The organism is Bradyrhizobium sp. AS23.2 (assembly GCF_001908185.1).
GTDB lineage: Bacteria > Pseudomonadota > Alphaproteobacteria > Rhizobiales > Xanthobacteraceae > Bradyrhizobium.
The window spans coordinates 1-56,818 of record NZ_LGHM01000035.1 but is presented as its reverse complement, the minus strand read 5'-3'; the positions used below and the strand labels follow the sequence as shown (position 1 = coordinate 56,818).

The following is a 56,818-nucleotide window of genomic DNA, read 5'->3' as shown; positions in this document are numbered from 1 at the left end:
GACGACGTTGGTGTCCTTCATCAGGTCGATGCGGTCGGACAGCAGGAAGCGCAGCGGCGTCTGCGATAGCGGATAGACATCCTGCGTCGCGAGCTTGCGGTCGCGCACCACCAGCGACGATCCGTCGGCGACGATGTCGATCGGGCTCGGCGCGTCATATTCGAAGCGCACCTTGCCTGGCTTCTGGATGTAGAAATCGCCTTGCGTCTTGCTGCCGTCGGGGCCGACCTGGACGAAATTCCCGACCAACGTCTGAAGGGAAGAGAGATAGGCGCTGACCTTGGCCGCCTGCGCCTTCTGGTTGGCATCGAAAGTCTGGAAGATACTGCTCGGCACGTTGCGGCGCGGATCCGGGATGATCGGATTCGGCGGTGTCTGCGTTGCGCCGGTGACAGCGGGCCCGCCGGCGGACGCCCCACCGTCGCGGCCCTTCGGCGCGGGCTTCGGCACCGGCACGGTCTGCGCGACCGACGCAGCGGTTACCATCGCGGCGGTGACGAGAAGCACGACGGCCATGCGCGCGCTTCGCGTAGCGATGGTGGCAGCGAATCGAATGTCCGGATCTCTGATCAACGGGTCGTCCTGTGTGGTTGGGCGCCCTTTTACCGTGATTTCGGGCAAAAGCAGATATCGATTTTGCGTGAAATTATGTTTAGAGGCCCCTCGCCTCACATATGGCTGTCTTCTTCCTCGACCAGAATCTCGCGCTTGCCGGCGTGGTTGGCGGGTCCGACGATGCCTTCCAGTTCCATGCGTTCCATCAGCGATGCGGCGCGGTTGTAGCCGATTTGCAGGCGGCGCTGGATGTAGCTGGTCGAGGCCTTGCGGTCGCGTTTGACGATGGCGACCGCCTGCGAGAACAGGTCGCCGCCGCCATCCGCACCCATGCCGGTGGCGTCGAACACCGCGCCGTCCTCGTCCTCGGTGGGCTCTTCGGCCGTGACGGCTTCGAGATATTCCGGCTGTCCCTGCGTCTTGAGGTGGCGCACCACCTTCTCGACTTCCTCGTCCGACGCGAAAGGTCCGTGCACGCGGCTGATGCGGCCGCCACCGGCCATGTAGAGCATGTCGCCCTGGCCGAGCAGCTGCTCGGCGCCCATCTCGCCGAGGATCGTGCGGCTGTCGATCTTCGAGGTGACCTGGAAGGCGATGCGGGTCGGGAAGTTGGCCTTGATGGTGCCGGTGATGACGTCGACCGACGGACGCTGCGTCGCGAGGATCACATGCAGGCCCGCGGCGCGCGCCATCTGTGCGAGGCGCTGCACCGCGCCTTCGATGTCCTTGCCGGCGACCATCATCAGGTCGGCCATTTCGTCGACGATGATGACGATGAAGGGCAGCGGCTCCAGCGAGAGCTTCTCTTCCTCGTAGATCGCCTTGCCGGTCTCCTTGTCGAAGCCGGTATGCACCGTGCGCGTCGGCTCTTCGCCCTTGGCTTTCACTTCGAGCAGGCGCGCGTTGTAGCCGTCGATGTTGCGCACACCGAGCTTGGCCATGTTCTTGTAGCGCTCTTCCATCTCGCGCACGGCCCATTTCAGCGCAACCACCGCCTTCTTCGGGTCGGTCACGACGGGCGTGAGCAGATGGGGAATGCCGTCATAGACGGAGAGTTCGAGCATCTTCGGATCGACCATGATGAGCCGGCACTGGTCCGGGCGCAGCCTGTAGACCAGGCTGAGGATCATGGTGTTGATGGCGACCGATTTGCCGGAGCCGGTGGTGCCGGCGATCAGCATGTGCGGCGTGCGCGCGAGGTCGATGATGACGGGATCGCCGCCGATGGTCTTGCCGAGGCAGAGCGGTAGCTTGGCAACCGACTCGGTGGCCTCCTTCGCCACCAGCAATTCGCGCAGGTAAACCTTCTCGCGATGGGCGTTCGGCAGCTCGATGCCGATCGCGTTGCGTCCGGGCACGACCGCGACGCGCGCCGATAGCGCGCTCATCGAGCGGGCGATGTCGTCGGCGAGGCCAATCACGCGCGAGGACTTGATGCCGGGCGCCGGCTCCAGCTCATACAGCGTGACCACGGGGCCCGGATTGGCCTTCACGATCTCGCCGCGCACACCGAAGTCCTGCAGCACGCCTTCGAGCGAACGCGAATTGGTTTCCAGCTCGGCCTTGCTGAGCGGCTGGCGATCGCCGGCCTTCGGTGCGGCCAGCATTGAGACGGAGGGAAGATCGAACTTGTTGGAGGATTTCTTGGAAGCGGCTTTCGGCGCGGCCTTCTTGCGCGGGGTGCGCGCGGCCGGCTCCTCCTCTTCCTCGTCTTCCTCGTCTTCCACTTCTTCTTCGTGCTCGTCCTCGTAGTCTTCGTCTTCCGACTGCGGCGAGATCGAGGGGGGCGGTGCGGCCGCCGCCGAGGTTCGGCTCCTGGCGGCTGAACGCAGCGGCCTTGGTCTTCGGTCCGCTCGAGACCAGCGCGCGGTAAGCGGCGCCGAGCAGCCAGATCAGCCGCGCCTTGGTGCTCATCAATGCGTGGAACAGCCAGCCCAGCGACACCGAGCCGCGATCGCTCTCCTCGTCTTCGTCGAGCGGCTTGTCGTCATCCTCGATCTCGGCGAGCTCTTCGTCGTGCTCGCGTGCGCCGAGGCCGCAGGCGATCAGGAAGGTCGCGGCCATCGCGACAAACAGGATGACGCCGAGCACCATGCGATAGATCATGCCGGGCGGTCCGAAGATCACCGCGGGGGCCCGCACGAGGGCATCGCCGACCACGCCGCCGAGGCCGGTTGGCAGCGGCCAGGCGCCGCCGTGCGGCCAGCAGCTCACGAAGCCTGCCGCGATCACGGTGCAGAGAATCCAGGCGCCGAGCCGCAGCGCCTCGCGGTCGAACGGGCGGTGGGTCATCATGCGCCAGCCCCAGACCGCGACCGTCAGGATCAGCATGATCGCGCCGAGCCCGAGGATCTGCATCGCGAGGTCGGCGCCGATTGCGCCGGCATAACCGAGAATGTTGCGGATCGGCCGCGAGGTCGCGTGGCTGAGGCTGGGATCCTGCACCGACCAGGTCATCAGCGCCGCCGAGGCGACGCCCGACAGCGTGATCAGGCCGAGACCGGTGAGCTCGCGCATACGCCGCGCCAGCCCCTCGCGGATCGAGGGCGGCAGATGGCCGACCAGGGGAATGACACGTTCGATTGCCGACATGCTCATGGGCCTCGCCTAACCCAGAGTCTCGACCACCCGGTGCAGCGCTTGCGCCGTGGTCTCACCGTCCTGCACCAGCGCAAGGCGGATATAGCCTGCGCCGGGATTGAAGCCGTCGGGTTGGAGCCGCGCCAGATAGCTGCCGGGCACCACGCGCACGCCTGCTTCCTTGAAGAGTCTCAGGGTTACGGACACGTCGTCGCCGATCTCGGACGTATTGAGCCAGACACAGAAGCCGGCGTCGGGCCGGCGATAGCCGTAACGGTTACCGATGATCTGGTCGGCGAGATCGAACTTGATGCGGTAGAGCCTGCGGTTCTCCTCGACATGCGCCTCGTCGCTGTAAGCAACGGTCGCGACATGCTGGAGCGCCGTCGGCACCTGGGGAGCCGCGACGTTGCGCAGCTCGAGGAACATGTTGATGAATTTCTTGTCGCCGGCGGCGAAGCCGACGCGCATGCCCGGAAGGTTGGAGCGCTTCGACAGCGACTGGAATGCAACCACGCGGGTGAAGTCGGGTCCGGCGCATTCGAGCGCGCTGCCTGGCGCCTCGCGGGTGTAGATCTCCGAATAGCACTCGTCGCTGAGGATCACGAAGCCGTAGCGATCGGCGAGCCGCTTCAATCGCTTGAAATAGTCGGGCGAGGCGACCGAGCCCTGCGGATTGGCGGGTGACGCCAGATAGAACGCCACCGTGCGTGCCAGCGTCGCCTCGTCGATGGCATCGAGATCGGGCAGGAAGCCATTTTCGACCGTGGTCGGCAGATAGACCGGCTCGCAAGCCGCCGCGCGCGCGCCAGCCCCATAGACCGGATAGAACGGGTTCGGCATCAGGATGGCGGGCTTGCCGGGGCGCGGGCCGACATAGCGCGCGGCCGTGATCGCGGCGAAGAACAGCCCCTCGCGGCTGCCATTGAGGACGAGAATCTCGCTCTCGGGATCCAGCGGCCGCGGCAGCTTGAAGCGCGACGACAACCAGGCGCCGGCGGCCTTGCGGAACGGCTCGATGCCCTTGCCGAGAGGATAGCGGCCGAAATCGGCGATGTGCTTGGCCAGCACCGGGCCGACGAAATCGGGCACGGGATGCTGGGGCTCGCCGACCGCAAGCGTAATCAATGGCTTACCGGGCTGATGCGGCGCCAGCAGCTCGTTCAGCCGGATGAAGGGCGAGCGTTCATTATCGGAGCTTCCACCGCCCTGCGGCGCGAGGGATGAAGCGGTCATAGCCATTCGTTGGGCGCCAGCACTCTTGGAACTGCCGGCACGAAGGCGCCGGCGGGAAGCGGTTCAGTTCACCATAGATAGGGCGAGGTTAAGACGCGATTAACCATCGGCGGGCCGGTCCGTCCAGAACGGAATAATTAGGCCGGATAACAACGGGATGCGCCAATATTGATGTGGCATCGTGGTTCCGGCGCAGCCACATGGGGCAATTCGTGGCGCAGCGTTGTCCGTCGGACTGAAGGACGTGCGCGTCTTGCTGTCGGCATCGCGCCGGGTGCGGTCGGGGCGGACGAGCGCTTCGCAGTCAAAATCGTTCGTCCGCCGGTTGCTGGTGCCCTAACGGCCCGGCAGTTTCTCGAATGTCGCTATGCCCGCGGGGATGGTGTGGAATTCCTGTTTGTCGCAGGTGTAGATCGCCATTTGCGGATGGAACTGCGCCGGATCGTCCAGCGTGCCGACCTTCAGGATCGTTGCTGGGAGGCCCGGGACCCTGGTCACGAGGTGGGTGCCGCATTCGGCGCAGAATTCGCGTGTGACCGCGCGTGCGAGGTCCTTGCGTGTGAACTGCTTGGGCTGTCCGGTGATATAGGTGAAGCCGGCCGCCGGCATCGCGATGAAGGTGTTGGGCGCGCCGCCCGTGATGTACTGGCACTCGCGGCAATGACACTGGGCCTGCATCATCGGATCCCCCTCGGCCACGTAGCGAACTTCACCGCAATAGCATCCGCCTTCCAAACGCATGACGACCTCCCGATTGTTGTTTGTTGTGGTCGATATTTCTGCGCTGGCAATCTGTAATGGCAATCCTTTTCTTTGGCGCGCAGTCAAAAAGAATCCTGCAAAAAGAAAGGGGCTCCAACTTGCGCTGGAGCCCCTCAACGGTCGGGGCATTGCCGGGTATGTGCCCAAACCGTAGTTGTGGGCGCGATCCCCGAAGAGATCGCGCCCGGGAGGAAAGTTACATGTTGTAGGCGCGCTCGGTGTGCTCGGTGATGTCGAGGCCTTCACGCTCGCTCTCGATATTGGCGCGGAGGCCAACGATCACATCGACCACCTTGTAGAGGATCGCCGAGCCGACGCCCGACCACACCAGCGTGGTGCAGACGGCCTCGATCTGGGAGAGCATCTGCGCCGCGAAGTCATAATCGGCAACTTTGGGCGGGATCGCGGTGTAGTCGATGATGCCCGCGCCGCCGAGAGCCGGATTGACCAGAATGCCGGTGCCGAGGGCGCCGACGATGCCGCCGACGCAGTGCACGCCGAACACGTCGAGGGAGTCATCGTAGCCGAGCGCGTTCTTCACGACGGTGCAGAAGAACAGGCAGACCACGCCGACCACGAGGCCGAGGACGATCGCACCCATGACACCGGAGAAGCCGGCGGCAGGCGTGACCGCCACGAGACCCGCGACAGCGCCGGAGATGACGCCGAGCACCGACGGGTGACCCTTCACGATCCATTCCGCGAACATCCACGACAGCGCGGCGGCTGCGGTGGCGACGAAGGAGTTGGTCATCGCGAGCGCCGCGCCGCCGTTGGCTTCGAGGTTGGAGCCGGCGTTAAAGCCGAACCAGCCAACCCAGAGCAGCGAGGCGCCGATCATCGACATGGTCAGCGAGTGCGGAGCCATCAGCTCCTTGCCGTAGCCGACGCGCTTGCCGATCAGGAGAGCGCCGACGAGACCTGCGATACCGGCGTTGATGTGCACCACGGTACCGCCCGCGAAGTCGATCGCGCCCTTCTTGAAGATCCAGCCGGCGTCGGCGTTGATCTCGTCGAGCTTGGTCTGCGCCGCGGTCTTCGCCGCCGCATCACCCGCAGCAGCCAGAGCCTTGGCCGCATCCTGGATCGCGTCCGGGCCGGGCCAGTACCAGACCATGTGCGCAATCGGGAAGTAGATCAGCGTCACCCAGAGCGGGATGAAAAGAGCGATCGCCGAGAACTTCATGCGCTCGGCGAAGGCGCCGACGATGAGGGCGGGCGTGATTGCCGCGAAGGTCATCTGGAAGCACACATAGACGAGCTCCGAGATGTTGGCGTCGACCGAGAAGGTCGCGGCCTTCGAGTCGGTGGTGACGCCCATCATGAAGGCCTTGGAGAAGCCGCCGATGAAGTCGGAGCCGCCGGTGAAGGCGAGGCTGTAGCCATACACGGCCCAGATCACGGTGACGACGCAGACGGTGTAGAAGACCTGCATCAGAACGGAGAGCATGTTCTTGGAGCGGACGAGGCCGCCGTAGAACAGCGCGAGACCCGGGATCGTCATCAACAGCACGAGCACTGTCGATGTCAGCATCCAGGCGTTGTCTCCCTTGTTGACCGTTGGCTCGGCGTAGGCCGCGGTCGCAGCGAACATGCCGACTGCGAGGGCCGCCAGTCCCGCGCCATAGGGACGCTTGAACGTCATTTCATTCACTCCTGATTGGATTCTGGTTGAGCGCGAAATCAAAGGGCCGCGGCATCGGCCTCGCCGGTGCGGATGCGAACCGCGTGGTCGAGGTTGATGACGAAGATCTTGCCGTCGCCGATCTGTCCGGTTTTCGCGGCGGACGTGATGGCATCGATGGTCTTGTCGACCTGCTCGGAGCCGACAGCGACCTCAATCTTGATCTTGGGCAGGAAGCTCACGGCATATTCCGCGCCGCGATAGATTTCCGTATGGCCTTTCTGGCGGCCGTATCCCTTGACTTCCGTCACCGTGAGACCGTGAACGCCAATGGCGGTCAGGGCGTCACGGACTTCTTCCAGCTTGAATGGCTTGATTATCGCCATAACAATTTTCATGGGTCCTATCCCCGCTTGGGCCCGGTCCGGACGTGGCCGGGCGTTTCTCGACTGGTTCGCCACGAGGGAGAAGTTTCACTACGCGGGCACAGCCGGGACCCTTAGAATCAAATGCCGTGCCAGATCGGGCGTGTTACCTAACGGGCTATGAAAACGGGTGTTTTCGCGTTCGACGTGTATTGCGCTGCAGTGCGCTAATACGCCGCGCTCAAAACGTGACCATATCTGCTCAAAATGCGAGCACGACAGGCTGCCGACACAATGTTGCTCATGTGCCGGGCAGCCAGAAGGTAACTATGTAGTGTAGTCGCTTATTGCAGGGCTTCGCCGTGCTGCGAGATATCGAGCCCCTCGAGCTCGTGCTCGCGGGATACGCGCAGCGGAACGAACAGGGCGACCAGCTTGAGCAGGATGAAGCTCACCCCAACCGACCAGATGAAGGTGACGGCGACCCCATAGAACTGGGCCAGCAGCTGCTGCGGGTGGCCTTCGAGCAGGCCGGCTGTCCCGCCGATGGCACTGGTTGCGAACACGCCCGCGAGCAGGGTGCCGGTCAGGCCGCCGATGCCGTGGACGCCGAATACGTCGAGCGAGTCGTCATAGTTGAAGCGGTGCTTGAGCCAAGTGCAGGCCCAGTAGCAAACGAGGCCCGCAATCACGCCGATGACGATACCATGCCAGGGTGCCACGAAGCCCGAGGCGGGCGTGATGGTGCCGAGGCCGGCGACCGCGCCCGAGATCATGCCTAGCACCGAGGGCTTGCGGCGGGTCGACCATTCGATCGCGCCCCAGGTCACGGCGCCGGAGCAGGCCGCAAGATGCGTCGCGATAATCGCCATCACCGCGCGCGAATTGGCTGCGCCGGCCGAGCCGCCGTTGAAGCCGAACCAGCCGACCCACAACAGGCCCGTGCCCATCACCGCGAGCGAGAGATCGAACGGCGAGAGATTTTCGGTGCCGTAGCCATGACGGCGCCCCATCACCTTGGCCGCGACGAGGCCCCCGGTGCCGGCCGACAGATGCACGACAAGGCCGCCGGAGAAATCCAGCACGCCCGCCCTGGCGAGGAAACCGCCGCCCCACACCCAATGCGCCAGCGGAATGTAGACGAAGATGAACCAGGCGACCGAGAACAAGAGATAGGCGGAGAACCGCATCCGGTCAGCGACCGAGCCCGCGACCAGCGCCACCGTGATGATCGCAAACGTCATCTGATAAAGCATGAACAGCGATTCCGGGATCGTCTTCGCCGCCGGATTGACGCTGTCCATGGTCATGCCGGTCAGGAACCAGCGATCGAGCGAACCGATCCACGGGCCATCGCCGACGAAACAGAGCGAATAGCCGAAAGCAACCCAGAGGATGGAGATCAGTGTCACTGCCGCGAGGCTCTGCGCCATTGTCGCGAGCACGTTCTTCTTGCGCACCATGCCGGAATAGAACAGCGCAAGCCCAGGGATCGTCATCATCAGCACCAGCGCGGTGGCGACGATCATCCAGGCGGTGTCGGCGGCGCTGATCTCGGATGCTGCGGCATGCGCCGGTGAAGCCATGACGGACACAAATCCGACCGGCGCAGCCATAGCGGCTACGCGCCGCAACAATCCCGCCATGTCGTTTCCCCCAGCACAGTGATTGCGTCGCGCGCCGGGGCGTCGTTGCCCGGTGCGATCGAAGAAGATTTTAGAGCGCGTCGCTGTCGGTTTCGCCGGTGCGGATGCGCAGGGCGTGGTCGATCGGCGTGACGAAGATCTTGCCGTCGCCGATCTGCCCGGTGCGCGCGGAGGCGGTGATCACGGCGACGGCCTTGTCGGCGATGTCGGAGGCAACCGCGATCTCGATGCGCAGCTTCGGCAGGAAGTTCACGACATATTCGGCGCCGCGATAGATCTCGGTGTGGCCCTTCTGGCGGCCATAGCCCTTCACCTCGGTCACAGTCATGCCGTGGACGCCGATCGCCGTCAGCGCCTGGCGGACTTCATCGAGCTTGAAGGGTTTGATGATCGCGACGACGAGTTTCATGGTCAGGCCTATTCCCCGGGGATGCGCCTCGCCGTATGTCCCCGGCGCTGCGTCAATCTGGCATCTTTACGGGCAAATGGCATAAAAAACTTGCAGATTGAAGCGGAAAAACGTTTGGCCATGTGAACGGCCGCCTCTGTGCAGGGCATCCGTTCATCCTTCACAATGCATTTTTGGCATGGATGCAGTGAACCCAAGTGTCCCGGCCGGTACATAAGTATGTTTGAGGGGGACGCTTCATGGCGAGTTGGTTCTACGCATCCGAGGGTAAACAACAGGGGCCCTATCAGGAAGGGCAATTCCGTGACCTCGTCGCCCAGGGAATTGTACGCCCGGAAACGCTGGTGTGGTCCGAGGGCATGGCCGGCTGGCAGAAGGCCGCCGAAATCCCCGGCCTGATCAGCGGCGGCGGTGCGCCCCCGATGATCCCGGCCGGCGGCCCGCCGATGATGGCCGCCGGTGGCTATGCCGGCGGCAGCGGAGGATCGATTTCGGTCGATTTCGGCATCCTCGAGTTCACCTGGCGTAGCATCGTGATGCTGATCGGCATGTGCTTCATCATCCCGGTGCCGTGGGTGTTCGTCTGGTACACGAAATGGATCGTGCCCTGCGTGAAGGTCCCGGGGCGGCCCAATCTCAGCTTCACCGGCAATGCGATGGCGCTGGTGCCCTGGTTTTTCGGCTTCATCGTTCTGGCGATCGCCATCAGCCTCATCGGCAGCCAGTTGCTGAGCAACCTGCTGTTCATCGCGCAGATCGTTCTCTACTGGCTCCTGATCAAATGGATGGTTGCGAACCTCGCTTCCAACGGGCAGCCGCTCGGTCTCAGCTTCACCGGCTCGGTCTGGGCCTATGTCGGCTGGAATCTGCTGTTCGCGATCTCGATCATCACCATCATCGGCTGGGCCTGGGTCGCCGCGGCCCAGATGCGCTGGTTCTGCCGCAGCGTCGAAGGCACAAGGCGCGAAATCCTTTTCAACGGCAGCGGTCTAGAGATTCTCTGGCGCGGCATCGTGGCCGCGATCCTGTGCGCCTTCATCATCCCGATCCCGTGGGTGTATCGCTGGATCATGAACTGGTTTGGGTCGCAGACCGAGCTCGCTCCGCGCGGCTCCCTCCGAACATGATCCGGAAACCTTGAGCGCGATGAACTCGCGCTCAAGGCGTCAGGCCTTCCGCTCGCGCACGGAGCCTTCCTGCGCGACGGAGGCCACCAGCGTGCCATCCGGCTTGAAGATCAGGCCGCGGGTCAAGCCGCGGCCGTCCTGTGCGCTCGGCGAATCCTGCGCGTAGAGCAGCCATTCGTCGGCGCGGAACGGGCGGTGAAACCACATTGCGTGGTCGAGACTCGCCGGCATCATGCGCTTGTCGAACAGCGTGCGTCCGTACCGCGCCATCACCGCGTCCAGCAGCGAGAAATCCGACGCGTAGGCGAGCGCGCACATGTGCAGCGCCGGATCGTCAGGCAGTTTCGCGGCAGTCTTGATCCAGACATTGATGCGGCCGTCGTCGATCTTCTGGCCGAAATAGCGGCCGAGCTCGACCGGGCGCAGCTCGATCGGACGATCGGATTCATAGTAGCGGCGGATGAAGTCCGGCATCTCGCGGAACATCGGCTGCTTGGCTACCTCCTCCGCCGTGAGCTTCTCCGGCGGCGGCACGTCGGGCATCTTCTCCTGATGGTCGAAGGAGCCCTCCTCCTCGGCGTGGAACGACACCATGATCGAGAAGATCGCATTGCCGTGCTGGATCGCCGTGACGCGGCGGGTCGAATAGCTCTTGCCGTCACGCAGCCGCTCGACCTGGTAGATGATCGGGATCTGAGGGTCGCCCGGCAGGATGAAATAGCAATGCAGCGAATGCGGCAGCCGGCCCTCGACCGTGCGGCAGGCCGCCACCATGGCCTGCCCGATCACTTGGCCGCCGAACACCCGCTGCCAGCTCGTCTTCGGGCTGTTGCCGCGGAACAAATTCACCTCGAGCTGTTCAAGGTCGAGGATCGTGATGAGGTCGATCAGGCTTTTGGACATGATGATGCTCTCTTGCCGTCATTCCGGGGCATCGCGGCAGCGATGAGCCCGGAATTTCGAGCCGATAATCTCTGGATTCCGGGTTCGCGCGGACACGCGCCCCGGAATGACACACTGGGCTAGTTTCCGCCCCTGTTTCACCGCACTGTTTCGCCCAGCTCAAGTCTGCTAGCAAGACCAAGAGTTAGCCGGGAATTTTGGCAGGAAGCTTGGCAGGAAAGTTGGGTATGTCGGTACGGGGTAGCATTGTCATTGGCGGCGGCGCGTTTGCGGGCCTGGCCCTGGCCCTGGCGCTGCGCCAGGGGCTCGGACCAGAGATTCCCGTCATCGTCGCCGATCCGGCGCTCAGCGCACGCCCGAGCCGCGACCCGCGCGCCACTGCGATAGTGGCCGCCTGCCGCCGCCTGTTCGAGACGATCGGCGCCTGGGACGATGTCAGGAGCGAGGCGCAGCCGATCCTCGACATGGTCGTCACCGATTCCAAGCTCGAAGACGCCACCCGTCCGGTGTTTTTGAATTTCGCCGGCGATGTCGCGCCCGGCGAGCCCTTCGCGCATATGGTCGAGAACCGCCGTCTGATCGATGCGCTTGTGGTACGCGCTGAAGCCGAGGGCATCGATCTCCGGGCGACCACTGTGTCGTCCTACGACGCGCGTAGCGACGGCATCGACGTGACGCTTGGCGATGGCAGCATCATTGCGGCGAGCCTGCTGGTCGCGGCCGACGGCGCGAGGTCAAAGCTGCGTGAGCGCGCCGGCATCGCCACCCATGGCTGGGAGTACGACCAGTCAGGCATCGTCGTCACTGTCGGCCACGAGCGCGATCACGAGGGCCGCGCCGAAGAACACTTTTTGCCCGCAGGTCCGTTCGCGATCCTGCCGCTCTCGGGAAAACGTTCCTCGCTGGTGTGGACCGAGCGCCGCGCGGAAGCCGCGCGCATCATTGCGTTGAGCGACGAGGAATTCCACAGCGAGCTCGAGCAGCGCTTCGGCCTGCATCTCGGCGAGGTGAAGGCGCTCGACAAGCCGCGCGCGTTTCCGCTGTCCTATTTCGTGGCGCGATCCTTCATCGCCGAACGCCTCGCGCTGGTCGGCGATTCCGCGCATGTCATCCACCCGATCGCGGGCCAGGGCCTCAACATGGGGCTGAAGGACGTTGCCGCGCTGGCCGAAGTCGTGGTCGATGCCGCGCGGCTCGGCATGGATATCGGCGGGGCCGACGTGCTCGAACGTTACCAGCGCTGGCGCCGTTTCGACACCGTGGCGATGGGCGTCGCCACCAACTCGCTGAACTTCCTGTTCTCCAACCACTCGACGCTGCTGCGCACCGTCCGCGACATCGGCCTGGGCATCGTCGACCGCGCCCCGCCGCTGAAGAACCTTTTCATCCGCCAGGCCGCCGGGCTGACGGGCGAGGTGCCGCGGTTGTTGAAGGGCGAGGCGTTGTAGGTTTTCGCTGTCGTCCCGTCGTCCCGGGGCGCGCGTAGCGCGAGCCCGGGACCCATAACCACAGGAAGAAGTTTGGCGAAGACTCGTGGTTATCGTCTCGCGCCACAACTACTTCCTGTGGCTATGGGTCCCCGCCTTCGCGGGGACGACGCCGAGATTGTCGCGCGGCTGTCACGAAATCCGGGCGACAAATCCTCAATCAATCTTCCGCGCTTCTTCCGGCAGCATGATCGGGATGCCGTCGCGGATCGGATAGGCCAGCTTTGCGCTGCGCGAGATCAGCTCCTGCCGCGCCGAATCGAACTCCAGCGGGCCCTTGGTCAGCGGGCACACCAAAATCTCCAGCAATTTGGGATCGACACTGTTTTCGGGGCGTTCGGTCGGCGCGTTCATTGTGGTCTCCGGCGATCGGTTGCCTCTAGCACAGAAAATCGCGGCCGCCCATTGCTGCGGCCAAGGCGGTTTCGGGCGAAGTGGATACCGGTTCGCGTAAGGGAAATGCGTCAAGACGAGAATCTCGAGCCAGTTCCGTTCCGATTCCATCGGAACGGAACTGGCTCTAGGCAGTGACCATCCGCAGGAGCTCATCGAGCAAGCCCTGGAGCCGCGCCGGCGGCACTGGCGCAGCCGAAAGCGCAAAGCCGAGAAACGTCCAGTACAGGATCTGTGCGCGGGCCTGCGCCGCCGCCGGCTCAAGCCCCCGCTTCTTCAGCAGCGCCTCGATATAATCGAGCCGGCGGCGGTCGATGGCACGGACCGCGCCTTGCGCCGCCACATCGAACGCCGCCCAGTTGCGCACGGCTCGCTCGAGATCGAGCCGGGCGCCAAAGGTCCTGCGCAGCAGCGCCTTGAGAGGATCGTCGCTGTCGGCTTCGACATCGGCGATGATCTGCTCGGCCGCGATCTCGCGCCAGCGCTTCAGCACAGCGGTGTGGAACGCGGCGAGATCGGCAAAATGCCAGTAGAAGCTGCCGCGCGAGACACTCATGGACTTCGCCAGCGGATCGGCCTTCAGCGCCGTGAAGCCGCTTTTGGCGAGCGCCTTCAGGCCTTCCTTGATCCAGTCGTCGGCGGAGAGCTGTTCGGTCATGTCGGGTTCCCAAGATCGAACCATACACTAGTGTATTGACAGACCGCAGGCCAGCGCCTATCTCACCATACATAACTGTATGGATAGAGCCTCAGGGAGCCCCGATGATGCGTGATCTCCTGCTCCAATGTGCTGGCCTCGCAACCATTGCCGTGGCCCTGATCCACGGCATCCTCGGCGAGACCAAGGTCTTCGCGCGGGCTCGTATCGAGCCGGAACGGCTGCGCGCCCTGCTCCGCCTGGTCTGGCAGACCTCGACCGTCGCCTGGATCGGCGGCGGCGTCCTCCTGATCGCGACACCGTGGATGGCCTCGGAGCCGGCACGCCACTGGATCGTCATTACCATGGCCTGCGTGTTCGGCTTCGCGGCCTTCGCCAATGCCTTGGCCACGCGCGGCCGGCACTTTGGCTGGATGGCGCTCGGTGCAGTCGTGGCCATGGCGGTCGCCGGCTACTGAGCAGCGAAACCAGCAGTCCAACGTTCAAGCGGAGCGGCACAATGACAGCTCGTGTTCGCCTGACCATCGAGGACGGCGTGGCCCATGTCCGGCTGAACCGTCCCGACAAGATGAATGCGCTCGATCCGGCGATGTTCGAAGCGATCATCGAAGCCGGCACGCAACTTGGTACACGCAAGGATGTCTGCGCCGTCGTCCTTTCCGGCGAAGGGCGCGCATTCTGCGCCGGCCTCGACCTGGACCGCCTCCTCGCTACGGCGAACGGCGAGCCGCTGATCCCGTCCGTCGACCTGATGCGCCGAACCCACGGCATCGCGAACTATGCCCAGCACCTCGTCTGGCTCTGGCGCGAGTTGCCGGTGCCGGTGATCGCGGCGGTCCATGGCGTTGCTTTCGGTGGCGGCTTCCAGCTCGCGCTTGGAGCCGACCTCCGCTATCTCGCGCCCGGAACGAAGCTTGCCGTCATCGAGGCGAAATGGGGCCTGGTGCCTGACATGTGCGGCACGCAACTGATGCGTCACCTCGCGCGCGAGGATGTCGTACGCGAGCTGACCTATAGCGGACGCATCTTTTCGGCCGAAGAGGCCCTCGCCTACGGCCTTGCAACGCGGCTCGCCGATGATCCCGTGGCGGCCGCGCTCGCGACGGCACGCGAAATTGCGGGCCGCAGCCCCGATGCTATCCGCGCGGCCAAGCGGCTGCTCAATCTGTCCGCGACCTCCGACGTGGCGACAGGTCTCGCCGCGGAGACCGCCGAGCAGGCGGCGTTGCTCGGGTCTGCCAATCACGTCGAGGCCGTGAGGAGCAATCTCGACAACCGCGCACCGCGATGGAGCCTGACATGAGCGAGACGCAAGGATTCGATCCGCAAACGCTCGGCACTGTGAACGCATCCGCGGCATTCAACCGCCTCGCCGGCTTCGAAGTCGTTGCCGCCGGCAACGGTGAAGCAACCATCCAAATGGCATGGCGTGATGACTTCACCCAATATTCCGGGCACCTCCACGCCGGCCTGATCGCAGCCCTGCTCGACACCGCCAGCGGCTTTGCTGCCGCGACCCTCGCTGGTTCGGTGACCGCGTCGCGCTTTTCGATGAATTGCCTGAAGCCGGCCACCGGTCACCACTTCGTCGCCAAGGGAAAGACGCTCCGCGCCGGGCGCAGGCAGGTGTTCGCCCGCGCCGAGCTTTACGCGGCGGATGAGCGAGGTGAGCTGTCGCTCGTCGCAACCGGCGAGGTCGTGCTCGTTCCGACGGGCGAGCCGCCACGCAAGGCCGACGGGAGTTGAAGCATGGCTTTCACGCTGGTCACCGGAGGCACAGGTCATCTCGGCCGCGATATCGTCGATCGCCTCGTTCGCGACGGACATCGCGTCCGGGTGTTTGCGCGATCGCCGGGTACGCGATCGGATGTTGAGTGGGCGGCCGGTGATCTCGCCACGGGCGCCGGGCTGCGTGAAGCGCTGCATGACGTCGATGCGGTCATTAATGCGGCGACCTGTTCGCCGATCGCGCGGCGGGGCGGTATTCGTCCGATAGACTTCTTCAGCTCACCCTCCGCCGTGGATGTCGAGGGAACGGAGCGGCTGCTGTCGCTCTGTCAGGAAGCATCGGTGCATCACTTCCTGCACGTCTCGATCGTTGGTCTCGAACAGGCAACCCTGCCCTACGCTCGGGTCAAGCTCGCCGGCGAGCGGCTGGTGCGCGCGTCAGCCCTGTCCTGGTCCGTCGTTCGCGCGATGCCGTTCTACTATCTGCTCGACAGGTTTCTTTCGGGCCTCGCCTGGCTTCCGGTCTGGCCGGTGCCGGCGACGCTGTTCAATCCGGTCGACACGTCTGACGTTGCCGACCACGTCGTGACCTGCGCCTTCGACGGGCTGCGCGGTGAGCGCAAGGAGATTGGTGGCCCCGAAGATCTCGATCTCGTCGCTCTGGCCCGCCAATATCAGGACGCGAGGAGACTGCACCGAAAGATCCTGCCGATCAGCCTTTCCGAGGCGAAGGCGCGCGGCATGGGTTTTGTCGTGAGCCAGGGCGTGCGCGGACGCTTAACCTGGGCGGACTGGCTGCAGCGCAACGATCCGGGAATGCGACGAGCGGCCTGGCGCAATCGGCGAGGTCCGCAGCCTGTCTCGAACCGTGAGGCGTAAGGCCGCAGCAACTCTTCAAATGCGCACTGCATACGGAGAGCACTGATCTTTTTCGGATCGTTAGAATATCTCTAAAGCTCGCCGCGGTCGAACCTGATTGACTTCACCCTCCGCTTTGTTTCCTTCGGTCACGCTTCGCGCTGAGCGCAGCGCACACGACAGAGGAGGAGACATTCGTGAAGGTCATGCGTGTTGTTGCCATTGCACTGACGATCGGGATTGGAACGAGCTCGGCGGCCATGGCCGACGGCTTCAAGGACTGCACCAAGCTCGACAAGGCGTCGTGGAAGCCGGCAAGCGACGCCGAAGCCAAGGCCAAGGCCGCTGGCTATGAAGTGCGGCGCTCGAAGATCGAAGGCTCGTGCTATGAGGTCTATGGCGTCAAGGAAGGCAAGCTCTACGAGCTGTTCTACAGCCCCGAAGACCTCAGCCTGAAGCACACGATTGCCAAGTAAGGTTTGATGCGAAGTAAGATTTGAGGGTGGTCCCGGCTTGATCGAAGAAGCGGTGCCGGAAGCGCGCGGGGCGTCCGACAGGCGCCCCGCGGATCGAACCGTCTCGCGGACGGTCGCGGTCTGGGATCTCCCACTGCGTCTCTGGCACTGGGCTCTCGCCGCCAGCGTTCTGGCCGCGTGGTTCACGCCCACGGTCCATGACAGCCTTCACCGCCTCGTCGGCTACACGGTGCTCGGGCTCTTGGTCTTCCGTCTGCTCTGGGGCTTCCTGGGAAGTCGCTATTCGCGGTTTCGGATGGTCGGTGTCAGGCTTCGTGCGGCGCCAAGCTATCTCTGGAATCTGCGACGCGGCATCACCGGCCGCTATATCGGGCTCAATCCAGCCGGCACCGTGATGCTGGTGGCGCTGCTGCTGTCGCTCGCCGTCTCGGCGATCACGGGCGCGCTATCTGTGACCGTCACCTTCTTCGGCGTCTGGTGGATCGAGGACACCCACGCCTACGCATCGGACGCCGTCATCGTGCTGGTCGTGCTGCACGTCGCGGGCGTCGTGCTGATGGGGATGCTTCAGCGCGAGAACCTGATCCGCGCGATGTTGACAGGACGGAAGCGCATCCGCGCCTGAGCGAGCCGGGTTTAGGTCGAAACGGGCGAGCCGTGCGCCCGCTCAATTTCGTAGAGATTCCAGTCGGATCGCCTCGCGACGAGGCACTCTTTTTCTTTATTCTAATTCTAATGTGTAGCTATTCTAGCTTCGCCCTTCCTTCTTCTGCTTCCCAAGGCGCGCTTTTGCAGGTTTCTCCTGCGGTGGATTGTCGCAAGTCTTGGGGGGCGTATGTCGTTTCTTGTTTCCACCGATCCGGTTGCTCCACGTTTCAAAAATTGTCGATGCCGGCGGCGATCAGCTTTGCTCGCGGCAACCGCGATCTCGATTCTGAGTTCTGGTGCGGCCTACGCAGCGGAAGGCGGGGCCAATGACGCCCTGCTCAAGAAGCTGGAGAAGATGGAGCAGCGCATCCAGCAGCTCGAAGCCGAGCTGAAGCAGAAGCAGGATCGCCCGACGGCCGACACAGACGCAAAGCGGGCGGCCAAAACGGCATCGCTGACGAGCACCAGTGCAGCTGCGCCATCCGCTGAGGCAAAGGACGCACCAGCCAAGTCTGATGCCCAAAAGTCTGACGCCCAATCGTCCGAGAAGTCGGCCAAGTCGAAAGATTTCATCCCTCTGCCCCCACTGCCGTCAGCGTCGGACAAACCGATCCTCGGACTTGCGGATTCTCCAGTCTCCGGTCTCAGCATCGGGGCATATGGCGAGATGAACTTCGGCACCATGCAAAATCCTGCTGCCGGCGGCCAGTGGCAGAAGGGCTTTGACGCGGCCAGGTTCGTTCTCCTGCCCACCTATGCGATCACCCCGAACATCATCTTCAATGCGGAGATCGAGTTCGAGCACGCGGGCTCCGGATTTGACAACGACGACAAGCTGCACGGCACCGCAGAGATCGAGCAGCTCTGGGTCGATTTCAAGATCATCGACCAATTCAACTGGCGTTCGCCGGGCATCGATCTGGTGCCGATCGGGTATATCAATCAGCATCATGAACCCACGCAATTTTACAGCGTGCTCCGGCCCGCACTCTACAACGGCCTCATTCCGTCGACCTGGAAGGTCCCAGCCACCAGCGTCTATGGGACGATCACCGAGGACCTCAAATATCAGGTCATGCTCAGCACCAGCAACGAGGATTTCGGCGACTCCTTCGACAATCGCACTGAGGCAAAGACCGTCCCGCTTCCCGGGACGGCGTACGTCGCCGGCATTGACGGCGTAACCGCGCTCGCATTCTCGAGGCCCCCGCTCGGCGACTTCCAGCAACTCAACAACGCCATGGCCGTGTCCGGCCGGCTCGACTTCACGCCGACATTCTGGCCAGGCTTCGCCGGAAGCGTCAGCGCCTATTTCTCGCCGAACACGACGCCGCGCGGGGCGCATGACGATCTCGGTAACTTCCTCGGCAGGTCCAGTCTCACAATGTTTGATGCCGAATTCCGCTACAGGGTGCCCGACACAGGTCTTGAGTTTCGCGGCGAATATGTCCTCGCCGGGTTCGGGCACCCGGAAAACCTGCGCGCCAACAACGACTCGGATCCGACCAACAATGTCGGCAAGTCGATGTACGGCTATTCCGGCGAGATTGCCTACCATGTCCCGCTCGGCACGATTCTCAACAGCGAGTGGGAGGCTGTGCCGTTCTATCGCTACACGTATCAGAATCTGCAAACGAGCGGCTTCGCCGGCACCGATGCCAATCTGCCGACTGGTCAGGGTCAGCGGCAGTACCACACGGCCGGCTTTGCGGTGTTTCCATCCCCGAAGATTGTGCTGAAGGCGACCTACCAGCGTGTGATCGACAAGAGTGCCACCGGCGCGCTTTCGGATTCGTTCCTCGGCGGCGTCGGGTTCTTCTTTTGATGCCGACAGGGTCGCTTGGGACAATTTTGCGAGGCCTGAGGAGAGGGCCAGGAGCGAGGTGACTATGAATTGGGTTCGATACACCGCGTCGGCTGCAGCGATCTTGTCTGCCGCCTCTCCCGCCTATGCCGTCCGGTATCTGTCGATTGAGGAAGCGCAGAAGGAGGCATTTCCGTCCGCGACACATTTTTCCGAAGTTCAGGCGGGCCGCGTCTGGAAGGCCGAGGCCGGCGGCAAGGTTGTCGGCTTTTTCGTGTTCGACCGGGTCGTCGGCAAGCACCTCTTCATCGACTACGCAGTGGCGCTGACCCCGGCGGGTGCCGTCCATAAAATCGAGATCCTGGAATATCGGGAATCCTATGGCGGCGAAATCAGGAGCCCGAGCTGGCTCGCACAGTTCGTCGGCAAGACCAGCGGCAATGCGCTCAAGATCAACGGCGACATCAGGAATATCGCCGGCGCGACGCTATCGTCGACCCATGTCACCGAAGGCGTGAAAAGAATACTGGCAGCTTATGGCAATCGCCTCCGATAGCATCCGTCGCGCAAGGCCGCTGCTCGGCACCTTCGTGGAGATCGAGGTTGCGGGCGCTCGCAGATCCGGCATGGACGGCGCCATCGACGCCGCATTCGATGCCATTGCGCAGGTGCATCGGCTGATGAGCTTTCATGAGCCGGATAGCGACGTCAGCCGGCTCAACCGCGAAGCCGGCATTCGCCCCGTGAGCGTCCATGCGTGGACGTTCGAGGTGCTCGAGACCGCCGTTGAGCTGCATCGCCGCTCCGGCGGGCTTTTTGATATCACGATCGCACCGGCGCTGCAGACGATGGGGTTGCTGCCGCTCGTGAAGGATAAGCCTGCGTCGGCGCCGATTGCGGGCTTCGCCGACGCGATTGAGCTGCTTCCGGGCCACAAGGCCCACTTTCGATCGACCGATGTCACGATTGACCTTGGTGGCATAGCGAAGGGCTTTGCCGTCGACCGAGCGGTGGCCGCGCTGCGCGATTTTGGCGCTCCTAGGGGCATGGTGAATGCGGGCGGCGACCTTCGGGCCTTTGGCGCGGAGCCGCACGCAGTTCACGTCCGCGATCCCCGCGACCCAGGCCGATCGATCTGCCGCATCGACGTGGCAGACGAAGCGCTGGCCTCAACGGCGCGTCGCGTCGAGCTGTTCGACAGCAGTGAGCCGGGCTGTTCGGCGGTGATTGATCCCACGACTCAGAGGCCGGCAAGGCTGATCGACGGCGTCACGATTCGCGCGCCCTCCTGCATGATTGCCGACGCCTTGACCAAGATCGCCATGATCTCCGGGACCGATGCGGGCCAACTGCTCAAATATTACCAGGCCGGCGCCTTGTTGATCTCGGCCGACGGCGACCTTCAGATAACCTCCGACTGGCATCACGCGGTGCACCTTGCGGCTTAGAACATCATTTCGCTACTCGCTCTACGCGGCGTTCGCGACGCTGATTCTGACCGGCGCCGGTTGGCTCGTGGCCGACTGGCAGAAGGACGTTGCCGGCGACGAGATATGGCAGCAGATCGCCGCCAACGTGCTGATGATCCATGGCGGTGTCGCAATGCTGGCGCTGTTGCTGCTTGGCGCGCTCATTCCGGTGCACCTGTGGCGATCGTGGCGGAGCGGCAAGAACCTCGTCTCCGGATCGGTCGTGGTGTCGTTCAATGCCGTGCTGATGGCGACCGCGTTCGGGCTCTATTACCTGGGATCGGAAGCGGTACGGCCCTGGATGAGCTGGATTCACCTGGGCACCGGATTCTCGTTGGCCCTGATGCTTCCGCTCCATATCTGGCTGGGTCGACGGGAGCCACGGTAGCGTCCTGCAGGCTCGTGCTATTGCAACGGTGGGTCGCCACTGGTGCGCTTCTTGGCGAGGTCCATCTCGGTCACCGCGATCAATATCTCGGCGCGGGTCTTCAAATCCGGCGCCTCCAGCATGGCCTGCTTTTCCGCGGGGCCATAGGGCGACATCATCGCCAGCGCGTTGACGAGCGCTTCGTTAGGAGCGGCCTCGACGCCTTCCCAGTCGACTTTGAGATTGTTGGCCTTCAAAAAGTCCGCCAGCACCGAGAGCAGCGCCTCGCGATCGACCTCGTCCTCGCCCATGCGCGCGGTGAAGTCGTCGACGAAGGCGAAGAAGTCGACCTTGCACTGCCGGTAGGCAGTCAGCACTTCCAGCTCCTCGACCACCTTGAAGCGCGAGACGCCGGTGAGCTCGAGGATGTAGCGGCCGTCACCGGATTCGGCGAGCTGGGTGATGCGTCCGACGCAGCCGACGCGGAACAGCACCGGCTTGTTGGAGTTCTTCGGCGAGTGCGCCACGTCGGGCTGAATCATGCCGATCAGGCGATGGCCGTCGCGCAAGGCGTCGTCGACCATCGCAAGATAGCGCGCCTCGAAGATGTTGAGCGGCATCTGGCCGCGGGGTAGCAGCAGCGCGCCCGGCAGTGGAAACACCGGAATGATCTCCGGAAGGTCGGCGGGCCCGCGATATTCGATGTTGAGCGGCATCTGGTCCCCGCTAAAGGTGTTAGGGCATGATCCGGATCCGCAGAACCGCGTTAGCGAAAAGTGTTTAGCGGTTTTCCGACGAGATCATGCTCCAACAAAAACAGCGCCTCAGGAAAACAGGATCGTCGACAGGCGCTTTCGTCCCTCGACAGTTGCATCATCCGTGCCGCCCCAGGCCTCGAAGAACTGCACCAGCTGCTTGCGGGCGCCGTCGTCGTTCCATTTGCGGTCGCGCTTGACGATCGCGAGCAGCTGCTCAGTGGCCGCCGCCCGGTTGCCTTGGGCGTTGAGCGCGGTCGCAAGGTCGAAGCGGGCCTGATGATCGAGCGGGTTTGCGGCGACTTTTTGCTCCAGTTCGGCGACCGGCCCCAGCGACTCCGCCTGCTCGGCGAGATCGATCGTGGTCTGCACCGCCTTCACGGCGGGGTCGTTGCGCTTGGCCTCCGGCACCATGGCGAGCGTCTGCTTGGCCTGCTCCATTGCACCGGAGACGGCGTAGCACTTCGCCAGCCCGGCAAGCGCCGCGATGTTGGTCGAATCATGCTGCAGCGCCTCGGCGTAGATCTGCGCAGCCGCAGCAGTGTCGCCCTCGGCGAGCACGCCGTCGGCCTCCTGCACGATCTCGGCGACATTGACCTCGCCCGGCGCGGTGACGCCCTTGGTCAGCCGCTCGATGAAGGTGTTGACCTGGCTCTCCGGTACCGCGCCCATGAAGCCGTCGGCCGGCTGGCCGTTGACGAAGGCGATCACGGCCGGGATCGACTGGATGCCCATCTGGCCCGGGATCGCCGGGTGCTGGTCGATGTTCATCTTGACCAGCTTGACCTTGCCCTTGGCCGCCTTGACCGCCTTTTCCAGGACGGGGGTCAGCTGCTTGCAGGGCCCGCACCACTCAGCCCAGAAGTCGATCAGCACCGGCTGGCGCTTCGATTCCTCGATGACATCCTTCACGAAGCCCTGGGTGGTGGTGTCCTTGATCAGATCGGCCGCAGCCGAGCTAGCCGCTCCGTTACCCTGGTCGATGATCGTCACGGGATCCCCTCGTCTGATGTCTGGAATGGCGGCTCTTTAGCACGTCGCCAATTCATATGCTGCGATGTCGGCCCTAAATTGGGCCGGGACGGCCGAATTTCAATCCATCGGTGCCGATTCGGCCGTTCCCGGCCGTTTTCGGCCGATTCGGCCGGGATCGGGGTCCATATTGGGCCTCGAAACCGAATCTATGCTGCCGGTAGCTGTTGCATTCGCCGTCCGCTTTTGGCATACGACAGCCGTTGCCGGCGCGTCACGCGACCGACACAGGATGCGGGTGTAGCTCAGTGGTAGAGCACGACCTTGCCAAGGTCGGGGTCGAGGGTTCGAGCCCCTTCGCCCGCTCCAATTTTCTCCCAAGCATCCAGCCAAACCGGATTGAGCCGTGGTTCTCCACGCCGCTGGCGGCTGTATTGGGTCTTAAATGACAATTCTGGTCACCGGCAGCGCGGGCCACCTCGGCGAGGCCATTCTCCGGACGCTCCGGGCGCGCGGTTCACCTGTGCATGGGGTTGATTTGAAGAAATCAGCCTGGACCGATGCAGTCGGCTCGATCGTCGACCCGGACTTCGTGCGGCACCAGATGGCAGGCGTCACCGCCGTGATCCATACCGCGACGCTGCACAAGCCGCATGTGGCGACCCACACGAGGCAGGATTTTGTCGACACCAACGTCACCGGCACACTGAACCTGCTCGAGGCCGCCTTGGCCGCCGGGGTGCACAGCTTCGTCTTCACCAGCACGACCAGCGCCTTCGGTTCGCAGCTCAGGCCCGAGGCGGGGCAGGCGGCGGTGTGGGTGACTGAGGATCTGCCTCCGGTGCCCAAAAACATCTATGGCACGTCCAAGCTGATGGCCGAGAGCCTGTGCGAGCTGTTCTTTCGTGAGCGCGGGCTGCCGGTACTCATCCTGAGGACCTCGCGCTTCTTTCCGGAGGACGACGACGATCCGGCGATGCGGTCGGCTTACGCGCTCGAGAATGCGCAGGCCAACGAGCTGCTCTATCGCCGGCTGGATATAGCGGATGCGGTGAGCGCCCATCTGCTTGCCGTCGAGCGTGCACTGAGGATCGGCTTCGGTCGCTATATCGTCTCTGCCACGAGCCCGTTCGAGCCACGCCATCGCGCGGCGCTTGCGCGCGACGCGGCCGGTGTCGTGCGCGAGCTCTATCCGGATTGTGCGCAGCTCTATGCGGCGCGCGGCTGGCGGCTATTCCCCGAGATCGACCGCGTCTATGTCAACGACCGTGCACGGCGCGAGCTTGGCTGGCGGCCAGAATTCGATTTCGCGCATGTGTTGCATAGCCTTCGCGCGGGAAAGGATTTCCGCAGCGCGCTGGCGCGCGAGGTTGGATCGAAAGGCTATCATGACACGGTGTTCGACGGCGGGCCTTATCCTATCGTCTCCTAATCGCCGCGTTTGCTGTTTTGCTCGGCGCGTCAAATGTCTGTCCGGTTTCAGCGGGAGCAAAATGGTCTGAGCCGTTCTACTTTGCATGGGGTTGTTTTCGCGAATTTTGTGCGGCCACCCTTCCTGCTGCCCGAAAATCAGCCGCGCGCTATTTTGATTCCGCGTTGCAGCGAGAGCATTGCTGTCGCCTGCCTCGCGTCGAGAGAGAATCCATCTCAATTTTTACTGAGCGCAACCGCAGTGCGTGCGTCGTGCTTCTCACCGCCCGCAGATGTGCTAACCTTTTCGCGTCTGCCTCTCGACAGACTCCAAACTTCGCCTCTCGACTAGCCAGCATAAAATAATGTGCAGCCCTGACGGCTGCCTTAGGGGAGTGACGCGATGAAATTCCATCGATCCGTCTTTCAATCCGTCTTGGCGCTTGCGGCCGTGGCCCTTCTTGCGGGAACGAGCGCCGTCAATGCGCAGCAACAGCAGGACAAAGGGCGCCAGCTGAAGAACTACGAATCCGGCAACAAGGATTTCTGGACCCATCCGCCGGATGACTGGTTCCTCGGCGACGAGACTGAGGCGCAGAAAGGCCTCGCGCCGCCGTCGGGGCCGCCGACCGGCGCCTCCGACGCCGAGCTCGCCAACATCGTCAAGAAGATCAAGCTGCCGCCGGGCTTCAAGATCGACGTCTACGCCTCGGGCGTGCTGGCCGCGCGGCAGATGGCCTGGGGCGACAAGGGCACGCTGTTCGTCGGCTCGTTCGGCCTCGGCAACGTCTATGCCATCAAGGACAACAACGGGAAGAAGGAGGTCAAGACCATCCTCAAGGGGCTGAACATGCCCACCGGTCTCGCCTTCAAGGACGGCGCGCTCTATGTCATCGCCGTCGACAAGCTGATCCGCTACGACGATGCCGAAGCCAAGCTCGACAATCTCGGCGAAGGCAAGGTCGTCTATGACGACATGCCGTCCTATGCCGCGCATGGCTGGAAGTACATCGCGGTCGACAAGGATGGCTGGTTCTACATTCCGTTCGGACCGCCCTTCAACATCGGCATCCCGCCGACCAGCGTGTCGCAGATCCGGCGCGTCGATCCCAAGACCGGCAACGCCGAAGTCTATGCGCTCGGCGTTCGCAACTCGGTCGGCGGCGACGTCGATCCGCGCACCGGCAAGTACTGGTTTACCGAGAATGCCCGCGACTGGGTCAGTGACGATCTGCCTTCAGACAAGCTGAACATGATCAACAAGCTCGGTGAGCATTTCGGCTATCCCTACTGCCACCAGGGCGATCTTCCCGACCCGAAGTTCGCAATGGGCCACAAATGCTCCGAGTTCACGCCGCCGGTGCTGAATCTCGGCGCACACGTCGCTCCGCTCGGCATGAAGTTCTACACCGGCGACCAGTTCCCCGCCGAGTACAAGAACAACATCCTCATCGCCGAGCACGGTTCCTGGAATCGTCACAAGTACCAGGGCGGCCGCATCATGCGCGTGATCGTCGGGCCCGACGGCAAGAACGCCAAGCAGGAGGCGTTCGCCTCCGGCTGGATCGAGGGTGACCAGGGCTATCTCGGCCGTCCCGCCGACATCATCCTCGCCAAGGACGGTTCGATCCTCGTCGCCGACGACTGGGCCGGCGCGATCTACCGCATCAGCTACGCCAAGAAGTAGCACGACATCAGCAGGAGGCTGCGACCGGGTGACGGCCGCAGCCTCTTTCATTTCAAATTCGCAAGATGTCGTTCCGGATTGCGCGCGACTTGCGCGCAAGTCCGGAACCCATACCCACGAACGGCGGTTATGGATTCTCAAATGCGCAATTGCGCATCATAGCTCACACCAGGCGGGCGCCCTCCATTGCGTAACTGCGCAGTGCGGAATGACTAGCTCGATAGATCGGAATTCCCAACATGCGCCGGCAGTTCATCTCACACGCAATCAGCGCGGTTGCGCTCCTGACGCTCGGCGCCCTGCCCGCAAGCGCCGCGGACGCTGCGGCCGGAAAGGCAAGAGCGGAAGTCTGCGCCGGTTGCCATGGCGAGAACGGCATCTCGCAGACCGAGAACATCCCCTCGCTTGCCGGCCAGCCCGATCAATTCCTGCAATGGCAGCTCGTGTTCTTCCGCGCCGGCTCGCGCAAGAATGAGCAGATGCAGCCGATCGTCGAGGAGATCAACAACGAGGATATCCGCAATCTCGGTGCCTACTTTTCTTCGTTGATCCCGCCGAAGGGTCTGGAAGACAAGGATCCAGATCTGTCGAAGAAAGGCGCACAAGTCGCCGTCGGCCGGCGCTGTGCCTCATGCCACACGGAGAACTTCGCCGGCACCAAGGCGGTGGCACGGCTCGCCGGGCAGCGCGAGGAGTATCTCGTGAAGGCGCTGCACGACTACAAGGCCGGCCAGCGCGTCGGCGGTGGCGTCGCCGCGATGGCGGATGTCGCCTACGGGATGAGTGAGGAAGAGATTACTGCGGTCGCGCATTATCTGGCGCATTTGCAGTAGTGCGGCGCTGTTGTGGCCAACGCAGCTCGTCGTCCCGGGGCGCGCAAGGCGCGAGCCCGGGACCCATAACCACGGGATCGAGTTTGGCGAAGACTCGGGGCTATCGGCTCGTGTCATAACCACTCCCTGTGGTTATCACGACGAGCGCAAGCGCTCGCGCAGGGGTCCCGGATCTGCGCTCCGCTTCGCTGCGCTTGTCCGGGACGACAACGGAATGTGGGGTTAGCTCGCCCGCTGCTTCTCATACGCCTTCAGATGCGTATAGGCGATGCGCAGCTTCGGCACGGGCACCTTGGCGGCATCTCCGCGCGCGATCAGATCGCCGATCACGTGGTCGGCCTCGACCGGCAAGCCCGCCTGGATGTCGCGGAACATCGACGCCGTCATCGGCGAACCTTCGGTGGTGAGGTTGCCCATCACCCGCTCGAAGAACGGCCCGCCCGGCGTGTAGCCTGACGCGGTAGCGATCGCGCTCGTCTCATCAAGCATGCCGAGCAGGAAATCCCTGCCGCCGGGGGCGGCGAGGATGTTGCCGACGGAGGTACGCATCAGGCTGGTAGAGGCCGCGAGCGAAGAGAGGAACACCCACTTCTCCCACATGTCCTGCATGATGTTCTGGCTGGCGGCGGCGCCGTTGATGCCGCTCTTGAAGGCTTCGTCGATGGCCTTGACCCTGTCCGACAGCTTGCCGTCGCGCTCGCCGTAATTCAGAGACTGCATCGGCTGGAGCTGCACCACCTCGCGCTTCTCGTTCAAGGTCGCCGCGATCGCGCAGAGGCCGCCGAGCACGCGCTCCTTGCCGAACTTGTCGTCGAGCGTGTCGAGATGCTTCATGCCGTTCAGCATCGGAATGATCGACGTGTTCGGACCGACGGCCGCGGCGAATGACTTGATGGCGTCATCGAGGTCGAACGCCTTGCAGCTGAGCAGCACGACGTCGAACTTGTCCTTGAGCTTGTCCGCCTCGACCCGCGGCGGGTCCTTCAGCGTCACATCGCCATTCGGGCTCCTGATGACGAGGCCGGCGCTCGCGAGCTCGCTGGCGCGTCGCGGCCGGACCAGGAAGGTGACGTCGCGGCCAGCCTGCAACAGCCTGCCACCAAAATAGCCGCCGATGGCGCCGGCGCCGACCACGAGTATACGCATGGGATGCTCCATTATTGCTCTTGGCGGCTACTTATAGTCGTCATCGCCGATGATGCGAAGCAATCCGGAGTGGTACCGCAATCACATTCCGGTTCGATGTCCGCGATGCCTGGATTACTTGCCCAGCACCATTTCCTCGACCTCGCGCAGTTGCTCCTTGCCGAAGAACATCTCGTTGCCGACGAAGAAGGTCGGCGAGCCGAACGCACCGCGAGCAACAGCCTCCTCGGTGTTCTTGATCAGCTTGCCCTTGACCTCGGGCTCTTGGGCGCGGGCGAACAGCTTTTGGGCATCGAGACCGGAGGAGGCCAGCGCCTTTGCCGCGACCTCGGGATCGTCCATCTTCTTCGGCTCGCGCCACATGTGGTGGAAAGCGGCCTCCACATATTTCTCGAACACGCCTTCGAGCTGCGCCGCGATCGCCGCGCGCATCAGGTTCAGCGTGTTGACGGGGAAGTTGGGATTGAAAACGTAGGGCTGGACCTTGAAGCGCTTGATGAAGCGGTCGGTCTCAACCGCCTGGAATTCGCGCTTGTTCTTGATGCCGGCGAGCGTCTCGGCCGGCGACTTGTTGTTGGTCGACTTGAAGATGCCGCCGAGCAGGATCGGCACATATTCGAACTTGACGCCGATGCGCTCTTCGATCGCCGGGATCGCCAGATGGCTGAGATAGGCGTTCGGGCTGCCGAAATCGAACAGGAATTGCGGGGCTGTGCGGGTCAAAATCGTTCTCCCTGACATCGCTTTTCTCGCATTGTGGCGCAGCGCGCGCCACAGGTCCACCGTTTAATGATGGTCATAATACTCTGATGATCGCGTCAGATCAGACGCCGGATCGTCCGCTTGCGCCACACCAGGAGGTAATAGCCCATCTGCAGAACGAACATGGCGCAGAACACGATCGGATAGGCGGCCCACACACCATGAAGGCCGATCGTGCGGCTCAGGATCACCGCGGACGGCAGCTCGATCGCGACGATGGCGAAGATCGAGAGCAGCATCGGTGTCAGTGCCACGCCTCCGGCGCGCATGGCCCCTGAAAACACCGTGGCCATGCCAAACGGCACCGAGCTCCACAAGGCAATGTAGAGCAACTCTTTCGCCAGATCGAGCACCGCGCCCTCGGTGATGAAGATGCCGAGCACGGCGCGCGGCGCCAGATAGATCAGCGCCACCAGCCCGCCGGTCAGGACGAGGTTGAACGCGAGGCCGGTTCGCACGATGCCGTCGAGCCTCGCCCTGTCGCCGCTGCCGACTGCCTGCGCGCCGAGGATCGAGACCGCGATCGAAATCGATATCGCCGTGAACTGCGTGTAGCCCATCACCTGGTTGACCGCGCCGTAGGCGGCCGTGGCGTTCGATCCAAAGCCGTTGACGAGGCCGAGCAGCACCAGCTCGGCAATCGCCATCACGACCATGCCGATCGCACTCGGCAGTCCAATGCTGAGGATCTTTCCGAGCACACTGCCGTTGAGCCGCAGATAACGCAGCAGTGCAGCATCCGGCGCGAGCGCGTGCTTTTTCCGCAGCAGATAGGCAGCCAGCGCAACCAGCGTCAGTGTGTTGGCAATCGCAGCCGCCCAGGCCGGGCTGGTGATGCCAGCGGTAGGCAGTCCGAACGCGCCCCGAATCAAGATCGGCGTCAAGATCAGGCCGATTGCGGTCGACAACGCCAGCGCCAGCAGCGGCGTCACTGCGTCGCCGACACCACGGATCATCGCGGTCATCAGCAGGAAGACGAACCCGAGCGGCATGGTGAGCAACATGATTCGAGCATAGGTGCTGGCCCGGTCGAGAATGTCCGCGGGAGTCGCGAGCATCGTCATCAATTGCCGGCTGAAGAGTCCGCCGATCAGCGCAATCGATATCGAAAGCAATAGGCCGACCGCGAGTGTCGTGCCGACGACGATCTTGATCCTGCCGTGCTCGCCCGCGCCAAACGCCTGGCCGATCAGCACGGTGGCGCCGGTGCTGAGGCCCATGACGAAGGCGAACAGGAAGAACATCACCGGGAAGAACGCCGAGACCGCAGCGAGCGCGTCGACGCCGATCATCTGGCCGAGATAGACATTGCTGACGGTGCCGAACAGCGATTGCAGCGCATTGCTCAGCATCAACGGTGCGAGGAAACGCAGAAAATTGGGCCAGAGCGGCTTGGCGGCGGACATGGATTGGCCTTTCATCAGGGCGTGCAAAGCCGTTGCCACGCGAAGCATGCGTGGCCCGGCCATCGATGGGGTGAGAGAAGGTGTTGCGCCTAAGCGCGGTCGCTGTAGGCGAGCTTGACGATGTGGTCGCGGATGTCGGCGGGCCAGTCCGCGATCAGTCCGGTGAAGCGCCGCCGGTCATCTGCGAACAGCGCGCGCGAAGCTTCCTCGAACTGCGGCAGATTGCCCGCCATGGTCGACATGAAGTGATAGACCGCATCGCGCGCCTTCCGCTCGCGGTCCTTGTCGCCGCTTGCGCGCCGCGCCTCGTCGACGAGCTTCCGCAGCGCGACCGAGGCGCCGCCCGGCTGCGCGTTGAGCCACTCCCAGTGCCGCGGCAGCAACGTCACTTCGCGCGCGACGACGCCGAGTTTCGGCCGGCCGCGGCCGCGCGGCTCGCTCGGTGCTTCGGCTACCTCGCTCGGTGGCGGCGGCATAAGCTTCGCCAGCCGCGCCAGCACCTCGCGATCCTCGCCGCGCAGGTCGAAATCGACCGACCGGCCCGTCCCGTCGTCGAAGATGATGATCGGCTCGTCCGGCCGCGTCCCGGCCCGCTTGACGGCAAGTGCGACCTCGCCGGCCGGGCCGGAGGCCAGCCGACGCCGGCCGATGAAAGCGGTGAATTGCATCGGAATCATTGTCATATTGATCGCGTTGGCAGCTTAATACCCGGGTAAATAGTCCGCGTCAATATACCCGGGTGAAAATATCCGTCCGGACGGCTCGACATTGTGTTCCCGGGCTGGCACGAACGCGCGGCCGACGACGACGCCTAGCCTGGGGGACCTCCGCGATGTTGACCGTTCATCACCTCAACAATTCCCGTTCGCAGCGCGTGCTGTGGCTGCTCGAGGAGTTGGGCGTGCCCTACGAGATCGTGCGCTATCAGCGCCAGCCGGACATGCGCGCGCCGAAGGAGCTGCGCGCCATCCATCCGCTCGGCAAGTCGCCTGTCATCACCGACAACGGCAACACCATCGCCGAATCAGGCGCGATCATCGAATATCTCATCACCACCTACGGCAACGGCCGGCTGATCCCCCCGCCGAACACGCCGGAGCGGCTGCGCTACACCTATTGGCTGCACTATGCGGAGGGGTCGGCGATGCAGCCGCTGCTCTTGAAGCTGCTGTTTACGCTGATGCCGAAGCGCGCGCCTGCGCTGCTTCGTCCGCTGGTGCGCAAGGTCTCGAACCAGGCGCTGACCGCGCTGGTCAATCCGCAGCTCAAGCAGCATATGGATTATTGGGAAGGCGAGCTGGGAAAGAGCGAATGGTTCGCCGGCAGCGAATTCACCGCGGCCGATATCCAGATGAGCTTTCCGCTGGAAGCAGCCCAGGCGCGCGGCGGGCTTGAGCAGGGCCACCCCAAGGCGATGGCGTTCCTCGAACGCATTCACGCGCGGCCGGCGTACGCCAAAGCGCTGGAAAAGGGTGGGCCGTATCAGGTGGGACGGTAGCTAGTCTCCGTCATTCCGGGGCGCCCGAAGGGCGAACTCAGGTGCGCAATTGCGCACCTGAGAATCTCGAGATTCCGGGTTCACGCTTCGCGTGCCCCGGAATGACAGCCCGATGCTAATCCGCGTGCAACACGCGGCCGCGTGTCTCCGGCAGTGCGAAGGCGGCAATGAAGAACACCGCGTAGGCCACCACCGCGAAGATCGCGATCGCATTCGCAAGCGACGTCGTCGCCGACAGTGCGCCGACAAGGAACGGAAACAGCGCGCCGATGCCGCGGCCGAAATTGTAGCAAAAGCCCTGGCCGGAGCCGCGCAGCCGCGTCGGATAGAGCTCGGTCAGGAACGCGCCGATGCCGGAGAAATAGCCCGACGCAAAGAAGCCCAGCGGGAAACCGAGCACCCACAGGATCTCGTTGGTGAGCGGCAGCTGCGTATAGAGCAGCACCACCGCCATGGCGCCGATCGAGAAGATCAGGAACAGGTTGCGCCGTCCGATTCGGTCGGCGAGCCAGGCACCGACGAGATAGCCGATGAAGGAGCCGATGATCAGCGTGAACAGATAGCCGGTCGAGCCGACGATCGACAGGTGCCGCTCCTTGGTCAGGAATTGCGGCACCCAGAAGGTGACGGCGTAGTAGCCACCCTGGCAGCCCGTCGCCGCCAGTGACGCAAGGATCGTGGTCTTCAGGATCGGGCCTGAGAAGATTTCCCAAAGCGCCGGACGATCGCCGCTCGCGGCCTGCTTGGCGCGCGCCTCAGCCGCGATCTCCGGCTCGGTGACGGAACGGCGGATGTAGAACACCAGCAGCGCCGGAAGCGCGCCGATCACGAACATCCAGCGCCACGCCGTCTCCGCCGGCATCAGCGAGAACAGGATCGCCTGCGACAGCACCGCAAGACCCCAGCCGACTGCCCAGCCCGACTGCACCGAGCCGACCGCGCGTCCGCGATATTGTGGCCGGATCGCCTCGCCCATCAGCACGGCGCCCGCCGCCCACTCGCCGCCGAAGCCGAGGCCCAGTACAGCGCGCGCGATCAGAAGCTGGTCGAAGTTCTGCACGACGGCACAGACCAGCGAGAAGAACGAGAACCAGATGATGGTGATCTGAAGTGTCCTGACCCGGCCGATATGGTCGGAGAGATAGCCGCCGAGCCAGCCGCCGATCGCCGAGGCCAGCAGCGTCACCGTGCCGGCCAGACCCGCCGAGGCCGCATCGACCTTCCACAGTGCGATGATGGTGCCGATCACCAGCGGATAGATCATGAAGTCCATGCCGTCGAGCGCCCAGCCTGCCGCGCAGGCCCAGAACGTCCGTCGCTCGGCGTTGTTCATGTCGCGATAGAAGGCAAGAAGACTGGTGTCTTCGATCTCCGCGCGCTCGATATGCTGGGTCGGATCGGCTGTGCTCATGTGCGTTTTCCCGGCAATTCCCAAAACTGCGCGGTGGTAGCACGCGTGGCAGCCAGCGCAAGCCGGCGCTGGCGGTCGTATCATGCCGCGGCCGGGTTACTGCCCGGCCGCCTCGGCACCGCGCGTGCGCGGATCGGGCGCGCCGAGCGGCCCGTTCGGCGTCACGAGAATCGAATTGGCCGACGTCTGCCCCATCGGCTCGACGAGGAGGTGGTTCATCGCCTTCAGCTCAAACAGCACGTCGTCGGGAAAGCCGCTCTCGACGCGCACTTCGTCCGGCAGCCACTGATGATGCAGCCGCGGGGCGGCAACGGCCGCCGCCACATCCATCTTGTAGTCGAGGACGTTGACGATGACCTGGAGCACGGTCGAGATGATGCGGCTGCCGCCGGGCGAGCCCGTCACCAGCACCGGCTTGCCGTCCTTCAGCACGATGGTCGGTGACATCGAGGACAGCGGCCGCTTGCCGGGTCCGGGCAGATTGGGCTCGAAGCCGACGAGGCCGTAGGCATTGGAAGCGCCCACCGCCGCGGTGAAGTCGTCGAGCTCATTGTTGAGCAGCACGCCGGTGCCCTCGGCGACGAGGCCAACACCATAGCTGAAGTTCAGCGTGTAGGTGTTGCTGACGGCATTGCCGCGGGCATCGACGACGGAGAAATGTGTGGTGTTGGTGCCCTCACGCGGCGCAGGAGGGGCGGATACGAGCTGCTTCGACGGTGTGGCGCGATCGGCAGAAATGCCCGCGCGCAGTTTGGCCGCATAGTCTTTCGCAGTGAGCGTTTCGATCGGTGCGTTGACGAAGGCGGGATCGCCGAGATAGCGCGCACGGTCCGCATAGGCGCGCTTCATGGCTTCGATCAGCAGATGCAGCGATGCCGGCGAGCCCTGCTTCAAATCGGCGAGCTGAAAGCCTTCGAGGATGTTGAGTGTCTCGACCAGCACCACGCCGCCGGAGGAAGGCAGCGGCATCGAGACGATGTCGTAGCCGCGATAAGTGCCGCGCACCGGCGCACGGATCACCGCCTGATAGGATTTCAGGTCAGCCGGCGTCATGATGCCGCCGGCATCGGAGACGGCCTTGGCGAGCTTGTCTGCAACTGCGCCTTCATAGAAGCCGCGCGGACCTTGCGCTGCCACAGCGGACAGCGTTTCGCCGAGATCGCTCTGCACCAGCCTGTCGCCTTCGCCGAGCGGCGCGCCATCAGGTCGCGAGAAGATTTTGGCCGAGGACGGCCAGCGCGCGAGCCGCCGGTGCCAGCCTGGCAAGGTATCGGCGATGTCGTCGCTGACGACAAAGCCGTCGCGGGCAAGCGCGATCGCGGGCTCGAGTAATTGCGGCAGCGTGAACTGGCCCGAGCCGTATTTCTCCAGCGCCAGTGCGAGACCCGACACGGTGCCGGGCACGCCGACGCCGAGCGCCGAATCGCGCGACTTCGCCGCATCTGGCTTGCCGTCGGGTCCGAGGAAAGTTTGTGCCGTAGTCGCCGCCGGTGCGGTCTCGCGGTAATCGATCGTGATGTCTTCGTTGCGCTCGGCGGAATGGATCACCATGAAGCCGCCACCGCCGATATTGCCGGCGCGGGGATAAGTCACCGCCATCGCAAAGCCGGTGGCAACCGCAGCATCGACCGCATTGCCGCCGCGTCGCAAAATATCGGCGCCGACTTGCGCAGAAATCTTCTCCTGCGCCACCACCATGCCGTGTTCGGCGGGGACGGCGTGCACGGTATCGAGTGTCGGTGGGACATAGGCCCGCCGCGCATCCTGCGCGGCTGCAGGCGCAAGACCAAACGCCAAAGTGGCGATGACTGCAAAAAAATGTCCGCCGTGTCGAATATGCTGACATCATCAAACTTCCGCCGCGCCCCCGGGCCAAATGCACATGCGCCGCTGCAATGCTATACGGTTTGCGCTAAGAGAGACAAAACTGTTCGTGATGGGGACTGGACGATGACGACGATCGCCTCGGATGCGCGAGTGGGGGCGCTGCAGACCTATCCGCCGCGCTCCGCCGTCGTCAGCTGGATCTTCTTCGACTGGGCCGCACAGCCCTATTTCACTCTGATCACGACCTTCGTGTTCGCGCCGTATTTCGCCACCAGCATCGCGCCAGATCCTGCCACCGGCCAATCGTTGTGGGGCTTTGCGATGGCCGCTGCGGGCCTTGCGATCGCGCTGATGTCGCCGGTGCTCGGCGCCATCGCGGATGCTGCGGGCCGCAGAAAGCCGTGGATCGCCGGCTTCGGCGCGCTGCTGGTGGTTGCATCCTGCGCGTTGTGGATCGGCAAGCCCGGCGATCACGCCATCATTCCGCCGCTGCTCATCGCGGTCGCGCTCGCCAGCGTCGGCGCGGAATTCGCCACCGTCTTCAACAACGCGATGATGCCGACCCTGGTGCCGCCGGAGCGGATCGGCCGTCTCTCCGGCACCGGCTGGGCCACCGGCTACATCGGCGGCATCGTCAGCCTGATCATCGTGCTCGGCTTCCTCGCCGCCAATCCGGAAACCGGCCGCACGCTGCTCGGCTTCAAGCCGCTGTTCGGGCTCGATCCCGCAACTCACCAGGGCGACCGGGCCGCGGGGCCCCTGACCGGGCTGTGGTTCATCATCTTCGTGACGCCGATGTTCCTGTTCACGCCGGACTATCCGGCGCGGCGTCCGGTGCGCCTGGCGCTGCGCGAAGGTCTGTACGGGCTGAGACAGTCGCTCAGGGATTTGCCGAAGCGCAAATCGCTCGCGGCATTTCTGCTTGCCAACATGATCTACACCGATGGCCTGGTCTCGCTGTTTGCCTTCGGCGGCATCTATGCCGCGGGCACCTTCGGCTGGCACACGATCCAGATCGGTATGTTCGGAATCATCCTGGCGATTGCAGGTACCTTCGGCGCATGGCTCGGCGGCAAGCTCGACGATCTCCTGGGACCGAAGCGCGTCATCGCCGGCAGCATGCTGATCCTGCTGCTGGCGCTCGCCGCGATCCTGCTGGTCGACAAGGATTCGATCTTCTTGATCAAGGTCGCGCCGCCCGAGCCGGGTGGCCCGCTGTTCGGCGCCGCCGCGGAGCGCGCCTATCTCGTGCTGGGCTGTCTCATCGGCGCCGCCGGTGGTCCGCTCCAGGCCGCCTCGCGCTCGCTTCTGATCCGTCTCGCACCGAAGGATTGCATCGCGCAGTATTTCGGGCTGTTTGCGTTGACGGGGAAAGTAACGTCCTTCATCGGCCCGCTCCTGATCGGCATGATCACGGCGGTCACGGCGAGCCAGAAGGCCGGCATGGCCGTGCTGGTGGTGTTTTTCGTCGCGGGATTGGGGCTGTTGATGCGGGTGAAGGATTAGCCGCACTACGCAATCCCACCGCCGTCATTGCGAGGAGCCAACGGGTCCGCGCGAAGCGCGGCCCCGTTGGCTCGCAATGACGAAGTCGATGGGATCGGCGTCGCTCTTGCAGCAGGTCACGCCGTTCGACTTAGTGCCGGAAGTGCCGCGTTCCCGTGAACACCATGGCGATGCCGTGCTCGTCGGCGGCCTTGATCACTTCATCGTCGCGCATGGAGCCGCCGGGCTGCACCACGGCGGTGGCGCCGGCTTCGATGCAGGCGAGCATGCCGTCGGCGAAGGGGAAGAACGCATCCGATGCCACGACCGAGCCCTTGGTGAGCGGCTCGGCGAGCTTCAGCTCATTGGCCGCATCCTGCGCCTTGCGCGCCGCGATCCGCGCTGAATCCACGCGGCTCATCTGGCCCGCGCCGATGCCGACGGTGGCGAGATCCTTGGCGTAGATGATGGTGTTGGACTTGACGTGCTTGGCGACGCGGAACGCGAACTTCAGGTCGCGCATTTCAGCGTCGGTCGGCGCACGCTTGGTCACGATCTTGAAAGTCATGTCGTCGACCACGGCATTGTCGCGGCTCTGCACGAGCAGACCGCCGGCGACCGTCTTGGCGGTCAGTCCGGGCGCGCGCGGGTCGGGCAGGCTGCCCGCGAGCAGCAGCCGAAGGTTCTTGCGGGCGCCGATGATGGCGATCGCTTCCTCGCTGGCGTCGGGGGCGATGATCACCTCGGTGAAGATCTTGGTGATCTCGCGCGCGGTGTCCGCATCGAGCGCACGGTTCATCGCGATGATGCCGCCGAAGGCCGAAGTGGAATCGCAGGCGAGCGCCTTGCGATAAGCGCTGACAAGGTCGGAGCCCTCGGCGACGCCGCAAGGATTGGCATGTTTGACGATGACGCAGGCCGCGGTGCGCTTGGCGTCGAACTCGCCGATGCACTCATAGGCCGCATCGGTGTCGTTGATGTTGTTGTAGGAGAGCTCCTTGCCCTGGAGCTGCCGTGCGGTGGAGACGCCGGGGCGCTTGTCGGGCGTGGCATAGAATGCCGCGGTCTGGTGCGGGTTCTCGCCATAGCGCAGCGACTGGATCAGCCTGCCGCCGAAGGCGCGGAAGTCGGGCGCGTCGATCTCGAGCTGGCGGTTGAACCAGTTCGAGATCGCGGCATCATAGGCCGCGGTGCGCGCGTAGGCCTTGGCGGCCAGTCGCCGGCGCAGCTTCAGCGTCGTCGCGCCATTGTTGGCCGCGAGCTCGTCGAGCACGGCCTGATAGTCCTGCGCCTCGACCACGACGGCGACGTCGTCATGGTTCTTCGCGGCGGCGCGGATCATCGCGGGGCCACCGATGTCGATGTTCTCGATGCAATCCTCGAAGCCCGCGCCTTTGTCGACGGTCGCCTCGAACGGATAGAGATTGACGACGAGGAGATCGATCGGTGCGATGTCGTGCGCCTTCATCGCTTCCGCGTGGTCCTTGTTGTCACGGATCGCCAGCAGGCCGCCATGCACCTTCGGATGCAGTGTCTTGACGCGGCCGTCCATCATCTCGGGGAAGCCGGTCAGCTCGGAGACATCTTTCACCTTGAGGCCCGCCGCGGCGATCGCCTTGGCGGTGCCGCCGGTCGAGACCAGTTCGACGCCATGCGCGGCAAGCGCCTTTGCGAATTCGATCAGGCCGGTCTTGTCGGAAACGGAAAGCAGGGCGCGGGTGACGCGGCGGGGATGGTCAGTCATGAGCAAGATCCTCTGTTGAAGGGAGTACCTATGCCCAGGCGCGCGGCAGCTATGTCCCGCGCTTCCCGATGGTGCTCCATCCAAGGTCGCCAGTTGCGCGGGCGCGCGTTGGTTAGCAGCTTTCGCCGCCCTTCACAACGATCAGATAGGGCCAGATCGCGCGCGCTTACAGCGGGAGTTCCGGCTCCCGCCGCGCGTTGCGGCGGGCATTGGTGACCGTCGGCGAGGCGGTGGAGCGGACAAAACTCCAGCGGATCGAAGGGGCCTGACGGGCGTCCTGGCGGATCACGATCTGGGCGGTGCGGCGGGGGCCGTCATTGCCGGCCAGGAACACGCTATCCTCGAGGTCGACCTTGTCGTCGAGCGCTTCGAAGGTCCAGACGTCGCGGTTCGGCAGCACCAGCATGACGCCGTGGGCGTCCGACAGTCGACTCGCCTTGACCGCCGGATGCAGGTGGAAGCGCAGCGCGAAATCGGCGTCAGCGCCCTTGAAACGCCCGCCCTGTCTCGGTGACAGCGTGTCCTCGCCGTCGAGGCGCGCGCCGTCATTGGCAATCATCAGCACGCGGCGATGGATCGCGCCGAATTTGGCGAGATAGCCGTCATGCGACGTCGTGAGCAGCGTGCCGTTCTGCACGACCTCACGATAGCTCTCGACCTCGACGGGGCCGTTGGTGACAGGTGCGCCGTGCAGGAGCCGCTTCATCGCCGACATCTCAACGAACTGGCATGACGACGTGTCGTGATAGGTCAGCGTCGAATGCGCCGCCGTGCCGCGCGCGAACGGTCGCCAGTTGTCGCGGCCCGTGGTCGGCATGCCGCAATTGGTGACGATGCGGCTGATGCCGGAGGACAGTTCGAACGACAGGCAACCGGCATGAGCGTCGTGGCTGACGCTGGCCGGCGGTGGTGGGCCGGTGTCGATGATCAGCGTGGTCTGGCCGGCATCAAGGCGCTGGAAGCCGGTATGCGGCATGTTCGCCATCGGCGCGCCGTGGGTGTCGTCATAGGCGAGCAATGTGGCGAGCTGGTCCGAAGGCGTCGCGCTCATGCCGTTGAACAGCGCGAAATTGCCGTCGCCGTGACGGAAGAAGCGCAGCATTGGCATCATGCGGTCGATCGCGTTGAGCAGCGCCGGCGGCGGCGCGATGTTGCGCGCAGCAAAGGTCTGCCGCAGCGGCAACAGGTCGATCAGGAGCTCGATCAGCGCGCCCGGGTTGCGGGAGATGTGTCCGCCGTCGGGCAGGATCTGCCGCTGCAATTCGTCCGAGAGTTTTTTCGACGCGCTGCGGATGTGACTCGCCTGGTTGGCGAGGCACAGCGCGGCGTAGCACAGCGCGATCAGCACCTGCAGCTTCGGTACCCCGTCGGGAATGTCGAGCATGGTGTAGCGCAGGAAGCGGATTTCGCGCGCCAGCGCGCGCAGATAGCGGCGATAGAACTTGTTGTCGGTGTCGTTGAGCACCAGCGGCGCCTGCGACAGCAGCGAGATCACGCGGCGCGCCAGCACGTCGGCGCGGCGCGCGACGGGCCGGCGCTTGTTGGCGGGATTGGAGATCCAATCCTCGACCAGCGCGCGCGCATTGGCCCGCGTCAGCGCGGTGTCGGCGGCGCGTAAGTGACGCAGCCAGCCGAAGCCGAGCAGCGCGACCTCCCAATCCTCCGACGGCGGCTCGAGATCGAAGATCGAGCGGCCATGGCAATTGACGATCTTGCCGGCGAAGACAAAGCGGCCGGCATAGATCTCGGCGGCGCGGGTCGCATCCGCCGTGCGCAGATCATGCGGCGCGATGATCAGCCGGTCGGTGCGGCCGGGCCAGACCCGCGACAGCGCAACGGATCCGCCGCTCGCGCGCGACAGCATGTTCCGCGCGAAGCGGTTCATGACCAGCGTCGAGATACGTCTGCGTTGAGCGACCGACACGCCTTGCCTTGAAGGGGGAGAGGATTAACGACGAATCCTTCTTAATCCCAAAATCGGACGTCCGACACCATCTTGAAGGCTCGCGAATCAGCGCCGTGGCAAAAACCGGTGCAAAATCAGGATTTAACGAGCCGGGCCGCGTAGAATCCGTCGAGCCCGCCGAGCTTGGGATCGGCGTTCGGCAGATGGCTGGGCAGGGTGCGCAAATCGCCATCGGCGGTGACGATCTCGCTGAGCCCCGACACCTCGGACGCTTCGATCGGCACGCGCCGAAGCGCAGGCTCCGCGGCCAGCAGCGCGGCCACGGCCTGCTCACCCTCCTCGGGTTCCAGCGAACAGGTGCAGTAGATCAGCGTCCCGCCGGGTTTGAGCAGCGATAGTGATTTCCGCAGCAACCGCTGCTGGAGCGCAGTCAAAGCGGCGATGTCGGACTCCTGGCGCAGCCATGCGACGTCGGGATGGCGGCGGATCGTACCGGTCGAAGTGCAGGGCGCATCGATCAGGATGCCGTCGAAGCCTTCGGCCGGACCGGCCCATTCTACGGCGTCGGCGACCACAGTCTCGGCCTGGAGCGACAGCCGCGCCAGATTCTCGCGCAGGCGTGCCACTCTGGCGGGCGAGCGGTCGATCGCTGTGACATGCGCGCCGGCCTGCGCCAGTTGCGCGGTCTTGCCGCCGGGGGCGGCGCAGAGATCGGCAATGGACTTGCCCTTGATGTCGCCGAACAGCCGGGCCGGCAGCGCGGCGGCGGCATCCTGCACCCACCATTGCCCCTCGGCGAAGCCGGGCAGCATGGTCACCGAGCCGTGCAGCAGCATCCGCACCGTGCCGGTCGGCAGCGTCTCGCCATGGAGGCGGCTCGCCCATTGTGCGGCGTCCGACTTCACGGTGAGATCGAGCGACGGCTCGTGGCTAAGTGCGAGCGCCATGTCCCTTGCGGTCGCCTCGCCGTAATGCGCGCTCCAGCGCGCGAGCATCCAGGGTGGCAGGTCCAGCGATTGTGTTGCGACTTCATCCACCAGCGCCTGGCCCTCGCGCGCACAGCGGCGCAGCACGGCGTTGACGAGACCGGCATAGCGCGCGGCGCGGCGATCGGATTGCACGAGACGAACGGAGAGATCGACCGCGGCGTGATCAGGCACGTCCATCCAGAGGATCTGGGCGGCGCCGATCAACAGCGCGCTCTGCGCGCGCGGCGCGTCGGAGGGAATGCCCTTGTCGAGCAGGCGAGACAGCACATGGCCGAGCGTGCCGAGCCGGCGCAGCACCGTCGCGACCAAGCGCCGCATCAGCGCGCGGTCGCGGTCGGCCAGCGTCTTCAGTCCGGGGTGGGCGCCGCCGCCGTCGAGCTGGTCGTCAAGCGTGCGGTGCTTGTGCAGGACGCCGTCGACGATATCGGCGGCAATCCGCCGCGCCGCGAGACCGGGCACTTCGGACGGAGGAACGAAACGTTGAGATGGCATGCGGAAGCAAGGTTCTGAGCGAGCGGCAGTTCCGCCGCAATGGGCGCATGCCTTGAGGAGGGGATATGTGGCACGCGAATATGCCAAATGTAAGAATGGCCGCTCGCGTTTACAGCGTGCTGTGACCATTTCAGCAATGCGTTATTGGACGTCGCGCGTTTTCTGATCCTGCGCTAGGAACCGCACGATGAGTGACCAGCCCTCCGTTCCCGATCGCAAGCCGCTGTCGCCGGCCGCCCAGCGTGCGCTGGCCGAAGCCGAGGCGCGCCGGCAGGCCGCTGCTGCACACGCCAAGGACGGCACCAAGGCCGCGCCGAAGGAATTGCAGGGACCGAAGGGGCCCGAGCCGACCCGCTACGGCGATTGGGAGCGCAAGGGCATCGCCTCCGACTTTTGAGGTCCGGTTCTCGAGGCGCACTCTTCTTTTCTTAAGGCGCGCTTGTCTTACGGCACTCTTCTTAAGTCTTAAGGCGCTCTTGCTCTTAAGGCGCGCTTGCCGGTTCAGCCGACTCAGCCCTAGCGTGCGTGGATGCCGCGCTTCGATCCCAGCCATCCATACCGGCCAGCATACAGTGGCTCGCCGTTCGGCCGTCGCTTCTCCGGATTGTTGCCGTGGATGTTCGTGGTCGGCGTCGTGATGACCGTCGTGCTCGCCTTCCGCCAGGGGACGAACTGGCCCATTCCGCATGCGGATGACGGACAATCGCGAGACGCCGCGATCATCCTGCAGCAGTCCGGCGGTTCCGACGTGCGTCAACCGGTCGACGTTATCAGGACCATCGACGGCGACACCTTCCTCGCTCGCGTGCACCAGCGCGACGGGCGCGATCTCGTTGCGCGGGTTCGGCTGCGCGGCATCGATGCACCCGAGATGAAAGCATCCTGCCAGGACGAACTGGACAAGGCCGAAGCCGCCAGCGATGCGCTGCGCAACCTGCTCGGCCAGGGCGGCGTCGCGATCTACAATCTTGGCCAGGACAAATACGGGCGCGTTCTCGCCGACGTCGCGACCAAACGCACCGCCAACGTCTCGGCCGCGCTGCTCGCGGGCGGCTATGCGCGCAGCTACAATGGCGGCCACCGCGACGGCTGGTGCGCAAGAGGCTGGCGCTTCTGGTAACGAAAAAGCCGCGTCTTTCGACGCGGCTTTGTTGTCTTGCCTGGATCCCGGCGATCAGCGCGTCACGACCACCGTCGTGCCGACGGAGACGCGGCTGTAGAGATCGGTGATGTCGTCGTTGAGCATGCGGATGCAGCCATAGGAGACGAAGCCGCCGACCGAGCCGGGCACGTTGGTGCCGTGGATCGCGTATTCGCCGCCGGCCAGCGTCATTGCCGCGACCCCCATCGGGTTGCGCGGCGAGCCGCCCGGGATCACGTCGGGAATGCTCGGCTTGTCGCGCTTCACCTCGGCGGGCGGCGACCAGGCGGGATTGCGATACTTGCCGTCGATGCGGGTGGTGCCGGCCCACTGCTTGCCGGACTTGCCGACGCCGACCGGATAACGCATGGCGTGGCCGTCATCGAGAATGAGATAAAGCCGCCGCTCATTGGTTTTGACCACGATGGTGCCCGGCGAATAATCGGCCAAGTGCGTCCCCACCATTTCCGGCCGCGCCTGCGCCGCCGTCGACATCAAGACCCCTGCCCCGATGGTGGCGGCCAGCGCCACAGCAATCTTCATCGACATGAATGTCCCCTTTGCCCCGAACGGGATCGTCCAAATTGACGCAAAACCCGGCAATCGCCGGCTCGCCGAGTCCTTGTTGGGGACATTCTGAACCGCGCCCGTTAACCGGATGGTTTCCACGCACAGCCACCGGGGCCAGCCAGCAGGCGGAACAAAGAAAATGTTCGAAATAAAGTAAATGACCTGAAAACAACACTCGGCGGGAAAGGTGCGGGGGCGGCGGCAAGCGCCCTGACAAGTGCGTGAGGGGTGTGAACGGCTGTTATTTTGGGGGCGTTCGCGCGAAACGCGGCCGCGTGTCCCGGACGCGGCGCGGCATGTCCCGGCGATGCGAAGCATCGTCCGGTGTGACGCGCCGCAGAGCCGGGACCCACGTCGCAGAGGGGATATTGTTGGTGCGATGGGCCCCGGCTCTGCAGCGCACCGCTGAAGAAGCGCTGCGCTGCGTCCGGGGCACGAGGTCTGGCTCAGGCCGACTTCTTGTTCTGCCGGTTCTTGACGAGGTCGTCGACGACGGCGGGATCGGCCAGGGTCGAGGTGTCGCCGAGGCTGCCCGGTTCGTCCTCGGCGATCTTGCGCAGGATGCGACGCATGATCTTGCCGGAGCGGGTCTTGGGCAGACTTGGCGCGAACTGGATCTGGTCGGGCGAGGCGATCGGGCCGATTTCCTTGCGCACCCAGGTGACGAGCTCCTTGCGCAGATCGTCGGTCGGCTCGACGCCGGACATCAGGGTCACATAGGCGTAGATGCCCTGGCCCTTGATGTCGTGCGGGAAGCCGACGACGGCCGCCTCCGACACCTTGTCATGCGCGACCAGCGCGCTCTCGACTTCGGCCGTGCCCATGCGATGGCCGGAAACGTTGATGACGTCGTCGACGCGGCCGGTGATCCAGTAATAGCCGTCGGCATCGCGCCGGCAGCCGTCGCCGGTGAAATACTTGCCCTTGTAGGTCGAGAAGTAAGTCTGCTCGAAGCGGGCGTGGTCGCCATAGACCGTACGCATCTGGCCCGGCCAGGAGCGGGTGAGACAGAGATTGCCTGATGTCTCGCCGTCCAGCACCTTGCCGTCGGCGTCGACGATTTCCGGCACCACGCCGAAGAACGGCTGTGTCGCCGAGCCCGGCTTCAGCTTTGTTGCGCCCGGCAGTGGTGTGATCAAGATGCCGCCAGTCTCGGTCTGCCACCAGGTGTCGACGATCGGGCAGCGGTCGTCACCGACGACGCGGTAATACCACTCCCAGGCTTCCGGATTGATCGGCTCGCCGACCGAGCCGAGCAGGCGGAGCGAAGCGCGCGAGGTCTTCTTCACGGGCTCGTCACCCGACTGCATCAGCGCGCGGATCGCAGTCGGCGCGGTGTAGAAGGTGTTGACCTTGTGCTTGTCGATGACGTTCCAGAATCGCGAATTGTCCGGATAATTCGGCACGCCCTCGAACATCAGCGTGGTCGCGCCGTTGGCGAGCGGCCCGTAGAGAATGTAGCTGTGGCCGGTGACCCAGCCGACGTCCGCGGTGCACCAGTAGATGTCGCCGTCGTGATAATCGAACACGTATTGATGTGTCATCGCGGCGAACACGAGATAGCCGGCGGAGGTGTGCAGCACGCCCTTGGGCTGGCCGGTCGAGCCCGAGGTGTAGAGGATGAACAGCGGATCCTCGGCGTGCATGTGCTCGGCCGGGCATTCCGTTGTCACCATCGCGGCGGCCTCGTGATACCAGAGGTCGCGGGTCGGGTTCATGTCGATCTTGCCGCCGGTGCGTTTGACCACGACGACCCAGTCGACGCCTTCGGTCTTGGCAAGCGCCACGTCGACATTGGCCTTCAGCGGCACCTTCTTGCCGCCGCGCAGGCCCTCGTCCGCGGTGATGATCACCTTGGATTGGCAGTCGTTGATGCGCTGGGCGAGGCTGTCGGGCGAGAAGCCGGCGAACACCACGGAGTGGATGGCGCCGATCCGCGCGCAGGCCAGCATCGCGTAGGCCGCTTCCGGAATCATCGGAAGGTAGATGGTGACGCGGTCGCCTTTCTTGACGTTGCGGGTGCGCAGGATGTTGGCCATCCGGCAGACCTCGTCGTGGAGCTCCTTGTAGGTGATGTGCTTCGACTGCGAGGGATCGTCGCCTTCCCAGATGATCGCCGTCTGGTTGGCGCGCTTGTGAAGATGCCGGTCGATGCAGTTATGGGCGACGTTGAGGACGCCATCCTCGAACCATTTGATCGAGATGTTGCCGGGCGCGAAGGAGACGTTCTCGATTCTCGTCGGCGCCTTCATCCAGTCGATGCGCTTGGCCTGCTCGGCCCAGAAAGCGTTCGGGTCCGAGATCGAGCGGGCGTACATGTCCTTGTACTTGGCCTGGTCGATCCAGGCGCGCTTGGCCCATTCCGCAGAGACGTCGTAGATCTTCTCGGACATGTTTTCCCTCCAGATACGGCAGCCGAGCATTGGTGAATGGCGAGCCGACTTGATCGTTCAACCGATTATGCGTCGGGCTAACCGGGCCCGACAAGGAGCACAAGCTGAACCTTCGGCGAGCGGCCGGCCATGCGCAGGATCAACGCCTGTTGGTGCGACTGTCGCAGATCTGAAACAGGCCGAGGGGCGGCTTTCGGGGGCTTTACCCCAAGCCCAGGAAGAGGCCGCGCAGAGCCCCCATGCACTTGTCGGCGGTATTTGGCAACCGTCTCTCACTGATTCGGGACTCGCAATGCCGTTCGGAACACCCTAAATGGCCAACCCGGGCCCGGAGAGACCCCTCGGAACAAAAATCAGAACAGCGGCATTGACCGATAACAGACAGGGCTAAGGCTTAAGACTATGATGGATCAGCAGAATCTCGGGACGATGCGGCCCGCTTCAGCCGATCCTGCCGCTATGGCGCTGGCCAAAGCCCTCGGACAATGGCCGAAACCAGCCACTTCCGGCCGTCCCAGCCCGAAAAAGATGTACGACACGGCGCCCACGGCGACGGTCGAGTCGCTCGCCAGGGAGCATGGCCTGCGGCTTGGCGACCAGAATGGGCTGACCATCCGCCGCATCAGGCGCGGCAAGGGCTATTCCTTCGTCCGTCCCAACGGGGCCCATATCCGCGATGCCCGCACCATCCGCCGGCTGCACGCCATGGCGGTGCCTCCGGCCTATCGCGAGGTGCGTTACTCGGCCGATCCGAGTTCGCATCTCCAGGCGGTGGGGCGAGATGCCGCGGGCCGGCTGCAATACCGCTATCACGCCGACTGGGAGAAGGTCCGCGAGCACCGCAAGGCGCATCGCCTGGAAAAGCTCGTCGGCGCGCTGCCAAAGATCCGGCGCAAGGTCTCGATGTTCCTGTCGGGCGACGAGCCGACGCGTGAATTCGCGCTCTCGGCCGTGATCGAGCTGATCGCGCGCACCGCGATCCGCCCCGGCAACGAATCCTACGCCCGTCTCAACGGCACCCGCGGCGCCACCACGATGCTGAAGTCGAACGTCACGCTCGAAGAGGATTCCTTCGTGCTGACCTTCAAGGCGAAGGGCGGCAAGGCGGTGCGGAAAGAATGTGACGCCGCCAAGCTGGTGCGCGCCATCGGCATCCTGCGCAGCGTTCCGGGCAAGCGCATGTTCCAGTATCGCGATGCCTATGGCATCGTGCGCGCGGTCAACACCACGCAGGTGAACGCGTTCTTGCGCGAGATCGCCGGCATCAAGATTTCGCTGAAGGATTTCCGCACGCTGATGGCCTCTGCCGTGGTCGTGGAATCGCTGTCGCGGATCACGCCGGCGACCAGTCAGCGCGGCCGCAAGAAGCAGGTGCTGGACGCGATCCGCGCGGCCGCCGACAAGCTCTCCAACACGCCGGCGATCTGCCGCAAGAGCTACGTCCACGACACCATCGTCACCGCCTTCGAGGACGGCATCCTTGAACGCTTCGCCGCGACCATGAAGGGCCAGCGTTCGCAGGCGAGACGCGAGCAGCTTTTGCAGCAGGTGGTCGCGACCGCGGCGGTTTGACCCGCCGCATCGCTACATTTCGTGTGAAATACCCTTGTCGGGGCCGGGATCGCCGCCGGCCGCTGCGGTCGTGAGCCGTCCCAGATAGTGCGCCCACCCTTTCGCATGCGCGGCAGCCTGTTCCTCGGTCGGCAGGCCACTGTGCGTCAAGCGCAGCAGCGTGCCGCCGTCGCGCTCGATCAGGTCGATCTCGATCAGGCTCGAGCCGGGTGGCACTTCCTGACCGCCTTCCCAGCCGAACGTATAGGCCAGGCGGTGCACCGGCACGACCTCTCGGAACGCGCCGCGACCGACGCCGCCGCGCGGGCCGATACCCTTGAGCAGGTAGACCCCGCCGGGATGCGGCTCCGTGGTCGCATCCGAGCCCATCCAGCTCAGGATCTTCTCGGGGTCGGTCAAATAGGCGAAGACGGTGGCGCGCGGAGCCGCAATCTGGGTCTCGCGTCGCACTACGAACGGTTCGGTCATCGGCGATCCTCCCTCGGCTGCCGCTGGGACATGGCGGCGCCGCAGCGCCCCGTCAAGGATTGCCCGTGACAAAGACGGCCAGTCTTCGCCATCATCGGGCCATGCAACTCTCCCCGACCCTCGCCTGGCTCGTCGATGCCGCCTCGGATAGTCGCGGAGCCGACCGCCTGCTTACGGAACTCGGCGCGCATCTGGTCGCCGACGGCGTGCCGCTTGCGGGCGGCGCCTTGACGCTGGAGGTGCCGCATCCGCTGATCGCAAAGCGGACCTGGCTCTGGCGCGCCGAGAGCGGCACGGTGATCGAAGCGCTCGGTTTCGCACCGAGCGGCCTTGCGCCCGATCCGCCGAACGATGCCGGTCGCCGCTGGCTGCGCGACATCGCGGGCGGCGAAGTCCACGAAGACATTGTCGGACGGCAAGGTGGGCCGTTGCTCGGCTGGATCGGGCCGCGTCCGTTCACTGCAGATGAGATTGAGCAATTGCGTCAGGCCGCGCGTTTCGCCGCGACGCCCCTCGCCGTGCTCGCTGCGCGCGCCACCTTGCGCGCGACGCTGGATGCCTATCTTGGCAAGCGTAGCGCGGAGCGGGTGCTGGCGGCGCCCTTGCGACGTGATCTCGGCGAGACCATTCAGGCCGCGCTGCTTTATGCGGACCTGCGCAATTTCACGTCCTTGTCTGAATCGAATGCGCCCGCCGATGTCATCGCGGCGCTCGACGCCTGGTTCGATCGCATCGCCGGCGCCGTTCATGCCTTTGGCGGCGAGGTGCTGAAATTCATCGGCGACGGCGTACTGGCGATCTTTCCGGTGATCGAGGCGTCACCGCGCAGTGCGTGCGATGCCGCTCTGCGTGCGGCAGGCGCGGCCAGGGCCGGCATGGCCCATCTCAACGGCGAGCGCCGGGCCCAAGGCCTGCCGCCACTCGCGTTCGGTGCGGCCCTTCACCTCGGCGAGATACTCTGGGGCAATATCGGCGCCGCCAACCGTCTCGACTTCACGGCGATCGGTCCCGCCGTCAATCTCGCCAGCCGCCTCGAAGGTCTGTGCAAGCAGCTCGGCAAGACCGTGCTGGTGTCGGGCGCGCTCGCTGCTGAGACGGATACCCCTCTGATCGCGCTCGGCGCGCATGCACTCCGTGGCATCGCTGCGCCATGCGAGGTGTTCGCGCTGCCGGAGACGTAGGTTCGAATAAGCTCAAACCCCGCCCATCTTGCAGACGAGCTTCCACTCCTCGGCTGTCACCGGCTGCACCGACAGGCGCGAATATTTCACCAGCGCCATGTCGGCGAGCTTTTTCTCCGCCTTGATCGCGGCCATCGTCACCGGCGTCTTCAAAGGCTTGTCGGCCTTGATATCGACGCAGACGAATTTTTCGGTCTTGTCGGTCGGGTCGGGATAGGCTTCCTTGACGATCTCGGCGATGCCGACGATCTCCTTGCCCTCGTTGGAATGATAGAAGAATGCCTTGTCGCCCTTCTTCATGTTCACGAGATTCTGGCGCGCAGTGTAATTGCGCACGCCGGTCCAGGCCTCGCCCTTGGCGCCCTTTTCCACTTGCTGGTCCCAGGACCACACCGACGGTTCGGATTTCACCAGCCAGTACGCCATGTTCATTCCTCTGCCTTGAAGGGGCGCGTCAAAAGTCCTGAAATCGCGGCGTCGATCGTGCTCCGGCCGCTCAGGATCGAAGCGACCGCTTCTGATACCGGCATCTCGACGTTTTGCGAAGCTGCGAGCTCGATCAGCACGGGGGGCGGTGAACTCGCCCTCGGCGAGCTTGCCGGCTGGCGGCTGCTCGCCACGCCCGAGCGCGAGCCCGAGCGCGAAATTGCGCGATTGCGGGCTTGAGCACGTCAGGATCAGATCGCCGAGACCGGACAGGCCCGTGAGCGTCTCGCTGCGCGCGCCGAGTGCGCGGCCGAGGCGCGTCAGCTCGGCAAAGGCGCGGGTCGTGAGCGCAGCCTGGGCGGACGCGCCGAGCTTGCGCCCGACCGCGATGCCGACCGCGATCGCGAGCACGTTCTTGGCCGCGCCGCCGATCTCGACGCCGCGAATGTCTGTGGAGTGATAGGGGCGGAATGTCGGCGAACCCAGCGCCTGCACCAGGCTGCTGGCCAGTGCCTCGTCCTTCGCCGCCAGCGTCACGGCCGTCGGCAAGCCGCCTGCGACATCGTCGGCAAAACTCGGACCCGACAGGATCGCCGGCTGCGCGTGAGGGGCGGCCTCGGCGATCACTTCCGTCATGAATTTGTGGGTGCCGTGCTCGATGCCCTTGGCGCAGGCGACGATCGGCACCGGCTTCGCCAGATGCAAGGCCAGCATGTTGACGGCGCCGCGCAGATGCTGTGCCGGAGTCGCGATCAGCAGCATGTCGGCGTGTGCGGCCATGGCGAGATCGTTCGCCACGATGATCTCCGGCGCAAGCCGTACGCCGGGCAGCCGCGGATTGTCGCGTGTCGATGCGATTCGGGTCGCATGTTCGGCATTGCGCGCCCAGAGCGTCACGCTCCGCCCTGCCCTCGCCGCCACCGTCGCCAGTGCCGTCCCCCAGGCGCCTGCACCGATCACCGCGACGGATTGGAACGCGGTCATCGCTCGATTCCTCCACTCCCTCTCCCCGCCTGCGGGGAGAGGGTCGGGGTGAGGGGGAGTCTCCGCAAGGACGGTGACAGAAAGAATCGCGGAGAGTCCCCCTCACCCGGATTGCATCTCCGATGCAATCCGACCTCTCCCCGCAAGCGGGGCGAGGTGAAGCGGAGCTCGTAGCGACACCACAGCATTCAGAATCCCGCTCGCGTGTTGCCGTAGCCTGCCGGCGCCGTCGCATTGGCATCCAGCAGCCAGCGTGCACGGGGTTGCGCTTCCATTGTATCGGTCAGGCCGAGCGCGAGGCGTTCGGCGCCGGCCCATGCGATCATCGCGCCGTTATCGGTGCAGAGCGCAGGCGGCGGCATGATCAGTTGCGTCTTGGTCTGTCGCGCGACGTCATGCAGGGCGCCGCGGATCGCCTGATTGGCGGCGACGCCGCCGGCGGCCACGAGCGCGCGTGGCGCGCCGAATTGTTCGTTGAAAAGCTTGAGACCAACACTCAGCCGGTCGGCCGTCGAATCCAGCACGGCGGCCTGGAAGCTCGCGCAGAGGTCGCTGATGTCCTGCGGTGTGATCTCCGTGAGTCGGCTGGCTTCGTTGCGCACCGCCGTCTTCAATCCCGACAGCGAGAAATTGGCATCGGGGCGTCCCTGCATCGGCCGCGGAAACGCGAACCGCGTGGCATCGCCATTTGCCGCCGCGCGCTCGACCTGCGGTCCGCCGGGATAGGGCAGGCCCAGCATCTTCGCGACCTTGTCGAAGGCTTCGCCGATCGCATCGTCGACAGTGGTGCCGAGCCGCACATAGTGGCCGACGCCGGTGACCGCGACGATCTGGGTATGGCCGCCCGAGGCGAGGAACAGGCAGTAGGGGAATTCGATTCCATCGGTGAGGCGCGGCGTCAGCGCATGCGCCTCGAGATGGTTCACAGCGACCAGCGGCGTGTCATGCACCATGGCGATCGCTTTCGCGGTGGTGAGCCCGACGATGACACCGCCGATCAGGCCCGGTCCCGCGGCCGCCGCGACACCGTCGAGCTGGGCGAAGCCGATACCGGCCTCGCGCATGGCGCGGTCGATGATGCCGTCGAGCAGATCGACATGCGCGCGGGCTGCAATCTCCGGCACGACGCCGCCGAAACGGGCGTGCTCCTCGACCTGCGATCGCACGATATTGGACAGGATCTTGCCGCTGCCGTCAGGCGCGCGTTCGATCACGGCCGCGGCGGTCTCGTCGCAGGTGGTTTCGATGCCCAGTACCAGCATTGGCGAATTGTTATCCAATTTGCGCCCTTGCGCTCATCCGTAAAGCAGAGTTCTGGTACGTCCGGTAGCATTCCGGGGTCGGCCTGCGCAATCGTCACGCGCGGCCATCCTCGCGAATGCGTCACCGCCACGTCCCCGGGAACACAAGCGATGTCCATTCTTGTCACACGGCCGCATCCCGACAACGAGGCGACGGCGGAAAATCTCCACGCGCGGGGTCATGTGGTGCTGCTCGCGCCGGTGCTCAAGTTCGAGCCAGTCGCTTTCCACGACGAGAGCGAGGCGGGCTATGGCGCCGTCATCGTCACGTCGGCCAACGCGATCCGCGCCGTCGCACCGCAATTGCGGGACCTTGGCCTCTTGCAGCTTCCGCTGTTCGCGGTCGGCGAACACACCGCCGCCGTGGCACGGGACGCCGGCTTCGCCGAGGTGATCGTCGCCGGCGGCGATGCCGTGGCCTTGCGCGACAAGGTGATGCAGAGCGCGCGCGACAAGGTGCTGAAGAAGAAAAGCACACTGCTTTATCTTGCAGGCGCGGATCTTTCGCGCGATCTCGGTGGCGAACTCGGCGCCGAAGGATTCAACGTGGTCACGCAGACCACCTATCGCATGGCGCCGGTCAAGATATTGCCGCGCGAGGTCTGCGAGGGCTTTGCCGAACATGGGATCGAGGCCGTGCTGCATTACTCACGGCGCAGCGCGCGGGCCTTCCTGGATGCCGCACGGGACGAAGGCGTCGAAATCTCGGCGCTGGCGATCCCGCAATGCTGCTTGTCCGAGACGGTCGCGGGCGTGCTGCGCGACGCCGGCGCGTCGCAGGTTCTGGTGGCGGCGACTCCGGACGAAAATGCCCTGTTCGACACCTTGGAGCGTGCTTTGCGCACCCGTTTGGCGTAAGAGGGCGAGCCGAATCCGACGCAATCGGGTCCGCCCCGGGTACGCAAGTGTGAGGAACCGTCACGATGGCCGACGACAAGCCTGAAGACGCAGGATTGGCCCCCGAGTCCGGCCGTGCCAAGCGCACTCCGCCCACCATCGACCTCGAGGCGGCAGAAATCTCGACCCAGCCGCAGGAGGTGGCGGGCGAGCCGGAGGCTCAGCTGACGAGCGAGCAGGCCGCGGATGAGCAGGCCAACTCCGCAGAGACCAAGTTCGAAGAAACCAAGGCCGAGCCTCACTCCGAGCCCGCCGAGGAGCAGCCTTCCGTGGCGTCCACGCCTGCGTCGCCGCCGATTTCGTCGCCGATTTCGCCTTGGGTCATTGCGCCCTTCTCGGGCGCGGTAGCCGCGGCACTCGTGATTGCGGTCGGCTGGATGCTGGGCTGGCCCGCGGTGCAGGCGCCCCCTGCCGCGCCGCAAGTGACAAGCGCGACGGTCGACGCGCTGAGTGGTCGCGTTGCTGCGGTCGAAGCCAAGGCTGGCAAGCCGGTCGCAGATCCGGCCATGGCGACGCGGATCGACGCGCTGGAAAAATCCGTTGGCGCACTGCGCAGCGACATCGCCAATCTGCGCGCGCAGTCCGACAAGACTGCGAGCGCGTTGAACGACGTGAAATCTGCGCCGCGCGCTGCGGCGCCTGATCTTGCCGCCCTCAACGACCGTATCGCGCAGCTCGAGCGCGCCAGCAAGACCGAGCGTGCCGAGATCGCGCAGCAGGGCGAAAAGATCGCCAGTGCCAAGACGATGGACGACCAGCCGCTGCGCCATGTGGTGGCGGCGGCCCTGCTCGACGTCGCTGTCCGCCATGGCGACCCGTACGAATCGCAATTGGTCGCGGCGCGGTCGCTTGCCGCCGAGCCCGACGCGCTGAAGCCGCTCGACACATTCGCATCGTCAGGCATCCCGACACCGGTCGCGCTGAGCCGCGAGCTCCTCAACATCGTACCCAAACTCTCTCCGCCGGCCGAAGCCCCACCCGGCGGCGCCGGCATCGTCGAGCGTCTGCAGGCCGGGGCGTCGAAGCTTGTCCGCATCGAGCGCACCGACGGCGTTGGCAATGATCGCGGCGCCATCGTCGCGCGGGTCACCGCCGCGGCGCTCCGCAACGATTTCGTGGAGGCCCGGCGCGAGCTGAAGACGCTGCCCGAGGCCGATCGTGCACCGGCGCAGGCCTGGCTCGACAAGGCCGCTGCTCGCGACGCCGCGCTCGCGGCCTCCCGCAAATTCGCCGACGATGCCATGGCGGATCTCGCCAAGTCTGATCCAATCAAGCCTGCTCAATAAGGTTCGCGCAATAACTAGCGCGTAATAGGGATCGCCATGCTTCGCATCGTCCTGTTCCTCGTCCTGATTGCGCTGGCGGCGGCCGGCGCGGCCTGGGTTGCCGACCAGTCCGGCGATTTCGTCCTGACCTGGGGCGGTCTCCGCGCCTCAACGACGTTTCCCAGGTTCGTGCTTTTGCTCGGCCTTTTTGCCGCGGCCGTCGTGCTCGTCTGGAGCATCCTGACGACGATCTGGCGCACGCCGGGGCGTTTGCGCCGCCGCCGTCACGAAAAGCGCCACGCCCGCGGCCGCCACGCCATCACCCACGGCCTGCTCGCAATCGGTCATGGCGACACCGCGCTCGCCCGCCGGCACGCGGAAGCGGCGCGGCGGCATGCGCCGGATGATCCGCTCGCGCTTCTGCTGCACGCGCAATCCGCCCAGCTTGAAGGCAATCGCGATGAGGCGCAGCGCGCCTTCCGCGCCATGGCCGAGCGCGAGGACACGCGCCTGCTCGGCCTGCGCGGCCTGTTCATCGAGGCGCAGCGCGCCGACGATGCGGTCGGCGCGGTGATGATCGCGGAGGAAGCGATCAAGCTGTCGCCATCCTCGACCTGGGCCTCGCATGCAGTGCTCGGATTCCGCTGCGCCCGCGGCGACTGGAGCGGCGCGCTCGCGATCCTCGATTCGAATCTGTCCGCGGGCTTGATCGACAAACAGGCCTATCGCCGCCAGCGCGGCGTGCTGCTGACGGCGCGCGCGCTGGAATTGGAAACGACCGACCGCGGTGTCGCGCGCGAGAGCGTGATGGAGGCGGTCAAGCTGGCGCCGACCCTGGTACCTGCCGCGGTGCTTGCGGCAAAATTCGAGAGCGAGGCGCATCAGGTGCGCCGCGCCATGAAGCTGGTCGAGGCCGCCTGGCTCGCCAATCCGCACCCTGATCTCGCTGAGGCCTACGCGCATGTGAAGCTCGGTGATTCCGCCCGGCAGCGCTTGCAGCGCGTCGAGGCGCTCGCAGCCAAGACGTCTGCCGCCAAGGCTGGCCACATCGAGGGCCAACTCGCGATCGCGCGCGCCGCGATCGATGCTTCCGAATTCGCGCGCGCGCGCGAGGTGCTGGCGCCTTACGTCAGCGATCCGACCCAGCGCGTGGCGCTGCTCATGGCCGAGGTCGAGCGCACCGAGCATGGCGACAGCGGCCGCGCCCGCGCCTGGACGCTGCGCGCGGTGCGTGCCCGCCATGATCCGGCCTGGACCGCGGACGGCTATGTCAGCGACCGCTGGCGCCCGATCTCCCCGGTCACCGGCCGCCTCGACGCCTTCCAGTGGCAGACGCCGGTTGCGAGCCTGCCTTCCGACAAGGGGCCCATGATCGAATCCTCGGCCTTCGAGGAAGCCATGCTGGCGGCCCCGCCGCCGAAGCGGGTGACCGCACCTTCGAGCGAAAGCCCGGTGGAACCGCCCGTGACTGCACCGGATCCGGTGCCGGCCGCACAGGACAATTCGCCCCCTGAGGTCAAAGAAGCCGTCAAGGAAGAGCTGATCGTCACGTCCGCTGAGCCGGCCAAACCGACCCCGGTGCCAGCCGAATCAGCGCCGGCGGCAGCAACGCCGGTGTTCCGGACCCGCGCCGACCTCGGCCAGCCTGCACCGGCGCCGATCCAGGCCATCATCCCGATCGTCCGCGCCCCTGATGATCCCGGGATCGATGACGAGGGTCCGAGCGATGAATTTACGGAACAAATCGGCACGCCGAAGGCCCAGGCTGGCGGCTGGCGCGGATTCTGGTCCCGCTGGGGCGCGTAAGGCGCATTTCGCGCCCCGCTTGTCCTTGCCAATTCGGGCCATGCCCGATATCAGGAGCGCGCGTATCGGGGCCGGCCTCGCCGGGTCCGGCAGGGTTCGCCGCAATAGCTCAGTCGGTAGAGCACGTCATTCGTAATGACGGGGTCGGGGGTTCGAATCCCTCTTGCGGCACCATTTATCTCTTTGTTTCAGTTGTGTTTTCTATGCGCGCCGTTTTTCTAATCCTGTCTGTCCTCAGGCTAGGAACCACCGCGTAACCACCAGGCAAACGTTCGCTATCCTTTCATCTACGGTCCAAGAGCCGATTCCCCCCGGGTAAGCAGGAGATGTCTTCGTGATGCGCCGAAGCTTATTGCTCGCGGTTCTGACCGCCTCGGTCGCCGGGTCGCAAGCATTCGCGTGGGACGGTGCCAACACGACCACCGGCTCGAGCGTTGAGATTGAGCGAGGCCAACTTGTTCGATCCGGCCGAACCATAGAAGTGTACGACAGCGACCAGGGTTACAAAGAATATGACGTAGACAGCATTCGGCGCACTGGCCGAACGGTTGAAATTGAGGCGACGGACACCTCGACAGGGGAGAGCACCACGCTCGAGATGGACGATGAATGACCTCTGGGCGTTCGCTTAGGTGGGAGCGAACAGCCGGAAGATCCCGGCGACAATTTGGAGCAAGCTGAGGACTGCAGGCTTAAATATCCAAACTGTTCCACCGACTACGAGCATTCCACTCAGGAAAAGCAGCGCGATAGCGCTCTTCTTACGCACGTAAGTTGCCTCGAGCAGGGCGCGCCCCAAACGGCGGTTGTCCATGGCCATGTTGAATGCAGTGGTGAACCAGGTGACCCCGACAACTAGTGCCGATGCTCCTATGAAGTTGAAGAAATTTTCTGCAGCAAAGGTGCTCATCTGAAAGAGATGAGGAAAATTTGCTCTCTCCTCATTTGAGATCCGCGGCTGAATTAAAATAGCAATGGTGGCCACTACGATGGCAACGAATGCTAGGACAACGGTTCTCGATGCTGCCGCTTTGGTGATCGACGCATTCTGGCGATTCGCAATGATCTGCTCTGCCACCGTGATTTCGTCGGCCTTTGCCTGAAGGCTCAATAACAGCGCCTCGTCGTTGAAGTCAGGGAAGCCTTGATAGCGCTCTTTGAGCTTTGACTTACAACAATCAGCAAAGCTCTTGCAGTAGGATAGTATGCCCATCGCTCTAAGAGAGGACCTCGCATCTGGATCTCTCTTGAATCGTATGACTGCATAGTGCAACGAATATATGATGTTCTTTCGCCACTGAATGTCGTCGTCCCTGCGATCCTGCAGGATCAGGATCGTATCCGAAGATGGCTCATGATGTTGGTGGGCATGCGCTGCGTCACGAAGAAAAAAAAW

General features: G+C 64.5%; 51 protein-coding genes, 2 tRNA genes, 3 pseudogenes and 1 riboswitch (1 of these 57 cut by a window edge). Of the genes and pseudogenes, 27 read left to right on the top strand and 29 right to left on the bottom strand.

What is annotated here, in order from left to right:
* The 8 genes and pseudogenes from AC630_RS07970 to AC630_RS07935 form a co-directional block, all read right to left on the bottom strand.
* On the bottom strand, positions 1-516 hold the 5' portion of the coding sequence (locus tag AC630_RS07970) for an outer membrane lipoprotein carrier protein LolA (RefSeq protein WP_074117943.1). The gene continues 240 nt to the left of window position 1, outside the view; the window shows 516 of its 756 coding nt (coding positions 1-516); the start codon lies at positions 514-516; the stop codon falls past the left edge of the window.
* A 152-nt stretch (positions 517-668) separates the two neighbouring features.
* A pseudogene (locus AC630_RS07965) lies at positions 669-3,153 on the bottom strand (DNA translocase FtsK).
* Between the two features lie 9 nt (positions 3,154-3,162).
* Positions 3,163-4,377: an aminotransferase class I/II-fold pyridoxal phosphate-dependent enzyme gene (locus tag AC630_RS07960; RefSeq protein ID WP_074117942.1), complete on the bottom strand. Its 1,215-nt coding sequence runs from the start codon at positions 4,375-4,377 to the stop codon at positions 3,163-3,165.
* A gap of 330 nt (positions 4,378-4,707) precedes the next feature.
* The gene (locus AC630_RS07955; RefSeq protein WP_074117941.1) at positions 4,708-5,112 is read right to left on the bottom strand and encodes a GFA family protein; all 405 of its coding nucleotides are present in this window, start codon (positions 5,110-5,112) and stop codon (positions 4,708-4,710) included.
* Positions 5,113-5,329: 217 nt separating this feature from the next.
* Complete coding sequence (locus AC630_RS07950) at positions 5,330-6,778, bottom strand: ammonium transporter (RefSeq protein WP_074117940.1); 1,449 nt, start codon at positions 6,776-6,778, stop codon at positions 5,330-5,332.
* Between the two features lie 38 nt (positions 6,779-6,816).
* Positions 6,817-7,155 carry a P-II family nitrogen regulator gene (locus AC630_RS07945; protein WP_074117939.1) on the bottom strand — a complete coding sequence of 113 codons (339 nt, stop codon included), beginning with the start codon at positions 7,153-7,155 and terminating at the stop codon, positions 6,817-6,819.
* Positions 7,156-7,466: 311 nt separating this feature from the next.
* On the bottom strand, positions 7,467-8,768 hold the full coding sequence (locus tag AC630_RS07940; RefSeq protein WP_074117938.1) for an ammonium transporter: 1,302 nt from the start codon (positions 8,766-8,768) through the stop codon (positions 7,467-7,469).
* Positions 8,769-8,838: 70 nt separating this feature from the next.
* On the bottom strand, positions 8,839-9,177 hold the full coding sequence (locus AC630_RS07935) for a P-II family nitrogen regulator (protein ID WP_074117937.1): 339 nt from the start codon (positions 9,175-9,177) through the stop codon (positions 8,839-8,841).
* A 239-nt stretch (positions 9,178-9,416) separates the two neighbouring features.
* Here AC630_RS07935 and AC630_RS07930 point away from each other — a divergent pair, with 239 nt between their 5' ends.
* Positions 9,417-10,304 carry a DUF4339 domain-containing protein gene (locus AC630_RS07930; RefSeq protein ID WP_074117936.1) on the top strand — a complete coding sequence of 296 codons (888 nt, stop codon included), beginning with the start codon at positions 9,417-9,419 and terminating at the stop codon, positions 10,302-10,304.
* Between the two features lie 39 nt (positions 10,305-10,343).
* Here the strand turns inward: AC630_RS07930 and tesB are convergent, their stop codons facing one another.
* Positions 10,344-11,207 (bottom strand): acyl-CoA thioesterase II, encoded by an 864-nt coding sequence (gene tesB / locus AC630_RS07925; RefSeq protein ID WP_074117935.1) that lies wholly within the window; start codon positions 11,205-11,207, stop codon positions 10,344-10,346.
* Positions 11,208-11,434: 227 nt separating this feature from the next.
* On the opposite strand from tesB, the gene AC630_RS07920 reads away from it, so the two are divergent.
* On the top strand, positions 11,435-12,655 hold the full coding sequence (locus tag AC630_RS07920; protein ID WP_074117934.1) for a ubiquinone biosynthesis hydroxylase: 1,221 nt from the start codon (positions 11,435-11,437) through the stop codon (positions 12,653-12,655).
* 195 nt (positions 12,656-12,850) lie between these two features.
* On the opposite strand, the gene AC630_RS07915 is transcribed toward AC630_RS07920, so the two are convergent.
* Both AC630_RS07915 and AC630_RS07910 read right to left on the bottom strand, forming a co-directional pair.
* On the bottom strand, positions 12,851-13,048 hold the full coding sequence (locus tag AC630_RS07915; protein WP_074117933.1) for a Trm112 family protein: 198 nt from the start codon (positions 13,046-13,048) through the stop codon (positions 12,851-12,853).
* Between the two features lie 166 nt (positions 13,049-13,214).
* Positions 13,215-13,745, bottom strand: coding sequence for a TetR/AcrR family transcriptional regulator (locus tag AC630_RS07910; RefSeq protein WP_074117932.1), 531 nt, complete (start codon positions 13,743-13,745; stop codon positions 13,215-13,217).
* Positions 13,746-13,852: 107 nt separating this feature from the next.
* Between AC630_RS07910 and AC630_RS07905 the strand changes: the two genes are divergently transcribed.
* The 10 genes from AC630_RS07905 to AC630_RS07860 all read left to right on the top strand — a co-directional run bounded on the left by AC630_RS07905 (position 13,853) and on the right by AC630_RS07860 (position 21,116).
* Positions 13,853-14,203 (top strand): hypothetical protein, encoded by a 351-nt coding sequence (locus AC630_RS07905; protein ID WP_074117990.1) that lies wholly within the window; start codon positions 13,853-13,855, stop codon positions 14,201-14,203.
* A gap of 41 nt (positions 14,204-14,244) precedes the next feature.
* On the top strand, positions 14,245-15,048 hold the full coding sequence (locus tag AC630_RS07900) for a crotonase/enoyl-CoA hydratase family protein (RefSeq protein ID WP_074117931.1): 804 nt from the start codon (positions 14,245-14,247) through the stop codon (positions 15,046-15,048).
* A complete protein-coding gene (locus AC630_RS07895; protein ID WP_074117930.1) occupies positions 15,045-15,491 on the top strand; it encodes a PaaI family thioesterase in 447 nt (148 codons plus the stop codon). Before AC630_RS07900 ends, AC630_RS07895 begins: the two co-directional genes overlap by 4 nt.
* A gap of 3 nt (positions 15,492-15,494) precedes the next feature.
* Positions 15,495-16,352: an SDR family oxidoreductase gene (locus AC630_RS07890; protein WP_074117929.1), complete on the top strand. Its 858-nt coding sequence runs from the start codon at positions 15,495-15,497 to the stop codon at positions 16,350-16,352.
* Between the two features lie 176 nt (positions 16,353-16,528).
* Positions 16,529-16,807, top strand: a complete 279-nt coding sequence (locus tag AC630_RS07885) for a PepSY domain-containing protein (RefSeq protein WP_074117928.1) — start codon at positions 16,529-16,531, stop codon at positions 16,805-16,807.
* Positions 16,808-16,844: 37 nt separating this feature from the next.
* Positions 16,845-17,432, top strand: coding sequence for a cytochrome b/b6 domain-containing protein (locus tag AC630_RS07880; RefSeq protein WP_083636147.1), 588 nt, complete (start codon positions 16,845-16,847; stop codon positions 17,430-17,432).
* 282 nt (positions 17,433-17,714) lie between these two features.
* Complete coding sequence (locus AC630_RS07875) at positions 17,715-19,280, top strand: hypothetical protein (RefSeq protein ID WP_074117927.1); 1,566 nt, start codon at positions 17,715-17,717, stop codon at positions 19,278-19,280.
* Positions 19,281-19,344: 64 nt separating this feature from the next.
* Entirely contained in the window at positions 19,345-19,815 is a 471-nt protein-coding gene (locus AC630_RS07870) for an FMN-binding protein (protein WP_074117926.1), read from the top strand.
* Positions 19,796-20,707: an FAD:protein FMN transferase gene (locus tag AC630_RS07865; protein WP_074117925.1), complete on the top strand. Its 912-nt coding sequence runs from the start codon at positions 19,796-19,798 to the stop codon at positions 20,705-20,707. Before AC630_RS07870 ends, AC630_RS07865 begins: the two co-directional genes overlap by 20 nt.
* Positions 20,697-21,116: a hypothetical protein gene (locus AC630_RS07860; RefSeq protein ID WP_074117924.1), complete on the top strand. Its 420-nt coding sequence runs from the start codon at positions 20,697-20,699 to the stop codon at positions 21,114-21,116. The genes AC630_RS07865 and AC630_RS07860 overlap by 11 nt, the downstream gene beginning before the upstream one ends.
* Positions 21,117-21,133: 17 nt before the next feature.
* Here the strand turns inward: AC630_RS07860 and AC630_RS07855 are convergent, their stop codons facing one another.
* Together AC630_RS07855 and trxA are read right to left on the bottom strand one after the other, a co-directional pair.
* The gene (locus AC630_RS07855; protein ID WP_074117923.1) at positions 21,134-21,811 is read right to left on the bottom strand and encodes an LON peptidase substrate-binding domain-containing protein; all 678 of its coding nucleotides are present in this window, start codon (positions 21,809-21,811) and stop codon (positions 21,134-21,136) included.
* Between the two features lie 108 nt (positions 21,812-21,919).
* Positions 21,920-22,843 (bottom strand): thioredoxin, encoded by a 924-nt coding sequence (gene trxA, locus AC630_RS07850; protein ID WP_074117922.1) that lies wholly within the window; start codon positions 22,841-22,843, stop codon positions 21,920-21,922.
* A 273-nt stretch (positions 22,844-23,116) separates the two neighbouring features.
* On the opposite strand from trxA, the gene AC630_RS07845 reads away from it, so the two are divergent.
* The 4 genes from AC630_RS07845 (at position 23,117) to AC630_RS07830 (ending at position 26,752) form a co-directional block, all read left to right on the top strand.
* Positions 23,117-23,191, top strand: a tRNA-Gly gene (locus tag AC630_RS07845).
* A gap of 76 nt (positions 23,192-23,267) precedes the next feature.
* On the top strand, positions 23,268-24,254 hold the full coding sequence (locus AC630_RS07840) for an NAD-dependent epimerase/dehydratase family protein (RefSeq protein ID WP_074117921.1): 987 nt from the start codon (positions 23,268-23,270) through the stop codon (positions 24,252-24,254).
* A 381-nt stretch (positions 24,255-24,635) separates the two neighbouring features.
* Positions 24,636-25,919, top strand: coding sequence for a PQQ-dependent sugar dehydrogenase (locus tag AC630_RS07835; protein WP_074117920.1), 1,284 nt, complete (start codon positions 24,636-24,638; stop codon positions 25,917-25,919).
* Positions 25,920-26,158: 239 nt separating this feature from the next.
* Positions 26,159-26,752, top strand: coding sequence for a c-type cytochrome (locus AC630_RS07830; protein ID WP_074117919.1), 594 nt, complete (start codon positions 26,159-26,161; stop codon positions 26,750-26,752).
* A 222-nt stretch (positions 26,753-26,974) separates the two neighbouring features.
* On the opposite strand, the gene panE is transcribed toward AC630_RS07830, so the two are convergent.
* The 4 genes from panE to AC630_RS07810 form a co-directional block, all read right to left on the bottom strand.
* Complete coding sequence (panE, locus tag AC630_RS07825) at positions 26,975-27,898, bottom strand: 2-dehydropantoate 2-reductase (RefSeq protein ID WP_074117988.1); 924 nt, start codon at positions 27,896-27,898, stop codon at positions 26,975-26,977.
* 114 nt (positions 27,899-28,012) lie between these two features.
* Complete coding sequence (locus AC630_RS07820; RefSeq protein ID WP_074117918.1) at positions 28,013-28,621, bottom strand: 2-hydroxychromene-2-carboxylate isomerase; 609 nt, start codon at positions 28,619-28,621, stop codon at positions 28,013-28,015.
* A 95-nt stretch (positions 28,622-28,716) separates the two neighbouring features.
* Complete coding sequence (locus AC630_RS07815) at positions 28,717-30,066, bottom strand: MATE family efflux transporter (RefSeq protein WP_208866975.1); 1,350 nt, start codon at positions 30,064-30,066, stop codon at positions 28,717-28,719.
* 89 nt (positions 30,067-30,155) lie between these two features.
* The gene (locus tag AC630_RS07810) at positions 30,156-30,749 is read right to left on the bottom strand and encodes a DUF2239 family protein (protein WP_143197890.1); all 594 of its coding nucleotides are present in this window, start codon (positions 30,747-30,749) and stop codon (positions 30,156-30,158) included.
* A gap of 149 nt (positions 30,750-30,898) precedes the next feature.
* Here AC630_RS07810 and AC630_RS07805 point away from each other — a divergent pair, with 149 nt between their 5' ends.
* On the top strand, positions 30,899-31,564 hold the full coding sequence (locus AC630_RS07805) for a glutathione S-transferase family protein (RefSeq protein WP_074117917.1): 666 nt from the start codon (positions 30,899-30,901) through the stop codon (positions 31,562-31,564).
* Between the two features lie 115 nt (positions 31,565-31,679).
* Here the strand turns inward: AC630_RS07805 and AC630_RS07800 are convergent, their stop codons facing one another.
* Together AC630_RS07800 and ggt are read right to left on the bottom strand one after the other, a co-directional pair.
* Positions 31,680-32,975: an MFS transporter gene (locus AC630_RS07800; protein ID WP_074117916.1), complete on the bottom strand. Its 1,296-nt coding sequence runs from the start codon at positions 32,973-32,975 to the stop codon at positions 31,680-31,682.
* 96 nt (positions 32,976-33,071) lie between these two features.
* On the bottom strand, positions 33,072-34,772 hold the full coding sequence (gene ggt / locus AC630_RS07795; RefSeq protein WP_245330299.1) for a gamma-glutamyltransferase: 1,701 nt from the start codon (positions 34,770-34,772) through the stop codon (positions 33,072-33,074).
* Positions 34,773-34,925: 153 nt separating this feature from the next.
* Here ggt and AC630_RS07790 point away from each other — a divergent pair, with 153 nt between their 5' ends.
* The gene (locus AC630_RS07790) at positions 34,926-36,308 is read left to right on the top strand and encodes an MFS transporter (protein ID WP_074117914.1); all 1,383 of its coding nucleotides are present in this window, start codon (positions 34,926-34,928) and stop codon (positions 36,306-36,308) included.
* A 130-nt stretch (positions 36,309-36,438) separates the two neighbouring features.
* On the opposite strand, the gene purH is transcribed toward AC630_RS07790, so the two are convergent.
* The 3 genes from purH to AC630_RS07775 form a co-directional block, all read right to left on the bottom strand.
* Positions 36,439-38,031 carry a bifunctional phosphoribosylaminoimidazolecarboxamide formyltransferase/IMP cyclohydrolase gene (gene purH, locus AC630_RS07785; RefSeq protein WP_074117913.1) on the bottom strand — a complete coding sequence of 531 codons (1,593 nt, stop codon included), beginning with the start codon at positions 38,029-38,031 and terminating at the stop codon, positions 36,439-36,441.
* A 25-nt stretch (positions 38,032-38,056) separates the two neighbouring features.
* Positions 38,057-38,138: riboswitch (ZMP/ZTP riboswitch) on the bottom strand.
* A 59-nt stretch (positions 38,139-38,197) separates the two neighbouring features.
* Positions 38,198-39,916, bottom strand: a complete 1,719-nt coding sequence (locus AC630_RS07780) for a heparinase II/III family protein (protein ID WP_074117912.1) — start codon at positions 39,914-39,916, stop codon at positions 38,198-38,200.
* Positions 39,917-40,071: 155 nt separating this feature from the next.
* A complete protein-coding gene (locus tag AC630_RS07775) occupies positions 40,072-41,418 on the bottom strand; it encodes an RsmB/NOP family class I SAM-dependent RNA methyltransferase (RefSeq protein ID WP_074117911.1) in 1,347 nt (448 codons plus the stop codon).
* A gap of 187 nt (positions 41,419-41,605) precedes the next feature.
* Between AC630_RS07775 and AC630_RS07770 the strand changes: the two genes are divergently transcribed.
* Both AC630_RS07770 and AC630_RS07765 read left to right on the top strand, forming a co-directional pair.
* Positions 41,606-41,815, top strand: coding sequence for a DUF1674 domain-containing protein (locus AC630_RS07770; protein ID WP_074117910.1), 210 nt, complete (start codon positions 41,606-41,608; stop codon positions 41,813-41,815).
* Between the two features lie 132 nt (positions 41,816-41,947).
* Complete coding sequence (locus AC630_RS07765) at positions 41,948-42,538, top strand: thermonuclease family protein (RefSeq protein WP_074117909.1); 591 nt, start codon at positions 41,948-41,950, stop codon at positions 42,536-42,538.
* Positions 42,539-42,592: 54 nt separating this feature from the next.
* Here AC630_RS07765 and AC630_RS07760 read toward each other — a convergent pair whose 3' ends face one another.
* A complete protein-coding gene (locus tag AC630_RS07760) occupies positions 42,593-43,108 on the bottom strand; it encodes a L,D-transpeptidase (protein ID WP_074117908.1) in 516 nt (171 codons plus the stop codon).
* 467 nt (positions 43,109-43,575) lie between these two features.
* Positions 43,576-45,522, bottom strand: coding sequence for an acetate--CoA ligase (acs, locus tag AC630_RS07755; protein WP_074117985.1), 1,947 nt, complete (start codon positions 45,520-45,522; stop codon positions 43,576-43,578).
* Positions 45,523-45,924: 402 nt separating this feature from the next.
* On the opposite strand from acs, the gene AC630_RS07750 reads away from it, so the two are divergent.
* Positions 45,925-47,094, top strand: coding sequence for a DNA topoisomerase IB (locus AC630_RS07750; protein ID WP_074117907.1), 1,170 nt, complete (start codon positions 45,925-45,927; stop codon positions 47,092-47,094).
* 12 nt (positions 47,095-47,106) lie between these two features.
* Here the strand turns inward: AC630_RS07750 and AC630_RS07745 are convergent, their stop codons facing one another.
* Positions 47,107-47,562, bottom strand: a complete 456-nt coding sequence (locus AC630_RS07745) for an SRPBCC family protein (RefSeq protein WP_074117906.1) — start codon at positions 47,560-47,562, stop codon at positions 47,107-47,109.
* A gap of 101 nt (positions 47,563-47,663) precedes the next feature.
* Here AC630_RS07745 and AC630_RS07740 point away from each other — a divergent pair, with 101 nt between their 5' ends.
* A complete protein-coding gene (locus AC630_RS07740; protein ID WP_074117905.1) occupies positions 47,664-48,743 on the top strand; it encodes an adenylate/guanylate cyclase domain-containing protein in 1,080 nt (359 codons plus the stop codon).
* Positions 48,744-48,755: 12 nt separating this feature from the next.
* On the opposite strand, the pseudogene AC630_RS07735 reads toward AC630_RS07740, so the two are convergent.
* From AC630_RS07735 to tsaD, 3 genes and pseudogenes are all read right to left on the bottom strand, one after another.
* Positions 48,756-49,154 (bottom strand): annotated as a pseudogene (locus AC630_RS07735) (EVE domain-containing protein); the annotation flags it as partial.
* Between the two features lie 17 nt (positions 49,155-49,171).
* Positions 49,172-50,153, bottom strand: a pseudogene (locus AC630_RS07730) (NAD(P)H-dependent glycerol-3-phosphate dehydrogenase).
* A gap of 188 nt (positions 50,154-50,341) precedes the next feature.
* The gene (gene tsaD / locus AC630_RS07725) at positions 50,342-51,415 is read right to left on the bottom strand and encodes a tRNA (adenosine(37)-N6)-threonylcarbamoyltransferase complex transferase subunit TsaD (protein ID WP_074117903.1); all 1,074 of its coding nucleotides are present in this window, start codon (positions 51,413-51,415) and stop codon (positions 50,342-50,344) included.
* A gap of 150 nt (positions 51,416-51,565) precedes the next feature.
* Here tsaD and AC630_RS07720 point away from each other — a divergent pair, with 150 nt between their 5' ends.
* The 5 genes from AC630_RS07720 to AC630_RS07700 all read left to right on the top strand — a co-directional run bounded on the left by AC630_RS07720 (position 51,566) and on the right by AC630_RS07700 (position 56,035).
* Positions 51,566-52,312: a uroporphyrinogen-III synthase gene (locus AC630_RS07720; protein ID WP_074117902.1), complete on the top strand. Its 747-nt coding sequence runs from the start codon at positions 51,566-51,568 to the stop codon at positions 52,310-52,312.
* A gap of 65 nt (positions 52,313-52,377) precedes the next feature.
* A complete protein-coding gene (locus AC630_RS07715) occupies positions 52,378-53,637 on the top strand; it encodes a COG4223 family protein (RefSeq protein ID WP_074117901.1) in 1,260 nt (419 codons plus the stop codon).
* 36 nt (positions 53,638-53,673) lie between these two features.
* Complete coding sequence (locus AC630_RS07710; RefSeq protein WP_074117900.1) at positions 53,674-55,422, top strand: heme biosynthesis protein HemY; 1,749 nt, start codon at positions 53,674-53,676, stop codon at positions 55,420-55,422.
* 98 nt (positions 55,423-55,520) lie between these two features.
* Positions 55,521-55,596: transfer RNA gene (locus AC630_RS07705), tRNA-Thr, on the top strand.
* A 163-nt stretch (positions 55,597-55,759) separates the two neighbouring features.
* A complete protein-coding gene (locus AC630_RS07700; protein WP_074117899.1) occupies positions 55,760-56,035 on the top strand; it encodes a DUF5334 family protein in 276 nt (91 codons plus the stop codon).
* 15 nt (positions 56,036-56,050) lie between these two features.
* Here AC630_RS07700 and AC630_RS45275 read toward each other — a convergent pair.
* Positions 56,051-56,818, bottom strand: a 768-nt coding sequence (locus AC630_RS45275; RefSeq protein ID WP_167561149.1) for a hypothetical protein, incomplete at its 5' end; no start/stop codon positions are given.

Coding starts and splice junctions, on each gene's coding strand:
- AC630_RS07960 (WP_074117942.1), bottom strand. CDS start 4,377: ATGGCTATGACCGCTTCATCCCTCGCGCCGCAGGGCGGTGGAAGCTCC.
- AC630_RS07955 (WP_074117941.1), bottom strand. CDS start 5,112: ATGCGTTTGGAAGGCGGATGCTATTGCGGTGAAGTTCGCTACGTGGCC.
- AC630_RS07950 (WP_074117940.1), bottom strand. CDS start 6,778: ATGACGTTCAAGCGTCCCTATGGCGCGGGACTGGCGGCCCTCGCAGTC.
- AC630_RS07945 (WP_074117939.1), bottom strand. CDS start 7,155: ATGAAAATTGTTATGGCGATAATCAAGCCATTCAAGCTGGAAGAAGTC.
- AC630_RS07940 (WP_074117938.1), bottom strand. CDS start 8,768: ATGGCGGGATTGTTGCGGCGCGTAGCCGCTATGGCTGCGCCGGTCGGA.
- AC630_RS07935 (WP_074117937.1), bottom strand. CDS start 9,177: ATGAAACTCGTCGTCGCGATCATCAAACCCTTCAAGCTCGATGAAGTC.
- AC630_RS07930 (WP_074117936.1), top strand. CDS start 9,417: ATGGCGAGTTGGTTCTACGCATCCGAGGGTAAACAACAGGGGCCCTAT.
- tesB (WP_074117935.1), bottom strand. CDS start 11,207: ATGTCCAAAAGCCTGATCGACCTCATCACGATCCTCGACCTTGAACAG.
- AC630_RS07920 (WP_074117934.1), top strand. CDS start 11,435: ATGTCGGTACGGGGTAGCATTGTCATTGGCGGCGGCGCGTTTGCGGGC.
- AC630_RS07915 (WP_074117933.1), bottom strand. CDS start 13,048: ATGAACGCGCCGACCGAACGCCCCGAAAACAGTGTCGATCCCAAATTG.
- AC630_RS07910 (WP_074117932.1), bottom strand. CDS start 13,745: ATGACCGAACAGCTCTCCGCCGACGACTGGATCAAGGAAGGCCTGAAG.
- AC630_RS07905 (WP_074117990.1), top strand. CDS start 13,853: ATGCGTGATCTCCTGCTCCAATGTGCTGGCCTCGCAACCATTGCCGTG.
- AC630_RS07900 (WP_074117931.1), top strand. CDS start 14,245: ATGACAGCTCGTGTTCGCCTGACCATCGAGGACGGCGTGGCCCATGTC.
- AC630_RS07895 (WP_074117930.1), top strand. CDS start 15,045: ATGAGCGAGACGCAAGGATTCGATCCGCAAACGCTCGGCACTGTGAAC.
- AC630_RS07890 (WP_074117929.1), top strand. CDS start 15,495: ATGGCTTTCACGCTGGTCACCGGAGGCACAGGTCATCTCGGCCGCGAT.
- AC630_RS07870 (WP_074117926.1), top strand. CDS start 19,345: ATGAATTGGGTTCGATACACCGCGTCGGCTGCAGCGATCTTGTCTGCC.
- AC630_RS07865 (WP_074117925.1), top strand. CDS start 19,796: ATGGCAATCGCCTCCGATAGCATCCGTCGCGCAAGGCCGCTGCTCGGC.
- AC630_RS07855 (WP_074117923.1), bottom strand. CDS start 21,811: ATGCCGCTCAACATCGAATATCGCGGGCCCGCCGACCTTCCGGAGATC.
- AC630_RS07840 (WP_074117921.1), top strand. CDS start 23,268: ATGACAATTCTGGTCACCGGCAGCGCGGGCCACCTCGGCGAGGCCATT.
- AC630_RS07835 (WP_074117920.1), top strand. CDS start 24,636: ATGAAATTCCATCGATCCGTCTTTCAATCCGTCTTGGCGCTTGCGGCC.
- AC630_RS07830 (WP_074117919.1), top strand. CDS start 26,159: ATGCGCCGGCAGTTCATCTCACACGCAATCAGCGCGGTTGCGCTCCTG.
- panE (WP_074117988.1), bottom strand. CDS start 27,898: ATGCGTATACTCGTGGTCGGCGCCGGCGCCATCGGCGGCTATTTTGGT.
- AC630_RS07815 (WP_208866975.1), bottom strand. CDS start 30,066: ATGTCCGCCGCCAAGCCGCTCTGGCCCAATTTTCTGCGTTTCCTCGCA.
- AC630_RS07810 (WP_143197890.1), bottom strand. CDS start 30,749: ATGACAATGATTCCGATGCAATTCACCGCTTTCATCGGCCGGCGTCGG.
- AC630_RS07805 (WP_074117917.1), top strand. CDS start 30,899: ATGTTGACCGTTCATCACCTCAACAATTCCCGTTCGCAGCGCGTGCTG.
- AC630_RS07800 (WP_074117916.1), bottom strand. CDS start 32,975: ATGAGCACAGCCGATCCGACCCAGCATATCGAGCGCGCGGAGATCGAA.
- AC630_RS07790 (WP_074117914.1), top strand. CDS start 34,926: ATGACGACGATCGCCTCGGATGCGCGAGTGGGGGCGCTGCAGACCTAT.
- purH (WP_074117913.1), bottom strand. CDS start 38,031: ATGACTGACCATCCCCGCCGCGTCACCCGCGCCCTGCTTTCCGTTTCC.
- AC630_RS07780 (WP_074117912.1), bottom strand. CDS start 39,916: ATGAACCGCTTCGCGCGGAACATGCTGTCGCGCGCGAGCGGCGGATCC.
- AC630_RS07775 (WP_074117911.1), bottom strand. CDS start 41,418: ATGCCATCTCAACGTTTCGTTCCTCCGTCCGAAGTGCCCGGTCTCGCG.
- AC630_RS07770 (WP_074117910.1), top strand. CDS start 41,606: ATGAGTGACCAGCCCTCCGTTCCCGATCGCAAGCCGCTGTCGCCGGCC.
- AC630_RS07765 (WP_074117909.1), top strand. CDS start 41,948: ATGCCGCGCTTCGATCCCAGCCATCCATACCGGCCAGCATACAGTGGC.
- AC630_RS07760 (WP_074117908.1), bottom strand. CDS start 43,108: ATGTCGATGAAGATTGCTGTGGCGCTGGCCGCCACCATCGGGGCAGGG.
- acs (WP_074117985.1), bottom strand. CDS start 45,522: ATGTCCGAGAAGATCTACGACGTCTCTGCGGAATGGGCCAAGCGCGCC.
- AC630_RS07750 (WP_074117907.1), top strand. CDS start 45,925: ATGATGGATCAGCAGAATCTCGGGACGATGCGGCCCGCTTCAGCCGAT.
- AC630_RS07745 (WP_074117906.1), bottom strand. CDS start 47,562: ATGACCGAACCGTTCGTAGTGCGACGCGAGACCCAGATTGCGGCTCCG.
- AC630_RS07740 (WP_074117905.1), top strand. CDS start 47,664: ATGCAACTCTCCCCGACCCTCGCCTGGCTCGTCGATGCCGCCTCGGAT.
- tsaD (WP_074117903.1), bottom strand. CDS start 51,415: ATGCTGGTACTGGGCATCGAAACCACCTGCGACGAGACCGCCGCGGCC.
- AC630_RS07720 (WP_074117902.1), top strand. CDS start 51,566: ATGTCCATTCTTGTCACACGGCCGCATCCCGACAACGAGGCGACGGCG.
- AC630_RS07715 (WP_074117901.1), top strand. CDS start 52,378: ATGGCCGACGACAAGCCTGAAGACGCAGGATTGGCCCCCGAGTCCGGC.
- AC630_RS07710 (WP_074117900.1), top strand. CDS start 53,674: ATGCTTCGCATCGTCCTGTTCCTCGTCCTGATTGCGCTGGCGGCGGCC.
- AC630_RS07700 (WP_074117899.1), top strand. CDS start 55,760: ATGCGCCGAAGCTTATTGCTCGCGGTTCTGACCGCCTCGGTCGCCGGG.